This is a genomic window from Pseudomonas sp. LBUM1646 (genome assembly GCF_059716165.1).
Map to the genome: position 1 here is coordinate 125,001 of NZ_CP166810.1, position 57,671 is coordinate 182,671.

Sequence of the window (57,671 nt, forward strand, 5' to 3'; positions counted from 1 at the left end):
TAACGTCCGTCGTGAAAAGGGAAACAACCCAGACCGTCAGCTAAGGTCCCAAAGTTATGGTTAAGTGGGAAACGATGTGGGAAGGCTTAGACAGCTAGGAGGTTGGCTTAGAAGCAGCCACCCTTTAAAGAAAGCGTAATAGCTCACTAGTCGAGTCGGCCTGCGCGGAAGATGTAACGGGGCTCAAACCATACACCGAAGCTACGGGTATCACTTAGGTGATGCGGTAGAGGAGCGTTCTGTAAGCCTGTGAAGGTGAGTTGAGAAGCTTGCTGGAGGTATCAGAAGTGCGAATGCTGACATGAGTAACGACAATGGGTGTGAAAAACACCCACGCCGAAAGACCAAGGTTTCCTGCGCAACGTTAATCGACGCAGGGTTAGTCGGTCCCTAAGGCGAGGCTGAAAAGCGTAGTCGATGGAAAACAGGTTAATATTCCTGTACTTCTGGTTATTGCGATGGAGGGACGGAGAAGGCTAGGCCAGCTTGGCGTTGGTTGTCCAAGTTTAAGGTGGTAGGCTGGAATCTTAGGTAAATCCGGGATTCTAAGGCCGAGAGCTGATGACGAGTGTTCTTTTAGAACACGAAGTGGTTGATGCCATGCTTCCAAGAAAAGCTTCTAAGCTTCAGGTAACCAGGAACCGTACCCCAAACCGACACAGGTGGTTGGGTAGAGAATACCAAGGCGCTTGAGAGAACTCGGGTGAAGGAACTAGGCAAAATGGCACCGTAACTTCGGGAGAAGGTGCGCCGGTGAGGGTGAAGCATTTACTGCGTAAGCCCATGCCGGTCGAAGATACCAGGCCGCTGCGACTGTTTATTAAAAACACAGCACTCTGCAAACACGAAAGTGGACGTATAGGGTGTGACGCCTGCCCGGTGCCGGAAGGTTAATTGATGGGGTTAGCTAACGCGAAGCTCTTGATCGAAGCCCCGGTAAACGGCGGCCGTAACTATAACGGTCCTAAGGTAGCGAAATTCCTTGTCGGGTAAGTTCCGACCTGCACGAATGGCGTAACGATGGCGGCGCTGTCTCCACCCGAGACTCAGTGAAATTGAAATCGCTGTGAAGATGCAGTGTATCCGCGGCTAGACGGAAAGACCCCGTGAACCTTTACTATAGCTTTGCACTGGACTTTGAATTTGCTTGTGTAGGATAGGTGGGAGGCTTTGAAGCGTGGACGCCAGTTCGCGTGGAGCCAACCTTGAAATACCACCCTGGCAACTTTGAGGTTCTAACTCAGGTCCGTTATCCGGATCGAGGACAGTGTATGGTGGGTAGTTTGACTGGGGCGGTCTCCTCCTAAAGAGTAACGGAGGAGTACGAAGGTGCGCTCAGACCGGTCGGAAATCGGTCGTAGAGTATAAAGGCAAAAGCGCGCTTGACTGCGAGACAGACACGTCGAGCAGGTACGAAAGTAGGTCTTAGTGATCCGGTGGTTCTGTATGGAAGGGCCATCGCTCAACGGATAAAAGGTACTCCGGGGATAACAGGCTGATACCGCCCAAGAGTTCATATCGACGGCGGTGTTTGGCACCTCGATGTCGGCTCATCACATCCTGGGGCTGAAGCCGGTCCCAAGGGTATGGCTGTTCGCCATTTAAAGTGGTACGCGAGCTGGGTTTAGAACGTCGTGAGACAGTTCGGTCCCTATCTGCCGTGGACGTTTGAGATTTGAGAGGGGCTGCTCCTAGTACGAGAGGACCGGAGTGGACGAACCTCTGGTGTTCCGGTTGTCACGCCAGTGGCATTGCCGGGTAGCTATGTTCGGAATAGATAACCGCTGAAAGCATCTAAGCGGGAAACTAGCCTCAAGATGAGATCTCACTGGGACCTTGAGTCCCCTGAAGGGCCGTCGAAGACTACGACGTTGATAGGTTGGGTGTGTAAGCGCTGTGAGGCGTTGAGCTAACCAATACTAATTGCCCGTGAGGCTTGACCATATAACACCCAAGCAATTTGACTACTCGAGAGAGCATCAGATTGCGGTGTGTGAAGACGCAATGAACCGAAAGTTCGAGATACTCACAAAGCACCGAGATCTATCACATACCCATTCGCTGGAGCGTAAACCGAAAGGTGAACGACCTGGCTACCGAATTTCTTGACGACCATAGAGCATTGGAACCACCTGATCCCATCCCGAACTCAGCAGTGAAACGATGCATCGCCGATGGTAGTGTGGGGTTTCCCCATGTGAGAGTAGGTCATCGTCAAGATTAAATTCCGAAACCCCTATCTGCGTATGCAGGTAGGGGTTTTGTTTTAGTAGAAGTCACCATTTTTTGCTGGCACGTTACTGCGGTAACGGGCTGGTCACAGAATTTCTTGACGACCATAGAGCATTGGAACCACCTGATCCCATCCCGAACTCAGCAGTGAAACGATGCATCGCCGATGGTAGTGTGGGGTTTCCCCATGTGAGAGTAGGTCATCGTCAAGATTAAATTCCGAAACCCCTATCTGCGTATGCAGGTAGGGGTTTTGTTTTAGTAGAAGTCACCATTTTTTGCTGGCACGTTACTGCGGTAACGGGCTGGTCACAGAATTTCTTGACGACCATAGAGCATTGGAACCACCTGATCCCATCCCGAACTCAGCAGTGAAACGATGCATCGCCGATGGTAGTGTGGGGTTTCCCCATGTGAGAGTAGGTCATCGTCAAGATTGAATTCCGAAACCCCTGTCTGCTAACGCAGACAGGGGTTTTGTCGTTTTGGAACACCAAAAAGCTTCAGTGATAAAGCGACCCGACAACAACAGAAATCTGGTTAATCAGACGCTCTAGCACGCCGTTCGGCGGGAATCAGTCCTGAATTTCGGCCATTTCATACAAACCCCTAAGATTTCTCCTTCTCGTGCCGAAAAACTGGTGAGACATGCGTGCACCAAAGTAGAGCGGCCTCAGAAAGCCGCCTGCGCTGTTACATGGAATGTTGCAATCCGGAACGCATCCCCACTTTTTGCATAAGAAGTCCCATGAAATGAATCTCAAGTTCAGCCATAAAATCCTGCTGGCCGCTTCAGGCGTCGTGGTGCTGGCTTTCGCGTTGTTCACTTTGTACAACGACTATTTGCAGCGAAACACCATCCGGCAGAATCTCGAATCCTCCGTGCAGCAAGCGGGCGATTTGACCGCCAGCAGCGTACAAAACTGGATGAGTGGACGCGTGCTGGTGTTGGAAAACCTGGCGCAGAACGTCGCTCACCAGGGGGCGAGTGCCGATCTGCCAGGGCTGGTGGATCAACCTGCCTTCACCTCGAACTTCCAGTTCACTTACGTCGGCCAGGCCAATGGTGTGTTCACCCAGCGCCCTGACGCGAAGATGCCGGATGGTTACGATCCACGTCAGCGCCCCTGGTACAAACAAGCTGTCGCTGCCGACAAGACCATGCTGACCCCGCCTTACATGGCTGCGGTCGGTGGCCTGGTTGTCACCATCGCCATGCCGGTGAAAAAGAACGGTGAACTGCTCGGCGTTGTCGGCGGTGACCTGAGCCTGGAAACCCTGGTGAAGATCATCAACTCGGTGGACTTCGGCGGGATCGGTCACGCGTTCCTGGTCAGTGCCGACGGTCAGGTGATCGTCAGCCCGGACAAAGATCAGGTGATGAAGAATCTGAAAGATATCTACCCAAACACTGGTGTGCGCATCGAGAAGGGTAATCAGGAAGTCACCCTGAACAAGCAAGACCGCATTCTCTCGTTCACCCCGGTAAGTGGCTTGCCAAATGCCGAGTGGTACATCGGTCTGTCGATCGATAAGGACAAGGCCTACGCTCCGTTGAGCCAATTCCGTACCTCGGCACTGATTGCGATGTTTATCGCCGTGAGCGCCATTGCAGTGCTGCTGAGCCTGCTGATCAACGTGCTGATGCGCCCTCTGACCACCATGGGCCGTGCGATGAAAGACATCGCCCAGGGTGAAGGTGACTTGACCCGTCGTCTAGCCGTGGAAAGCAAAGACGAATTCGGTGAACTGGGCGGTGCTTTCAACCAGTTCGTAGAGCGGATTCACGCGTCGATTTCTGAAGTGTCCTCGGCGACCCGTCAGGTCCATGACTTGTCGCAACGGGTGATGGCATCGTCCAACGCCTCGATCATCGGTTCCGACGAGCAAAGCGCCCGCACCAACAGTGTGGCTGCCGCGATCAACGAACTCGGTGCCGCGACCCAGGAAATCGCCCGTAACGCCGCCGATGCTTCGCAGCACGCCAGCGGCGCGAGCGAGCAGGCCGACGACGGTCGTCAGGTGGTGGAGAAAACCATCCTGGCCATGACCGAGCTGTCGCAGAAAATCAGCCTGTCCTGCACCCAGATCGAAACCCTGAATGCCAGCACCGACAACATCGGGCACATTCTGGATGTGATCAAAGGCATCTCTCAGCAGACCAACCTGCTGGCCCTGAACGCGGCCATCGAAGCGGCCCGTGCCGGTGAAGCCGGTCGTGGTTTTGCGGTCGTGGCGGACGAGGTGCGTAACCTCGCCCATCGCACCCAGGAATCGGCCGAGGAGATCCACAAGATGATCACCTCGCTGCAGATCGGTTCTCGTGAAGCGGTGACCACCATGAACGCCAGCCAGGTCTCCAGTGAAGAGAGCGTTGAAGTGGCGAACCAGGCCGGTCTGCGCCTGGTCAGCGTGACCCAGCGCATCGGTGAAATCGACGGCATGAACCAATCGGTGGCCGCGGCGACCGAAGAGCAAACCGCAGTAGTGGAAACCCTCAACGTCGACGTTAACCAGATCAACTTGCTGAACCAGCAAAGCGTGGCCAACCTCAATGAAACCTTGAAGGATTGCGATGCCTTGTCGTTGCAGGCCAACCGCCTGAAGCAATTGGTCGACAGCTTCAAAATCTGATCTAACGATGTAAAAAAGCCCGCTGTGGATCACCTCCACAGCGGGCTTTTTCATGCCTTACGCAAACAACTTCAACACATTGTTCATCGCATCATCGGCAAACCCCTGCACGAAGTCCTTGAACCCCGGCAACGCCTCCGCGCCGCCCTGGGCCGGTTCCGCGATGATGGTCCAGGTCGCCCGCGACTTGCCCGCGCCCAGCGATTCCACATTCATCGCCGCCCACAGATTCGCCACGCCCAAGGTGTTGTAGATCGTCGTCCAGGTCATGCTCAGTGCCTGGTCATCCCGGGAGTTGAGTTGCTCGACCACCAGGTTGCCGTCCTTGAAGACTTTCTTGCGCAGGGACGACACGCCTTCACCGGTCATTTCGATGTGCGACAGCGCCGGAATGAAGGCGTCGAAGCCGGCAAAGTTACCGACCACCTCCCAGACTTTCAAAGCGTCCGTCGGCACATTCACCGAAGATGCTACGTGGCAACCGTGAGGGTTTTTGATCAGGGTATCGGGTTGCAGGGTTTTCATGGTCTTGCTCCAGTTGGGTGCTTCAGATGAAGTTGATTTCTTTGAGGTAGTCGCAGCCGCGACGCAGCAGCGCCGGGGATTTTTCCGGGTAGTGCGCGCCCATCTGCCGGACGCCGGCCTGAGCGTTGTCGTGGCCGATCATCGAGATATCGCCGATGTCTTCTTCAAAGCCGTTGAGGTAGAAACCCAGCACGCCGAACAGCGCGTTATCGCTGTCGACCCGGCCCAGTTGCTGCTGCCAGTCGGCGACGCTGACCATCGAGAATTCCCGGCCGGCTTCGCGAAACGAATCCACGTAAGCGTCCCAGCTCAGCGGCTCGGGGTTGTGCAGGTTGAACACCGCGTGTTCCGACTGATAACGACTGGCATGGAAGGCGATGAAACGGGCGAGGAAGTCCACCGGCATCAGGTCGAAGTTCAGCGAGAACTCCGGCACTTGGCCAAGTTGAATCGAGCCTTTGAGCATCAGCATCAAGCGATTCTTGTGCGGCTGGCAGACGCCGGTGAGGCTGTTGAAACTGATGTTGCCGGGGCGATACAGATTGACCCGCACGCCGCGCTCCCGCGCCCGTTCAAGAATCCGCTCACCGACCCACTTGGACAGGTTGTAGCCGTTCTTGATGTAGATCGGCGGCGTCTGTGCGGCAGGCAACTCCAGCACCCGACCATCGTCAGAAATCGTGCTGGACGCCGAGAGCGTGGAGACGAAGTTGAAGATCTTCTTGCTGCGCCCTTCACACAGGCGCAGGCATTCGAAAATAGGCTCGACGTTGTCTCGCGCCAGCGACTCGTAGTCGAGCACGTGATTGACGTTAGCCGCGTTGTGCACCAGTGCGCCGAACTCCCGATCCAGTCGCTCGTAGACGTCCTCCGCAAGCCCCAGCAACGGACGAGTGATGTCCGCCGCGTAGACCCGCACCCGATGTAGGTCCAGATGCTCCAGTCGGTTCTCGAGCAACGCCTGGGCGAAGCGCTCCGCCGCCGATTGCCCACCGCCATCGCGCACCAGGCAGGCGACTTCAGTGGCGCCCCAGGCCAGCAACGCCTCGACGATGTGCACGCCGACAAAGCTATTGGCGCCGGTGACGATCACCTTGTGCACATCGCCCATACGGCTGATCGGTAACGGCTGGATATCCAGCTCGCGGAAGGCATCGGCCATCGCCTGTTCGCTCAGCACTTCTTCGGTGCCCGAGCCGCGGACCAACGTCGCCAACTTGGCGATGGTCGGCAACTCGATAAAGCGGTTGATCGAAATGCTGCGACCAAATTCCTCACGCAGCCGCAGCAACATCCGCGACAGCAAGATCGAGTGGCCGCCCAGATTGAAAAAGCTTTCGTCGGTGGAAATGTCACTGGCCGGCAGCTCCAGCAACTCAGCCCAGATCTCCAGCAGCAACGCTTCATCAGCACTGGCCGGCAACCGACGAGCACTGTTCTCCAACACAGTCACCGGCAATGCCAACAGCGCCTTGCGATCAACCTTGCCGTTGCTGGCGAACGGCATGCTCGCCAGCTCGGTCCAGGCGCCGGGTTGCATATAGTCCGGCAGGAACTGCACGGCGTGGGCCTTCAGCGCTTCGCGCGCGGCACCCGGTTGGTCTTCCTGAGGTTGGGCGAGGAACGCCAGAATCCGTCGATGGCTGTCGATAACCACCGCCACCTGCCGGTACAACTGACTGTCGCGCAGGCAACGTTCGATCTCTTCCGGCTCGACCCGGAAGCCGCGAATCTTCACCTGATTGTCCCGCCGTCCGCACAGCTCGATACCGTCGCCGGTCCACTTCGCCATATCGCCGGTGCGGTAGGCGCGCAGGCTTTCACCGTTCGGCAGGCTCAGGTCCAGATAACGTTCGGCGGTCTGTTGCGCATTGTTCAGGTAACCCAGGCACACACCCGGGCCGACGATGTACAACTCACCGACGGTCTGCTCGGCGACCGGTTGAAAGTCTTCATCGAGAATCAGCACCTGGCTGTTGGCAATCGGGCCACCGAGGGTGCGGTTGTTGTCGCCGGGCCGCAGTTGTCGCGCGGTGATCAGCACCGTGGCTTCGGTCGGGCCGTAGAGGTTGTAGAGGTTGCCCTGCCGGGTCAGTTGCTCGATGACGTAGGGTTCGCAGACGTCGCCGCCAGTCATCACGTGATCCAGCACCTGCAACTGATCCAGCGGCAAAATGCTCAACAGCGCCGGCGGCAGGAAGGCATGGCTCAGTTGCTGATGACGGATCAGTTCGACCAGTTGCAACGGATCACGGCGTTGATCATCGCTGGGCACGATCAGCTCGGCGCCCTGCAGCAGCGTCGGGAAAATATCGATCAGCGATGAGTCAAAACTCAGCGACGAAAACTGCAACACCCGACTCTGCTCGGTCAACTGCACATAGTCGGCGTACCACGCGGTGAAGTGCGCGAGATTGGCCTGGCTGAGCAACACACCTTTCGGGTGCCCGGTGGTGCCCGAGGTGTAGAGCGCCATGCACGGCGCGTCGAGCACGGGGCGCTGACGCATCAACGGTTGATCGAGATCCACATCATCGATGTCGATGCGGCTGATATCCAGCCCCGGCACCTGACGCGCCAGTGGATGCGCGCCATCGTGCAGCAACAACACTGCCCCGGCGTTCTCCAGGATGTATTGCTGACGTTGCAGAGGGTGGCTTGGCTCCAGCGGCAAATACACCCCACCGCTGCCGAGAATCGCCAGAATCCCCGCATACAACGCGCTGCATTTCGGCAGGCAAATACCCACCACCAACGAGCCTTGATGCTGATCGAGCAACGGCTGCAGACGCTGCTGGATTGCACGGCTGTGGGCATGCAACTGACGATAGTTAAGCGAGGTGCCGGCGATGTTCAGCGCAGGTCGTGCGGCGCATTGGATAAAGCGCTGTTCAAGCCGCTCGATCATCGGGGTCCGACCCAGTCGCAGCAGCCCGGGATGCGCCGTGAGATTGAGCTGATGGACGAAGGCCAGACTTTCCAGAAACAGCAGATTTTCCACGCGCTCAAAATGAACAGGCGCCGTCGAATCAGCGCCTGAAAAATACTCGGCGTCTCGGGAAAAGCGGCTGACCAGCAGTGCCACGTGATCCACCAGTTCTGCCACCGCTCGCAGGCGCAACGCCTGGCCATTACCGGAAGGTTCGTCGGCAATCGGCACACGGGTGAACAGCGCCGAACCATACGTGCACAGCAGGTCCAGAGTTGGCAGGCTGGCAGCCCCGCCAACACCTAACTGCAACGTCAATCGCGGCACATCACCGAAGTCGGGAAAAACCAGGCTTGCATCGTCGATCACCAAATCGACGTTGCCCAACCCCGGCTCGCCGACCACCGTCAGGCGCACCAGTGAATGTCCATGTTGTTCGAGCTCCAGTGCCAGGTCGGTCAAGGCCTGGCTCTGCCCTGTAAGCGCAATGTCGAGACGTCTCATGATGTTCTCCTCGTTAAACCAGGTAGTCGCTCAGGGCTTGCTGAACGCACGGCGAATCGAGCAGCGAACTGCTGCGGAAAAACCGCACGATGTTGGCGACCAGCGGGTGATGGCGATTGATCGGGAAGGCCAGCCCCGAGACTTCGCTCTTGAGTGCCCGGCGCGCGGCGTCACTGATCTGCAAGGACTCGATCAGGCGAAAGTCGAAGGACTTCTGAATGTCATTGGTCAAGTAGTGGCCGATGAACACCGGCAGGATCTGCGCGATGCACTGGCGGTCGGCTTCGCTCGCGGTGTGCCAGTAGATGCGCACCAGACGCGCCCAAAAACTCGAATGACGACCCTCGTCCAGCAAGTGGTCGGCCATCAGTCCCTTGATCGACTGCTTGACCGTGTCGTCCTTGGCAAACGCAGCCACATCACCGGTCACGGTGTTCTCGGCGATGGCCACACAGATCAATTCCACGGCGCTGCGCAGGTGTTCCGGTGCCAGGGCCACGGCGGCTGGAATCGCTCGGCTCAGCTCGATTTCATCCGGCAGTTCGATGGGTGTGATGCCGGTCATCGCTACGGTCTGCTGCATGAAATCCATCGCCACCAACGCGTGGTAGTCCTCGTCCACCACCACGGTCATGGCGTCGTAGCGGCAGGCGAATGGGAAAGCCACGGCGAAGCGGTTCTTGGCGATGCTGCGAGCGGTTTTGTCGACTATCTCGGTTTCGAAAATCACCACGTCGTTGATGAACTTGTAGAGCGTCTGCACCAGGGCAAAGTCCCGTTGGTCCGGGCACTCGCGCAGGAAAGTTTCGCTCAGCACCAGGGGTTGGCGGCTCAACGGATAGATCAGCTTATCGTCGTTCTCCAGTACGCGCCGGGGCCGGGTGCGGATGGTCGCGCGGCTTTCCCAGGCGTCGGCAAAAGATTGGTAGTCAGCGGCGTTCATGCTGTCACCTGCGCAACCGGTTCGCTCATGCTCAGGCGCAAGCCATCCCACAGGGCGATGCGGCTTTCCACGGCGGCGATGGCGCTGGCGTAGACGTCTTCTTCGCGCTGCGGATCGCCATCGACCAGTCGGGCGAGCAGTCTTTCTGCGGCCGGGCCATGGTCTTCGGAGTCGACTTCGATGTGTCGCTCCAGGTAGTAACGGAAGGTCGGGGCTTGATCGAGGCCAATGCCCCAGTCGTCGAGGATTCGCTGGAACATCTGCGGGATCACGCTTTCCCGGCCATGCAGGAACACCGCAGCAACGCTATGACCCGGTGCATGCAGCGCGGTGTGCAAAGTGTTGCGCACAAACTGCGCAGCAGCGGGGTCGACGTCCACGCTTTGCAGCGCCACGTCGTAGCTCACGCCTTCTTTCTGCAACGCGACGAAGCGTTCCACCGCCGCAGTACTTGCACCGACTTCACGCATCGCATCCAGGTACAACTCGAAATGGCTGTAGTGACCACTGGCGGGACGGTCATCGGACTCTTCGCCGAGCACAATCTCGTTGATCAGCCGCGCTGCCTGCGGGTCTCGCGGCGGCAGCCAGGGCAATTGCACGCAGGTGAGTTCCTGCTGCAGGCGCTTGGTCAGCGACATGAAATCCCAGACCGCAAATACATGGGTTTCCATAAAACGCTGCAAGATCGACAGCGAATGTATTTCGCCAAAGATAGGGTGAGCGCTAAGTTCTGCTTTCTTTTGATTGAGACGGTCTTTAGTCGGTTTCATGGGCGAGCCTATAAGTGAATTGGAATACCAATGGGTGGCGCAATCAATAAGCGATAGGGGGTTAATGTTTTATGTTGGCGAGCGCAGGCCTCAATCGAATTGATATGTTTGAGTAATGAAACAGTCTTTGTAGGCCTTGTGGATCAAGGGTTGCGCCTGGATCCAATGGCGGCGGAGAAAAACTAATACATCAATAAAGTTCCCGGCAAGTTATTTTTATATTATTTGAAAGTTAAACTTTTGCAGGCGCGAAAAGTTTCAATAAAACTTTTGGTTTGAGTTTTATTTGGATGAAGTTACTCCTTCCGGCTTATATAAGTCAGAATCGAATAAGAGAGTGAATGCCTCACTCAGAGCAACTTTCAAACTGCAATCGTTGGTGTGATCTGAGGGGATGGAAGTTGGCCGGGAATACGCCGTTGACTTCCTTTCCCGTGGCAAGACTCCTTCCGTAGGTTCTTGGTGCGTTGACTGCGCCGTGGCTGCGGCGCGTCATCCGTCATTGTTGGGTTGGCAGGCCCAAGAGTGAGCGTAAATGACGGCAGCCGCTATCGTTGGTGCGTCATTCGTTGGCTGCAATTATCGGGCTGCTGGGGGACGTTGAAGGCAGGGCTCAGGACTGACAGGAACGGCATCGCCATACCGACCCGGTATGAGCGAATGGGGGATTTGTAAGAAAGTTATTCGCCGAGTAACCCAGGACGGGAATCAGCCAGACAAGGCGAGCGCAATGGCTCGCCCGTGCGTGCGGTAGCGTTCTACTTCGAGGTTTTTTTCTGGGCGGCAGGACTGTCGAGGTAGCGCGTGATGACCTCGACACCGCGGTTGAGGTGATGCTCCAGCATTTTTATCGAACGTTCGATGTCCCGCTCTTCAACGGCTCGCAGCAAGTTTCGGTGATCTTCCTGGGACAGCTTGCCCAGGCCCATCGCCTCCAGGTTGAAGCGCAGGAAGCGTTCTTCTTCGTTCAATCCGTCTTCCACCAGCCGCAATAGCCGGCGATTGGGTGCCTTGCTGTAAAGCGTCATGTGAAACTGCCGATTGAGCCGGCCGATCTCGGTGTAGTTGTGCTCGGTTTCCAATTCGTCGATATAGCGGGCAGCCAGTTCGAAATCGCCGGCTTCAAGCAAGGGAATCGAGCGGCGCAATGCTTCGGATTCCAGCAGGATCCGCAACTCATAGGTTTCTGCTGCATCGCCCTGAACCAGCGCGGCGACCACGGCACCTTTGTGGGCGACCACATTGAGCAACGCTTGCGCTTCGAGCTGGCGCAACGCTTCGCGCACCGGCATGCGGCTGACGCCGAACAGGTCAGCCAGGTCTTGCTGACGCAGGGCCGTGCCGCAAGGGATGCGCCCGTCGAGAATCGCCGAGCGCAGAGTTTCTTCGATCACCGAGCGCGCCAGATGAGCGGGGATCGGGCCGTTGACCTTGATGCTGCTAAGAGGATTGGGCTTCTGTGTCACTACTACGCACCCTGAATGACTGAAGTTGTTATTGGATCCAAATGGACACTAGTGACTGCTGTACAAGATGTCAAACCGTGTAGAGGAATGGCCCGAGATCCGGACCTCCTTTTTCATGACACCCGCCATACAAAGTTTAGCGTGCCTCGAGTGATTGCACCGTGCCATTGTCTTTTATCGGGCTAACCTTCACCATCAACCGATTCCCACCTGCCTACCCTGGATGCCCTGCATTGGCGGTACGTTTCGCAATCCCTCGGATGATGCGCTGGCTGTGCTGCGCGCTGCTGCTGGCCGGCGTCATGCTGGGCGGGTTGCATGCCGACTGGGATTTTTCCCTGATCAGCCGTCGCGCACAGACCATTTATGGGCCGCTGGGTGAGGGGCAGCAACGCATCGATGCCTGGCAGCGTTTGCTGGCCACCCAGAAACAGGTCGGCGAGATGGAAAAGCTCAACGTGGTGAACCAGTTCTTCAACAAACAGATGCGCTACGAAGAAGACATCGACCTGTGGCACGAAGTCGATTACTGGGAAACTCCGATCGAAGCCTTGTGGAAAGGTGCCGGCGATTGCGAAGACTACGCCATCGCCAAGTACTTCAGCCTGCGCCATCTCGGGGTTTCCAGTGACAAGCTGCGCATCACCTACGTCAAGGCGTTGCGCCTGAACCGGGCGCATATGGTATTGACCTACTATTCGACGCCTGAGGCCATGCCGCTGGTGCTCGACAGTTTGATCAACGAGATCAAACCGGCCAGCCAACGAACCGATTTGCTGCCGGTCTACTCTTTCAATGCCGAAGGCTTATACCTGCCCGATGCCAAGGGCAACAAAAAAGTCGGTGACACCAAGCGCCTGTCCCGTTGGCAGGATGTGTTGAAAAAAATGCAGGCCGAAGGATTCCCGGTCGAGACGACTAACTAGGAGCACGCGCTCAGATGTCTTTGTTCAAACAGCTGTTGATCGCTATCTGCCTGTTCCTTGTGGTCGCCTTCACCGGCAGCTTCATGGTCAGCCTGGAGAGCTCGCGCACGCAGTACGTCAACCAGTTGCGCTCCCACGCCCAGGACGCCGCCACGGCACTCGCATTGTCCCTGACACCGAACATCGACGACCCGGCGATGGTCGAGTTGCTGGTCAGCTCGATTTTCGACAGCGGCTACTACGCAAGCATCCGCGTGGTCGACCTCAAGACTGACCAGACCATCGTCGAGCGCAGCGGCATCCCGGCGGTGAACAACGTGCCGGACTGGTTCGTCAAAATGATCGGCCTGGAAGCGGCCGGTGGCGATGCACTGGTCAGCCGAGGTTGGGAGCAGGCTGCGCGGGTCGAGGTGGTCAGCCACCCGATGTTCGCCCTGGCCAAGCTGTGGCAGAGCGCGCTGGGTAGCCTCGGCTGGTTACTGATCTGCGGCGCAGTGAGTGCGGTGTTGGGTGCGCTGCTGTTGCGTCGGCAATTGAAGCCGCTGGACTACATGGTCAAGCAATCCCACGCCATCGCCCGCCGCGAATTCCTCAGCCTGCCGGAACTGCCGCGTACCCCGGAACTGCGCCGGGTGGTGCAGGCGATGAACCAGATGGTCGAGAAGCTCAAGGCGCTGTTCCAGGAGCAGGCCGAGCGCAGTGAAAAACTGCGGGTCGAGTCCTATCAGGACAACCTCACGGGCCTGGCCAACCGGCGCTATTTCGAAATGCAATTGAACGCCCGTGTGAGCAATCCGGAGCAGGCCAGTTCCGGTTATCTGCTGCTGTTGCGGGTCAAGGACCTGGCCGGTTTGAACCAACGGCTGGGCGGTCAGCGCACTGATGAGTTGTTGAAAGCAGTGGGTGAACAGTTGTCCCGCGAGTGCGCCAAGTACCCGGAAACCCAGAACCTCGTCACGCGGATTCGCGGCGGTGAATTCGCTGTGCTGGCGCCGGGGTTGGTACGCGAAGAAGCGCTGCAACTGGCGCAGAACCTCGACAGCGCGCTGGCCAGTTTGCACGCGACCGGCGCAACCGACGTGGCTTCGGTGGCGTCCATCGGGCTGGCGCCGTTCGTTCATGGCGACTCGCCGCAAGCGGTGCTCGGTTTGGCGGATCAGGCGTTGGCGCAAGCCGAAGGCCAGGGCGAATCGAGCTGGGCGTGCTTGGATCACAGCGCCTCGGCCAGCGTTGGCGATGATCACCATGCGTGGCACACACTGCTCGATAGGGCGTTGAATCAGCAGCGGTTCGAGCTGTATTTCCAGCCGGTGGTGGCGTCGCAAGACACCACGCTGGTGCTGCATTACAAAGTGCTGTCGCGGCTGCTCGACGATCAGGGCCAGACCATTCCCGCCGGGCGTTTTCTGCCGTGGCTGGAGCGCTTTGGCTGGACGGCGCGGCTGGACCGGCTGATGTTGGAATTGGTGCTGGGGCAGATGGCCGAGCATGACGAGTCGCTGGCGCTGAACCTGTCTTCGGCGACGCTGGCAGATCCGCAGGCGTTGAACAAAGTCTTCGAGATTTTGCGTCAGCACTCGAATCTGGGTGAGCGCCTGACCCTGGAAATCGGTGAAGAACAATTGCCCGAGCAGGCGGTGCTGGAGCAATTGACCCGGCGTCTGCGCGAGCTCGGCTTCTCCCTGAGTCTGCAGCGGTTTGGCGGGCGGTTCAGCATGATCGGCAACCTGGCGCGGCTGGGGTTGGCGTATCTGAAGATTGATGGCAGTTACATTCGGGCGATTGATCAGGAGAGTGACAAGCGTCTGTTCATCGAGGCGATTCAGCGGGCGGCGCACAGCATTGATCTGCCGTTGATTGCCGAGCGGGTCGAGACCGAAGGGGAATTGTCGGTGATTCGCGAGATGGGATTGTATGGGGTTCAGGGGCAGTTATTTGGTGAGCCCAAGCCCTGGAAGTAACTCACTGATCGTTCCTGCGCTCTGCGTGGGAATGCAGCCCGTGACGCTCTGCGTCACAACAATGCCCGGCGCAATGTCGGCGGTGGGGCTGGAACGCGGAGCGTCCCTTGAGGCATTCCCACGCAGAGCGTGGGAACGATCAAGCCTGACCGCTTAGATCAACCCTGTCTCATCATCATCGATCAAATGACTCAACCCGCCCAACGCTTCCCGGGCCTGGGTTCGGTCCATCAGCTTGGCTTGGGCGGCGGCCGGCAGGTCGGTGACGCGGATCACGCCTTTGCTGGTCAGCACCTGGATCAAGTCGTCGAGTACCCGGATCATTTCCAGGTCGCTCTGCTTGAGCTGTTTGAGGCTGGTTTCCATCACTTCGTTGGCGTACCAGGCCTGGATTTCATGGTTGTCGGCCGGCAGTGTTTCCGTGGCCTCGGCGTAGGCCGCGGCTTCCACGCGCACCAATTGGCCTTGCGCATCGCGTTGCACGTAAAACATTGAGCATCCCTCAGAAATGGACCAGCGTCATGCTGTCAGCAGCATAGCCAACTGCAGGCGAGTATGCGGTGCGGCGACGAAATCGTCACCGGTGAGATAGGCGCAAACGTAACGGCCGCCCCATAAGGGCGGCCGTTTTACGTTGGATCAGGTGTTGTTGTGGTCGACTTTGATGGTCGGATCGCTACCGGCAATCAGGTTGTGCAGGTTGGCGGTAGACCAGTTGTTGCCTTCCAGTTTGATCGTCACATCCGGCGTAGCCGCCGCAGCATCCGCCGAGTTGAACTTGCCGGCGGAGCTGACCTGCAACGACGACACGCCATCGACGGTAGTGATTTTCAAGAAGTTGTCGATGGTGCTGCCGGTTTCGCCCTGCAGCAGATCGCGCAGGTCGATACGGTCACCTTCGCTGGCCTTGAAGTCCTTGATCACGTCGCTGCCGGTGTCGCCCGCCTTCCAGACGAAGGTGTCGGCACCCGAGCCGCCAATCAGGATGTCGTTGCCCGAACCGCCGATCAGCGTGTCGTTCCCGGTGCCACCGAGCAGGATGTCATTGCCCTTGCCGCCGTCGAGCGTGTCGTTACCGCCCGAGCCGAACAGGATGTCATTGCCTGCGCCGCCCAGCAGCGTGTCGTTGCCGTCGTGGGCGCCGGACACGTCGAACGCGGTGTAGTGCTCGGTGATGAACTGATGCACGTTGCTGGTGGTGACTTTGCTGACGTCCACGCCGGTTTGCTGGGCGACGAACGCCTGCATGGCCTGGTAGCCCTCGCCGGCGATGCCGTTGAAGCTCACCAGGTCGCCGAACAGGATGTCGTTGCCGTCACCGCCATTGACCGTGTCGGAACCTGGCAGCGTCGCTTCGGTGTGACCGATGATCGAGTTGGCCAGGTCTTTCGGATCGATGTTGGTTTGTGGCGTTTTATCCGAGTCGTAAGGTCTCAGGTCGGTGAGGCTGACACCGCTGTTGAGGCCGATGGCTTCGACGTTCGACAGGTTGCCCAGCAGTGCGAAGCTGCTGCTGGCGTTGTCGACGGTGGTCTGGCTGGTGCTATTACCGCTGCCTGCCAGCGCAGACAGCTCGTAGGTGCCATCGCCCTGGGCGTGAACGGTGCCCAGGTTGCTTGAGTCCCAGCCACCCCACCAGTTGGCGGTTTTCAGCGTCGCGACGCCCGCACTGCTGATGTTCAGAATGTGCGTGCTGTCGATGGTCGTGGAGAACGAATCGCCCGGCTTGTAGTTGCTGGTTTTCACCACGTCATCGAGCTTCACGTTGCCGAACAGCGTCGGGTTGGTCTGCTCGCCGTTCTGGTAGTAGGTCGGCCGGCCGTCGGTGATGAAGTACGTCAGGTTCTTCGCCCCGGTGTTGGCCACGGCATCAGCGCTCTGGAACCAGTTGGCCGTGGTCTTGAACACGTCCTCGTAGTTGGTGCCGCCGCCGGACGACATCGAATCCAGGACTGCCTTGAGCGAAGTCAGCGCGTTCGGGTCGTTCAGGTTGACCGACACCGACTTGTTGACCTGGGTATCGAAGTCCACCAGGAAGATGTTCACGGTACCCGAGTTGCCGCCCATGCTCTGCTTGAGGGTGTTGAATACCGACGTCAGCGAGTCTTTCGCCGAGCTGATCGACGACGCGCTCATGCTGCCCGAACTGTCGACCATGAAGGCGATGTTGTAGTTGGTGCCCGGCACCACGGTCAGGCCGCCGATGTCGGCGACGATGATGTCGTTGCCGTCAGTACCGGTGACGGTGTCACTGGCTGCGGTGGCGGTGATCGCGTTGTAAGTCGCCGGGTAAACGGTGACCGGGATCTGCGCCGTGCTGATGGCCGAACCGCCCAGCGCTTCGGTGGAGGTCGAGGTCACGGTCAGGTTGAACTGGCCGTTGAAGTACGGCGGCGGGGTCACGGTGAGGGTGCCGAGGTTCCAGCCGGTGACGTTGGCTTCGCCGGAGGTCGCGGAGGCGGTGAAGGTGTGACCCGCGCCGTCGGTGAGCACCGAGCCTGCCGGAATGCCGCTGATTTTCACGTTCAGGCTTTCGGAGCCGTCAGTGTCGGTCAGGGCCGTCTTGATCGCGGACAGGTGAACGCTGGTGCCTTCGAAACCGGTATTGAGTTTGTAGCCATCGTAGTAACCCTCACCGCCCGTGCCGTGCAGGTCGGAGACGGTCACGCCGGAAGCGGCCAGATCGGCCACGCCGGTGTAGAGCGGCACGCCGGCGCTGCTCAGGTCGACGGCGGCCGCGCCATTGACCGACAGATTGACGTCATAGCTGCCCGGGCCACTCTGGTTGTGGTGGTAGATGTCCAGGGTGTAGTAGCCGCTGGTGGTCGGGGTGAACGAACCATTGAGGTTGCCGCCTGCGCCCCAGGTGGTGGCCGCGACGTTTTTACCGCCGATGGTCACCAGCAGGCTGTCATCGCCAACACCACTGAAGGTGTAAGTCTTGCCGGCTTCGAGGTAGATCAGGCCGGAGGTTTTCGAGGCGGTGCCAGCCGTGACGCTGCCGTCGGACTGCACGTTGGTCACCGTGCTGCTGGAGTTCGGCTTACCGGCGCCATCGATCACCGATTTGAGCGTGTCGCTGGCGGCGCCGTTGCCGTTGGTGCCCAGGCCCGACAGACCGGTCCAGACTTCCTTGATTAAACCGGTGGATTTGACGCTGTTGTCCGCCACGTTCAGGGACGGTGCATCGGCGACCGGGGTGATGTCGATTTTCACCGTACCGGTGTTGCCCAACAGTTGACCATCGGTTGGCTGGAACTTGATCTGCGCGTAATCCGCCTGATTGTTGCCCAGGCCGGTGCCGCCGTAGCCGTTGGTCCCGGATTCGTTGGCATCCGGGGTGAAGCGCAGCTTGCCGGCGTCGATGTCAGCCTTGGTGAAGGTCTGGTTGTTGGTGACGTCGGTCCAGGTCGAGCCGTTCAGATACTGCAACTTGCCTTCGCCCGGCAGCCCGGTGATTTTCACACCCAGGCTCGCGGCCGGGCTGTCGACATCGCTGACGCCGAAGGTCGACCAGCCGAGGATCAGCGGGGTGTCTTCGGTGCCGGTGACGTTAACCGGTGCGGCAGTTGGAGCATCGTTCACCGCTACCACGTTGACAGTGGTGGTCGCGACGTTCGAGTAATTGCCGCCATCGGTCACGGTCACGGTGATGATCCGCGGCACGGTGCTCGGGTCTTCACTGTTGTTGGTGAAGCTGATGTTCTTGATCGCCTGCATGTAGTCGGCCAGCGTCGCGTTGCCCGACAAGGTCAGGGTAACGGTGCCATTGGTGCTGTTGGCATTGATGGTGATGCCGTTGACGCTGTTACCCAGATTCAGCGCATCGCCGTCCTGACGGTTGGTCAGCACGATGGTCGCGCCGGTCAGCATAGTGCTGTCCGGGTCGGTGATTTTCAGGTCGGTGTCGCCGATCGATACACCCGGGCCTGTGGTGCCTTCGGTGAAGGTCACGTTGTAGTTGGCACCGGTGGCGCCGCTGGAATTGTTGGCGTCCAGGTCGATGACCGGCGGCGCATCGTTGTCGATGATCGAGGTGCTGACACTGCCGTTGGTGGTGCTGACCGCCAGATTCTCGAAGTTGCCGCCGGTGGCCGAGTCGATCTTGACCACGAAGTTTTCGGTGCCTTCGGTGATCTTGTCGTCAATGGTCGCGACGTTGAAGCTGGCGCTGCTGGCGCCGGCCGGGATCTTCACGGTGTACACACCGGTGAAGTCCGAACCGTCGGCGGCGGTGCCGCTGTAGACGATTTTCAGCGTCACTTCGGTTTGCGCCGGGTGCGTCAGGTTGACGGTGTAGCTGGCGGTCTGGCCTTCGGTCACCGAGGTGCTGCCGGTGATGCTGACTTGGGTGGTGTCGATGGTGTCGGTGACGTTGGTCACGGCTGGGACAGTGCTTGGCACCAGGTTTTCGAAGCTGCCACCGGTTGCAGTGGTGATCGTGGCCTGAACGGTGCCGGCGTCTTTGTAGACGTCGTCGGCTGGCGCCGGAACGGTCACGGTGCCCGTGGTTTTACCCGCTTCGATGGTAATCACCGAGCCGTTCGACAAAGTCACGGTCACCGGGGTGCCAGCGGCGTTGGTCAGGGTCGCGGTGTAGGTGATCTGGCCGCCTTCGGCAACCGAACCGGTGGCGCTCAACGACAGATTGGTGGTGTCGACGGTATCGGTGACCGTGGTCGAAACCGGGGTCTTGTCGGCTACCAGGTTTTCGTAGTTGCCGCCGCTGACGTTGGTGATCGAGTTGGTCAGCGGTGCGTGGCCGGTCAGCGCGTCGTTCGGTGCGACAGCGGTCACGGTGCCGGTGGTTTTGCCGATTTCGATGGTGATCGTCTGGCCGTTGGCCAACGACACGGTGACCGGGCTGCCAGTGACTGGCTGGCCGACAGTCGCGGTGTAGGTGACGTTGCCACCTTCAGCGGCAGTGCCGGTAGCGGTCAGTTTGACGGTCGAGGTGTCGATGGTGTCGGTGACGCTGGTCACGGCTGGGACAGTGCTTGGCACCAGGCTTTCGAAGTTGCCACCGGTCGCAGTGGTGATCGTGGCCTGAACGGTGCCGGCGTCTTTGTAGACGTCGTCGGCTGGCGCCGGAACGGTCACGGTGCCCGTGGTTTTACCGGCGTCGATGGTGATCACAGAACCGTTCGACAAGGTCACGGTCACCGGAGAACCGGCAGCGTTGGTCAAAGTCGCGGTGTAGGTGATCTGGCCGCCTTCGGCAACCGAACCGGTTGCGCTCAACGATAGGTTGGTGGTGTCGACGGTGTCGGTGACGGTGGTGCTGACCGGGGTCTTGTCGGCTACCAGGTTTTCGTAGTTGCCGCCGCTGACGTTGGTGATCGAGTTGGTCAGCGGTGCGTGGCCGGTCAGCGCGTCGTTCGGTGCGACAGCGGTCACGGTGCCGGTGGTTTTGCCGATGTCGATGGTGATCGTCTGGCCGTTGGCCAACGACACGGTGACCGGGCTGCCAGTGACTGGCTGGCCGACAGTGGCGGTGTAAGTGACGGTGCCACCTTCAGCGGCAGTGCCGGTCGCGGTCAGTTTGACGGTCGAGGTGTCGATGGTGTCGGTGACGCTGGTCACGGCTGGGACAGTGCTTGGCACCAGGCTTTCGAAGTTGCCACCGGTCGCAGTGGTGATCGTGGCCTGAACGGTGCCGGCGTCTTTGTAGACGTCGTCGGCTGGCGCCGGAACGGTCACGGTGCCCGTGGTTTTACCCGCTTCGATGGTAATCACCGAGCCGTTCGACAAAGTCACGGTCACCGGGGTGCCAGCGGCGTTGGTCAGGGTCGCGGTGTAGGTGATCTGGCCGCCTTCGGCAACCGAACCGGTGGCGCTCAACGACAGATTGGTGGTGTCGACGGTATCGGTGACCGTGGTCGAAACCGGGGTCTTGTCGGCTACCAGGTTTTCGTAGTTGCCGCCGCTGACGTTGGTGATCGAGTTGGTCAGCGGTGCGTGGCCGGTCAGCGCGTCGTTCGGTGCGACAGCGGTCACGGTGCCGGTGGTTTTGCCGATTTCGATGGTGATCGTCTGGCCGTTGGCCAACGACACGGTGACCGGGCTGCCAGTGACTGGCTGGCCGACAGTCGCGGTGTAGGTGACGTTGCCACCTTCAGCGGCAGTGCCGGTAGCAGTCAGTTTGACGGTCGAGGTGTCGATGGTGTCGGTGACGCTGGTCACCGCTGGGGCAGTGCTTGGCACCAGGCTTTCGAAGTTGCCACCGGTCGCAGTGGTGATCGTGGCCTGAACGGTGCCGGCGTCTTTGTAGACGTCGTCGGCTGGCGCCGGAACAGTCACGGTGCCCGTGGTTTTGCCCGCGTCGATGGTAATCACCGAGCCGTTGCTCAGGGTCACGGTCACTGGCGAGCCGGCGGCGTTGGTCAGGGTCGCGGTGTAGATGATCGAGCCGCCTTCCGCTACCGAACCGGTGGCGCTCAACGACAGGTTGGTGGTGTCGACGGTGTCGGTCACGGTCGTCGAAACCGGCGTCTTGTCGGCCACCAGGTTTTCGTAATTGCCGCCAGTAACGTTGGTGATCGAGTTGGTCAACGGCGCGTGGCCCGACAATGCATCGTTCGGCGCGACAGCGGTCACGGTGCCGGTGGTTTTGCCGATGTCGATGGTGATCGTCTGGCCGTTGGCCAACGACACGGTGACCGGGCTGCCAGTGACTGGTTGGCCGACAGTCGCGGTGTAGGTGACGTTGCCACCTTCAGCGGCAGTGCCGGTCGCGGTCAGTTTGACGGTCGAGGTGTCGATGGTGTCGGTGACGCTGGTCACGGCTGGGGCAGTGCTTGGCACCAGGCTTTCGAAATTGCCACCGGTTGCGGTGGTAATCGTGGCCTGAACGGTGCCGGCGTCTTTGTAGACGTCGTCGGCTGGCGCCGGAACAGTCACGGTGCCCGTGGTTTTGCCCGCGTCGATGGTAATCACCGAGCCGTTGCTCAGGGTCACGGTCACTGGCGAGCCGGCGGCGTTGGTCAGGGTCGCGGTGTAGATGATCGAGCCGCCTTCCGCTACCGAACCGGTGGCGCTCAACGACAGGTTGGTGGTGTCGACGGTGTCGGTCACGGTCGTCGAAACCGGCGTCTTGTCGGCAACCAGGTTTTCGTAATTGCCGCCAGTAACGTTGGTGATCGAGTTGGTCAACGGCGCGTGGCCCGACAATGCATCGTTCGGCGCGACAGCGGTCACGGTGCCGGTGGTTTTGCCGATGTCGATGGTGATCGTCTGGCCGTTGGCCAACGACACGGTGACCGGGCTGCCAGTGACTGGCTGGCCGACAGTCGCGGTGTAGGTGACGTTGCCACCTTCAGCGGCAGTGCCGGTCGCGGTCAGTTTGACGGTCGAGGTGTCGATGGTGTCGGTGACGCTGGTCACGGCTGGGGCAGTGCTTGGCACCAGGCTTTCGAAGTTGCCACCCGTAGCGGTGGAGATAGTCGCTTCGACTTTACCGGCGTCCTTGTAGACGTCATCGGATGGTGCCGCGACGGTCACCGTGCCAGTGGTTTTGCCAGCCTCAATGGTGATCACAGCGCCGTTCGACAAAGTCACGGTCACCGGAGTACCGGCCGCATTGGTCAGCGTCGCGGTGTAGGTGATCTGGCCACCTTCCGCCACGGTGTCGGTCGCGGTCAGCGCCAGCGTGGTGTTATCCACGGTGTCAGTGACGGTGGTCTTGGCCGGGTCGCCGTTGACGTCCAGTTTTTCGTAATTGCCGCCGGTGGCGTCCTTGATGGTGACGCTCAAGGAGCCGCCGCCCGCCAGGGCATCGTTTGGCGCGACAAAATTGACCGTTCCGCTGCTTTTGCCGATGTCGATGGTAATGGTTTGGCCATTGGACAGCGTTACGACAACCGGCGCACCGGTGACCGGCGCGCTCACGGAGGCGGTGTAGACGACATTGCCGCCTTCAGCGACGCTCGACGTGGCGGTCAGCGACACGGTGCTGGTGTCGATGGTGTCAGTGACGTTGGTCACGGCAGCCGATGGGTCTTTGACCAGGTTTTCGAAGTTACCGCCGGTGGCGTCCTTGATGGTCGCTTCGACTTTGCCGGCGTCTTTGTAGACGTCATCGGCCGGAGCGGCGACGGTCGTGGTGCCGATGGTGGCGCCAGCCGCAATGAGGATGACGGCGCCGTTGCTCAATGTCACGGTTACCGGAGTACCGGCAGCATTGGTCAGGGTGGCGGTGTAAACGATCGAACCACCTTCAGCCACGGAGCCGGTTGCACTCAGGCTGACGGTCGTGGTGTCCGGTGTGTCGGTCACGGTGGTGCTGACCGGTGTTTTGTCGGCTACGAGATTTTCGTAGTTGCCGCCGCTGACGTCAGTGATCGAGTTGGTCAGTGGCGCGTGGCCATTGAGGACGTCGTTCGGTGCGACGGCGTTGACGGTGCCGGTGGTTTTGCCGATGTCGATGGTGATGCTCTGGCCGTTGGCCAGGGTCACTACAACCGGGGCGCCAGTCACTGGCGCACCCACCGACGCGGTGTAAACCACGGTCCCGCCTTCAGCGACGCTATCGGTGGCAGTCAGGGTGACGGTCGAGGTGTCGATGGTATCGGTGACGTTGGTCACCGCTGGAACCGTGCTCGGCACCAGATTCTCGAAGTTGCCACCGGTAGCGGTGGTAATAGTCGCCTGAACAGTACCGGCGTCTTTGTACACGTCATCGGCTGGAGCTGGAACGCTTACAGTGCCGGTGGTTTTGCCGGCGTCGATGGTGATCACCGAGCCGTTGCTCAGGGTCACGGTCACTGGCGAGCCAGCGGCGTTGGTCAGTGTCGCGGTGTAGGTGATCTGGCCACCTTCGGCTACCGAACCGGTGGCACTCAGCGACAGGTTGGTGGTGTCGACAGTGTCGGTCACGGTGGTGCTGACCGGTGTTTTGTCGGCCACGAGATTTTCGTAGTTGCCGCCGCTGACGTCAGTGATCGAGTTGGTCAGTGGCGAGTGGCCATTGAGGACGTCGTTCGGTGCGACGGCGTTGACGGTGCCGGTGGTTTTGCCGATGTCGATGGTGATGCTCTGGCCGTTGGCCAGGGTCACTACAACCGGGGCGCCAGTCACTGGCGCACCCACCGACGCGGTGTAAACCACAGTCCCGCCTTCAGCGACGCTATCGGTGGCAGTCAGGGTGACGGTCGAGGTGTCGATGGTATCGGTGACGTTGGTCACCGCTGGAACCGTGCTCGGCACCAGATTCTCGAAGTTGCCACCGGTAGCGGTGGTAATAGTCGCCTGAACAGTACCGGCGTCTTTGTACACGTCATCGGCTGGAGCTGGAACGCTTACAGTGCCGGTGGTTTTGCCGGCGTCGATGGTGATCACCGAGCCGTTGCTCAGGGTCACGGTCACTGGCGAGCCAGCGGCGTTGGTCAGTGTCGCGGTGTAGGTGATCTGGCCACCTTCGGCTACCGAACCGGTGGCACTCAGCGACAGGTTGGTGGTGTCGACAGTGTCGGTCACGGTGGTGCTGACCGGTGTTTTGTCGGCCACGAGATTTTCGTAGTTGCCGCCGCTGACGTCAGTGATCGAGTTGGTCAGTGGCGAGTGGCCATTGAGGACGTCGTTCGGTGCGACGGCGTTGACGGTGCCGGTGGTTTTGCCGATGTCGATGGTGATGCTCTGGCCGTTGGCCAGGGTCACTACAACCGGGGCGCCAGTCACTGGCGCACCCACCGACGCGGTGTAAACCACAGTCCCGCCTTCAGCGACGCTGTCGGTAGCGGTCAGTTTGACGGTCGAGGTGTCGATGGTGTCAGTGACATTGGTCACTGCTGGAACCGTGCTCGGCACCAGGTTCTCGAAGTTGCCACCGGTCGCGGTGGAAATCGTCGCTTCGACTTTGCCGGCGTCCTTGTAGACGTCATCGGCCGGCGCTGGAACGCTTACAGTGCCGGTGGTTTTGCCGGCGTCGATGGTGATCACCGAGCCGTTGCTCAGGGTCACGGTCACTGGCGAGCCAGCGGCGTTGGTCAGGGTCGCGGTGTAGGTGATCTGGCCACCTTCGGCTACCGAACCGGTGGCACTCAGCGACAGGTTGGTGGTGTCGACAGTGTCGGTCACGGTGGTGCTGACCGGTGTTTTGTCGGCCACGAGATTTTCGTAGTTGCCGCCGCTCACGTCGGTGATCGAGTTGGTCAGTGGCGCGTGGCCATTGAGGACGTCGTTCGGTGCGACGGCGTTGACGGTGCCGGTGGTTTTGCCGATGTCGATGGTGATGCTCTGGCCGTTGGCCAGGGTCACTACAACCGGGGCGCCAGTCACTGGCGCACCCACCGACGCGGTGTAAACCACAGTCCCGCCTTCAGCGACGCTGTCGGTAGCGGTCAGTTTGACGGTCGAGGTGTCGATGGTGTCAGTGACATTGGTCACTGCTGGAACCGTGCTCGGCACCAGGTTCTCGAAGTTGCCACCGGTCGCGGTGGAAATCGTCGCTTCGACTTTGCCGGCGTCCTTGTAGACGTCATCGGCCGGCGCTGGAACGCTTACAGTGCCGGTGGTTTTGCCGGCGTCGATGGTGATCACCGAGCCGTTGCTCAGGGTCACGGTCACTGGCGAGCCAGCGGCGTTGGTCAGTGTCGCGGTGTAGGTGATCTGGCCACCTTCGGCTACCGAACCGGTGGCACTCAGCGACAGGTTGGTGGTGTCGACAGTGTCGGTCACGGTGGTGCTGACCGGTGTTTTGTCGGCCACGAGATTTTCGTAGTTGCCGCCGCTCACGTCGGTGATCGAGTTGGTCAGCGGTTCGTGGCCGACCAGCGCGTCGTTCGGTGCGACAGCGTTGACGGTGCCGGTGGTTTTGCCAATTTCGATGGTGATCGTCTGGCCGTTGGCCAGGGTCACAACTACTGGAGAACCGGTAACTGGCTGGCCGACTGTCGCGATGTAAACCACGGTGCCGCCTTCAGCGACGCTGTCGGTGGCCGTCAGTTTGACGGTCGAAGTGTCGATGGTGTCGGTGACGTTGGTCACCGCTGGAACCGTGCTCGGCACCAGGTTCTCGAAGTTGCCACCGGTAGCGGTGGTAATAGTCGCCTGAACAGTACCGGCGTCTTTGTACACGTCATCGGCAGGAGCTGGAACGCTTACAGTGCCGGTGGTTTTGCCCGCTTCGATGGTGATGACAGCGCCGTTCGACAAGGTCACGGTTACCGGAGTACCGGCAGCGTTAGTCAATGTCGCGGTGTAGACGATCGAGCCGCCTTCGGCCACGGAGTCTGTCGCGCTCAGGCTGAGGGTCGTGGTGTCTGGCGTATCTGTAACCGAGGTTTCAGCCGGTTTGCCATCGACGTCCAGCTTCTCGTAGTTGCCGCCCTTGGCGTCGTCGATTTTGACGCTCAGGGAACCGCCACCAGCCAAGGCGTCGTTCGGCGCAACGAAGTTCACGGAACCGCTGCTCGCGCCGACGGGGATGGTGATGGTCTGGCCATTCGACAAGGTCACAACCACTGGCGAGCCGGTCACTGGCGCGCTGACGGACGCGGTGTAAACCACGGTGCCGCCTTCGGCAACGGTCGATGTCGCGGTCAGGTTGACCGTCGAGGTGTCGATGGTGTCGGTGACGTTGGTCACGGCCGCCGTCGAATTGGTCGCCAGGTTTTCAAAGTTGCCGCCGCTGGCGTCCTTGATGGTCGCTTCAACTTTGCCAGCATCTTTGTAGACGTCATCGGCAGGCGCGGCGACGGTTACGGAACCACTGGTGGCGCCAGCGGCGATGAGAATCACTGCGCCGTTGCTCAGGGTCACGGTCACCGGAGTGCCGGCTGCGTTAGTCAGAGTGGCGGTGTAGACGATCGCGCCGCCCTCGGCCACGGTATCGGTCGCGCTCAGGCTCAGGGTGGTGGTGTCAGGTGTGTCGCTGACCGCCGTATCCGCCGGTTTGCCGTCGACTTCGAGTTTTTCGTAATTGCCGCCCGTGGCGCCGTCGATCTTCACGCTCAGGGACGTGCCGCCCGCCAGTGGGCTATTCGGCGCGACAAAATTCACGCTGCCGCTGGTTTCGCCAACCGGGATGGTGATGGTCTGGCCGTTGGACAGGGTCACCACAACCGGGGCGCCGGTTACAGGAGCCGTCACGGACGCGGTGTAGACCACGGTTTCGCCTTCGGCGACGTTCGCGGTGGCCGTCAGCGATACGGTGCTGGTGTCGATGGTGTCATTGACGGCGGTGACCGCCGGGGTGTCGCTGGTGACCAGGTTTTCGAAGTTGCCACCGGTCGCGCCTTTGATGGTCGCTTCCACGGTGCCGGCGTCCTTGTAGACGTCGTCCTTCGGCGCGTCGACGGTCACGGTGCCGGTGGTTTTACCGGCGTCGATGGTGATGACTGCGCCGTTGCTCAGGGTGACGGTCACTGGCGTGCCGGCCGCATTGGTCAGGGTCGCGGTGTAAGTGATCTGGCCACCTTCATCCACGGCGCCGGTTGCGGTCAGCGACAGGTTGGTGGTGTCGGTGGTGTCCGTGATCGAGGTGTTCGCCGGTTTGCCATCGACGTCCAGCTTCTCGTAGTTGCCACCCTTCGCGTCGTCGATTTTGACGCTCAAGGAGCCGCCGCCCGCCAACGCATCGTTCGGCGCAACGAAGTTCACGGAACCGCTGCTCGCGCCGACGGGGATGGTGATGGTCTGGCCATTGGACAGGGTGACAACCACTGGTTCGCCAGTGACCGGTGCAGAAACAGAAGCGGTGTAAACGACAGTGCCGCCTTCAGCCACGGTGCTGGTGGCGGTCAGGTTGACGGTCGAGGTGTCGATGGTGTCAGTCACGTCAGTGACCGCAGGCGTTGGACTGGTGACAAGATTTTCGAAGTTACCGCCCGCGGCATCCTTGACGGTCACTTCGACTTTACCGGCGTCTTTGTAGACGTCATCGGCAGGCGCCGCGACGGTCACAGAACCGCTGGTGGCGCCGGCGGCGATGGTTATGACGGCGCCGTTGCTCAGAGTGACGGTCACTGGCGTGCCAGCGGCGTTGGTCAAGTTGGCGGTGTAGACGATCGAACCGCCTTCAGCCACAGAGTCAGTCGCGCTCAGGCTGAGGGTTGTGGTGTCTGGCGTGTCGGTGACGGTAGTGCTGACCGGGGTCTTATCGGCAATCAGGTTTTCGTAATTGCCACCGCTCACATCGGTGATCGAGGTGGTCAACGGCGCATGGCCATTGAGGACATCGTTCGGAGCCACTGCGTTAACGGTGCCGCTGCTCGCGCCGACCGCGATAGTGATCGTCTGACCGTTGGCCAGTGTCACGATAACCGGGGCGCCAGTCACTGGAGCGCCGACCGAGGCGGTGTAAACCACGGTGCCGCCTTCAGCCACTGTACTGGTGGCGGTCAGGGTGACAGTCGAGGTGTCGATGGTGTCGGTGACGTTGGTCACGGCTGGCGCCGGGTCAGTGGCCAGGTTCTCGAAGTTGCCACCAGCGGCATCTTTAACAGTGACTTCAACCTTGCCGGCATCTTTATAGACGTCATCGGCCGGGGCAGCGACGGTCACGTTACCGCTGGTGGCACCTGCGGCGATGGTGATCACCGCGCCGTTGCTCAGGGTCACGGTGACCGGAGTGCCGGCAGCGTTAGTCAGGGTGGCGGTGTAAACGATCGAACCACCTTCAGCCACAGAGTCAGTCGCGCTCAGGCTGAGGGTTGTGGTGTCTGGCGTGTCGGTGACGGTAGTGCTGACCGGGGTCTTATCGGCAACCAGGTTTTCGTAATTGCCACCGCTCACATCGGTGATCGAGGTGGTCAACGGCGCATGGCCATTGAGGACATCGTTCGGAGCCACTGCGTTAACGGTGCCGCTGCTCGCGCCGACGGCGATGGTGATCGTCTGGCCGTTGGCCAAGGTCACGATAACCGGGGCGCCGGTCACTGGAGCACCGACCGAGGCGGTGTAAACCACGGTGCCGCCTTCAGCCACTGTGCTGGTGGCGGTCAGGGTGACAGTCGAGGTGTCGATGGTGTCGGTGACGTTGGTCACGGCTGGCGCCGGGTCAGTGGCCAGGTTCTCGAAGTTGCCGCCGGTGGCATCTTTAACAGTGACTTCAACCTTGCCGGCATCTTTATAGACGTCATCGGCCGGGGCGGCGACGGTCACGTTACCGCTGGTGGCGCCAGCGGCGATGGTGATCACGGCGCCATTGCTCAGGGTCACGGTTACCGGGGTACCGGCCGGGTTGGTCAGGGTGGCGGTGTAAACGATCGAACCACCTTCAGCCACGGAGCCAGTCGCGCTCAGGCTGAGGGTTGTGGTGTCTTTCGAGTCGGTGATGACGGTCTGCGCCGGCTCGGTGCTCGGGGTCAGTTGCTCGAAATTACCGCCGGTGGTGCTGGTGATCGTGGTGCTGACGGTGCTGCCATTGTTGTAGACGTCGTTTGGCGGCGTATCGACGGTGACGCTGCCCGTGGTTTTGCCCGCTTCGATGGTAATGACCGAGCCATTGCTCAAGGTCACGGTCATCGGCGTGCCGGCCGGGTTGGTCAGGGTCGCGGTGTAGGTGATCTGACCGCCTTCGACGACGGTGCCGGTGGCGGTGAGGCTCAGGCCGGTGTTGTCGATCGAATCGGTAATGGTCGTGACCGCTGGCGCCGGGTTCGGCACCAGGTTTTCGAAATTGCCACCGGTAGTGCCGGTAATCGTGGTGCTGACGGTGCTGCCATTGTTGTAGACGTCATTGGCTGGCGTCGGAACGTCCACGCTGCCGGTGGTCTTGCCGGCTTCAATGGTGATGGTCGAACCGTTGGACAGGGTCACGGTAACCGGCGTCTGCGCCGGGTTGGTCAGGGTCGCGGTGTAGGTGATCTGCCCGCCTTCGGTGACGGTGGAACCCGCTGTCAGCGTGACAGTGGTGGTGTCGACCGAATCGGTAATGGTCGTGACCGCAGGCGTTGGATTCGGCGTCAGGTTTTCGAAATTGCCACCGGTAGTGCCGGTAATCGTGGTGCTGACGGTGCTGCCATTGTTGTAGACGTCATTGGCTGGCGTCGGAACGTCCACGCTGCCGGTGGTCTTGCCGGCTTCAATGGTGATGGTCGAACCGTTGGACAGGGTGACGGTAACCGGCGTCTGCGCCGGATTGGTCAGGGTCGCGGTGTAGGTGATCTGACCGCCTTCGGTGACGGTGGAACCCGCTGTCAGCGTGACGGTGGTGGTGTCGATCGAATCAGTGATGGTGGTGACCGCTGGCGCCGGGTTTTGCACCAGGTTTTCGAAGTTGCCGCCGGTAGTGCCAGTAATCGTGGTGCTGACAGTGCTGCCATTGTTGTAGACGTCGTTGGCTGGCGTTGGAACGTTCACGCTGCCCGTCGTCTGGCCGGCGCCGATGGTGATGGTCGAACCGTTGGACAGGGTGACGGTAACCGGGGTTTGCGCCGGGTTGGTCAGGGTCGCGGTGTAGGTGATCTGACCGCCTTCGGTGACGGTGGAACCCGCTGTCAGCGTGACAGTGGTGGTGTCGATGGTGTCGGTGACTTGAGTCGTCGCCGGTACGGTCGGCGGAGTCACGATGATGCCGGCGCCGCCAGTGGTGCCGGTGACGGTGACGTCGATCTGGGTCGGGTCGTTATAGACGGTGTCGTTCGGCGCCAGCGGCACGTTGACGGTGCCGGTGGTCTGGCCAGCCTGAATCACGATCACCGAGCCGTTGGACAAGGTGATGGTCAGGTCGCTGGTCGGAGCCTGGGTCAGGGTCGCGGTGTAAACCAGTACACCGCCGGCTTCGGTGATGGTCGGCGTGGCGCTCAGGCTCAGGGTCGATGCCTGCACGATGTTGGCGTTGTTGGTGGTCTGGCCGCCGATGGTGTTCTGCGTGGTTGCCCCGGCAGAGCTGATGCCCGCGGTCGGGAAACCAATGGTCGGGTCTACCCGGCCAGCGGTTGCGTCCAACATCACGAAGCTATGGCCGCCACCGGCCGCGCCGCCAGTACCGGCAGCGGTCGGGCCTGCTGCGGTGGCTTCGAGATCTTTGGTCGGGTCGGCGCCGGCAGCGATGGCTTGCTGCAGTTCTTCAACCGATGGCGCGGCTTGTGCAGTGGCTTCTGCCAGGTCGGTGCTGGAATCCGGATCGGTGCCACTCCATTGAGTGTCACGGCCCAGGTCCAGGGTCCGGCCATCGGCCAGTTCGAGCGTGACAGCGCCAGCGGCGCCGGTGTCTACCTGATCGCCGACAAACAGCCGGTCGCCTTCAACGAGTACGCGGCGGACACCCTCTGGGGACACCGCGAAAACTTGACCAACAATGCTTTTGACGATGGCAACAACACTGCTCATTGAAGACTCTCCGGGTGTCACGTTCAGTTGACTTCCATGGACCTGATGGCGAATTCGCCAAAGCAGTCTGGACGTACATTTTAAAATTTAGTGCATAAGCTTGACGCTGCAATTCGTCAATAATTTGGCTATATTTTTTCGCTATTTAGTTTATGCCAAACTATTGACCTTATGGGTGCCATCCTAAACAATCGCCCCAGTAATGTCACATTGATATTTAAGCGGCGACCTGTCCTACAGCGTGTGATCCAGTTCCTGTTTTGAACTTTCCGACATACGGTCATTCCGGTTGCCATCATCCGACGCAGCGCCACTATTTGCTGTGATTCAAGACAAGAAGTTCTGGGAAATTTTCTTCATGCGTTCGTACTTGTTCAAAGCCTTACCCTTCGCCCTTGCCGCCAGTTTCGTCCAAGCTCAAAGCCTTCCAGAAGCCATGCAACAGGCGCTGGATGTCCATCCGGAAATCCAGGCTGCGGTTAATAGTCGATTGGCCGCGGATTATCAGTTAAAGGCCGCCAAAGGTGGATACCTGCCACGGGTCGATCTGCTGGGCGGTTATGGTCGCGAAGGTACGGATAACGTCACCACCCGCGCCGATACCGGCAGCAATCACTGGGAAACCCTGAACCGTAGCGAGTCGAGCCTGCGCCTGTCGCAAATGGTTTTTGACGGTTTTGCGACGTCCAGCGAAGTGGGGCGTCAACAAGCCACCGTTAATTCCCGTGCCTATTCCTTGCTGGGGACCTCGGAGCGCACTGCGCTGACCGTGGCCCAGGTTTACCTCGACGTGCTGACCCGCCGCGAATTCGTGCGCCTGGCCGAAGACAACCTGAAGAGCCACGAACGGATTTTCGACCAGATCAAGTTGCGCACCTCCCGCGGTGTCGGCAGCGGCGCCGACATGGATCAAGCCGAAGCCCGTATGGCCCAGGCCCGCAACAACCTGATCACCGAACAGACCAACCTGGCCGATGCCGAGACCAACTTCCTCAGCGCCGTCGGCCAGATGCCCGATCAGCTTGAGCGTCCTGCACCGTTCCTCGCGCTGCTGCCGGCCAACTTGAATGAAGCCCGCTCGCAGATGCTGGAAAACAGCCCGATCCTGCGTTCTGCCGAATCCGATATTTCCGCGGCGGAAAAACAGTACGAAGCCGCCAAGTCTTCGTTCTACCCGCGTTTCGATGCTGAACTGGGTCGCTCAGCGGACAACGATGTCGACGGCCAGAATGGTCACAGCAACGAATGGCAGGCCATGCTGCGCATGCGCTTCAACCTGTTTGCCGGTGGTAGCAACAAGGCTGACCTGGAATCCAAGTCCTACCTGTCCAACCAGGCGCTGGACATCCGCAACAACGCCTTGCGCGTGTTGAACGAAGAGCTGGGCCTGGCCTGGAACGCCCTGAACAATGCGAACGCCCAAGTGCCGATCGCCCAGCAGTATGTCGATCACAGCACCGCCGTGCGCACCGCGTACCAGAAGCAGTTCAGCCTCGGCCAGCGCACCTTGCTCGACTTGCTCGACAGTGAAAACGAGTTGTTCACCGCGTCCCGCCGTCTGGCGGACATTAAAAACACTCAGTTATTTACTCAGTACCGAATCAAGGCGACCATGGGCGAGTTGCTCAAGAGCCAGGGAGTGGTCGCACCGTTGGCATCCGTTGTGCAGAACGACGTGAAGCCAAAGGTCCAATTGCCCGGTATGAATTGAGCAGGACCTTCATTGTTCAATTGTTAGCCAAGAGTGCCGAGCGTGGAATCAGAAGCCAGTCGAGTTCATCTCATTCATGATCCACGCGCGCTGCACGACGATCCGTTACTGGATGGGCTGCTGGCCCTGTGCACGCTGCACCAGAAACCGGCCAGCGCGGCGATGCTCACCACCGGCCTGCCGTTGCCCAAGCAACGCCTGAGCGTCGAGTTGCTGCCCCGCGCCGCCGCTCGCGCCGGTCTGCAAGGGCGGGTGCTGCAACGCAAGCTGGAAGACATTCCGGCGATTGCGATGCCGGCGCTGTTGCTGCTCAAGGACGGTCGCAGTGCGGTGCTGCTCGGTTGGCACGGTGACGACCAGGCTCGTGTGCTGCTCAGTGAAACCGACGGTGGCGAAAGTGTCGTCAGCCGCGAATTGCTGGCCGACGACTACATCGGCAAAGTCTTCTTCGCCCAACCCCAACATAAGTTTGACGTGAACCACGGCACGCTGATCCCGCGTGCGCGTTCGTGGTTTCGCGACACCCTCAAGCGTTCGCGTTGGTTGTACGCCGACGCCATCGCCGCCAGTTTCCTGATCAACATCATTGCCATGGCCGCGCCGCTGTTCGTGATGAACGTCTACGACCGCGTGGTGCCGAACCAGGCGGAATCAACCCTGTGGGTGTTGGCGATAGGGATCACCGGTGCCTACCTGTTCGACCTGATCCTCAAAAGCCTGCGCAGTCTGTGCCTGGACCTGGCGGGCAAGAAAACCGACCTGATCATCTCGGCCACGCTGTTCGAGCGAATTGTCGGCATGTCCATGAAGTACCGCCCGGCCCGGGTCGGCAGCTTCGCCCAGAACATCCACGAGTTTCAGAGCCTGCGCGACTTCCTCGCCTCGCTGACGCTGACCAGCCTGATCGACCTGCCGTTTACGTTGCTGATCTTTATGGTCATCGCGATCCTTGGCGGGCATTTGGTGTGGATTCCGGTGCTAGCGTTCCCGATTGCCTTGCTGATCGGCTACGCGTTGCAGAAGCCGCTGGTGGCGACCATGGAACGAACCATGGCCCTCGGCGCCGAGCGGCAGTCGAGCCTGATCGAAACCCTCGCCGGCCTCGATGCGGTGAAGGTCAACAACGCCGAAAGCGAACGCCAGTACCAGTGGGAACAGACCATCGGCACCCTTAGCCGCCTCGAGCTGCGAGTGAAAATGCTCTCCGGCCTGGCGATGAACATCACCCTGCTGATCCAGCAATTGGCCGGGGTGATCATGATCGTCTTCGGCGTGTACCAGATCATCGACGGTCACCTGAGCATGGGCGGTCTGATTGCCTGCTACATGCTCAGCGGTCGCGCCCTCAGCCCGTTGGCCTCGTTGTCCGGCCTGCTGACCCGTTACCAGCAAGCGCGGGTGACCATGGTCTCGGTGGACCAGATGATGGAGCTGCCGCAAGAGCGCAACTTCGAAGAACGTCCCCTGAGCCGCAAGGTCCTGCAGGGCGCCATCGAATGCCGTCAGCTGAACTTCACCTACCCGAACCAGCAAAACGCCGCGCTGAAGAACATCAACCTGATCATCAAGCCCGGCGAGAAAATCGGCATCATCGGTCGCAGCGGCTCGGGCAAAAGCTCCCTGGCCAAGTTGCTGGTGGGCCTCTATCAGCCGGACGACGGCGCCTTGCTGGTGGACGGTGTTGATATCCGCCAGATCGATGTCAGCGAATTGCGCCACAACATCGGCTACGTGCCCCAGGACATTCAATTGCTCGCCGGTACGCTGCGCGACAATTTGGTGTCCGGTGCTCGCTATGTAGAAGACGAACTGGTGCTGCAAGCCGCCGAACTGGCCGGCGTGCACGAATTCGCCCGTCTGCACCCGCAAGGTTATGAACTGCAAGTCGGCGAGCGTGGACAGAACCTGTCCGGCGGTCAGCGCCAGAACGTGGCCCTGGCCCGTGCGTTGCTGCTCAACCCGCCGATCCTGCTGCTCGACGAACCGACCAGCGCCATGGACAACACCGGCGAAGAACGCCTCAAGCAACGCCTTGCGGCGGTGATTGAAAACAAAACCGTGGTGCTGGTGACGCACCGGGCGTCGCTGCTGTCGCTGGTGGATCGTCTGTTGGTGATCGACCGTGGACAGATTCTCGCCGATGGACCAAAAGCCGTTGTGATGGAAGCGTTGAAGAAGGGGCAGATCAGTGTTGCTTAAGTCGGGTTTCAAGGACTCTATCAGCCGCTACTTCAAAGGTTCTGCGTCGCTGCAAGGCCAGCCGTTGCCGGAAGTGAACAAGGCGCTGATCGAAGATGCGCCGCGTGTGGTACGGCTGACCATTTGGGCGATCATCGGCTTCTTCGTGTTCCTGATGCTTTGGGCCAACTTCGCGGTCATCGACGAAGTGACCAAGGGCGACGGCAAGGCGATCCCCTCGTCGAAGATCCAGAAAATTCAGAACCTTGAGGGCGGTATCGTCTCCGAACTGTTCGTCAAGGAAGGGCAGATCGTCGAGGCCGGCGCGCCGCTGATTCGCCTGGATGACACGCGGTTCGCCTCCAACGTCGGCGAAACCGAGGCGGATCGCCTGTCGATGTTGCTGCGGGTCGAGCGCTTGAGCGCCGAGGTGGACGACCGACCGCTGAACTTCCCGGCCGATGTGCTCAAAGCCGTACCCGGCCAGGCCGCCAGCGAAGAGTCGCTGTACACCAGCCGTCGTCAGCAGTTGCACGATGAAATCGGCGGCTTGCAGGAGCAGTTGATCCAGCGTCAGCAAGAACTGCGCGAGTTCTCCTCCAAGCAGTCGCAGTACCGCAATGGACTGGCGTTGCAACGCCAGGAAATCAACATGTCCGAGCCGCTGGTGGCCCAGGGCGCGGTATCGCCGGTTGAAGTGCTGCGACTCAAACGCGCCGAAGTGGAAACCCGTGGGCAACTGGACGCGACCACCCTGGCCATTCCCCGCGCCGAATCGGCGATCAAGGAAGTGCAGCGCAAGATCGACGAGACACGCGGCAAATTCCGCAGTGAAGCCCTGACCCAACTCAACGAAGCGCGCACTGACCTGAACAAGGCCCAAGCCACCGGTAAGGCGCTGGAAGATCGCGTGAGCCGCACGCTGGTGACATCGCCGGTGCGCGGGATCGTCAACAAATTGCTGGTGAACACCATTGGCGGCGTGATCCAGCCGGGCGTCGATCTGGTGGAAATCGTACCGCTGGATGACACCTTGCTGGTGGAAGCAAAGGTTCGCCCGCAAGACATCGCCTTCCTGCACCCGGGGCAAGAGGCGACGGTCAAATTCACTGCGTACGACTACACCATTTACGGTGGGCTCAAAGCCAAGCTTGAGCAGATCGGCGCCGACACCATCACCGATGAAGACAAGAAAACCACCTACTACATCATCAAGCTCCGCACCGATCGCAGCCACCTGGGGACGGATGAGAAGCCGCTTCTGATCATTCCGGGGATGGTAGCGTCGGTGGACATCATTACCGGCAAGAAGACCGTGCTCAGCTATCTGCTCAAGCCGATTATCCGGGCGCGGGCAGAGGCGTTGCACGAGCGGTAGTTCTCGGCTGCCCCAAAAACACCACAATCCCAAAGCCCCATGATCGTTCCCACGCTCTGCGTGGGAATGCCGCCATGGACGCTCCACGTCCACTGTGACGCAGAGCGTCACGGGATGTATTCCCACGCAGGAGCGTGGGAACAATCGGTGGTAAATCGTTATTCACTAACGGTGTTGATCGTTCCCACGCTCTGCGTGGGAATGCCGCCATGGACGCTCCGCGTCCACTGTGACGCAGAGCGTCACGGGATGTATTCCCACGCAGGAGCGTGGGAACAATCGGTGGTAAATCGTTATTCACTAACGGTGTTGATCGTTCCCACGCTCTGCGTGGGAATGCCGCCATGGACGCTCCGCGTCCACTGTGACGCAGAGCGTCACGGGATGTATTCCCACGCAGGAGCGTGGGAACAATCGGTGGTAAATCGTTATTCACTAACGGTGTTGATCGTTCCCACGCTCTGCGTGGGAATGCCGCCATGGACGCTCCGCGTCCACTGTGACGCAGAGCGTCACGGGATGTATTCCCACGCAGGATCGTGGGAACAATCGGTGGTAAATCGTTACTCACTAACGGTGTTGATCGTTCCCACGCTCTGCGTGGGAATGCCGCCATGGACGCTCCGCGTCCACTGTGACGCAGAGCGTCACGGGATGTATTCCCACGCAGGAGCATGGGAACAATCGGTGGTAAATCGTTATTCACTAACGGTGTTGATCGTTCCCACGCTCTGCGTGGGAATGCCGCCATGGACGCTCCACGTCCACTGTGACGCAGAGCGTCACGGGATGTATTCCCACGCAGGAGCGTGGGAACAATCGGTGGTAAATCGTTATTCACTAACGGTGTTGATCGTTCCCACGCTCTGCGTCACTAGTGTCCGGTAAACATGTTTCAAAGCTGAAGGTTGCCCTGGGCAGCCTTTAGTTTTTCTTGTTCCTGCCTTCGTCGGTCTTTGAATTCTTGGGTAGCGGGCCGTTCATGCAGGACATGTGCAATCCGCACCGTCAGCTCAAACAACGAGCCGGGAAACCCTGAGCGACGGTGAAAAAGGTGCAGTAACAAGTAGCTGATCAAAGCACTGTAAATCTGCAGGCGAACGGCATTTTCGGAGAAAGCATAGAACCGCTTGAGTTTCAGATGTTGCTTGATCCACTTGAAAAACAACTCGATCTTCCAGCGATTCTTGTACAAACCCGCGATTTCTTCAGCTGTTCTGGCAAAGTCGTTGGTCACCAGGATTAACGGTGTCACGTGCCCTTCGCGTTCAATCACGACACGTCTTACTGGTTCGTCTCGATAGTCATTCACACGTTTGCCACCCAGACGTTTTTTGCCGAACTGAACGACCTCATCACTCATGACCGGGCTTTGTTCGGCAACGGTTGAGTGCTCGTGCAGCACCTCGTAGTTGGCATTTTTCTTAAACCGAGTGACGAAATAAGCACCTTTGCTCTGCAACTGGTACCACCAGTTGTAATCGCAGTAACCTTTGTCAAAGACATAAGTCATGCCGGCCTGAATCGGCATATTCAGCGCATCGCTCATGTCGTTGACGTTGGCGGGGGTAATGTTCACGTACACCGGGGCCAACTGAGCCAGATCCAACCCTACGTGTACCTTGAGGCCTTGTGTGATGCGGGTTTTAGTTGCGGCAGTCCAGTCATCAAAGTGAGGTCCACGCAAGGTAATCGAAGTGGAATCAATCAGACTAACCATGGCGCCGACTTCCTTGCGCTGTTGACGGCCGACACCGCGCAACAGGTTCTCACAGAGGTCTTGGAACGGCCGGTAATCACGCTTGTTCAACGCATCTGACAGGGTCGAGCGGGCAATGGGGCCGGCTTGGAGATGGTAGCTATGCGCAGCCAGCGTTTCGGAGAAAGTCGCCAATGACCGCAGGCTTAAGGCTTGGGTTACATGGCCGCTGACCAGTGTTACCAGCAATTGCCAGGATGTGCAGCGTTTGACGTAGCGATCCGCCTGGTACTTTTCGGTGGATTGCTGGAAGGACGGGCGAGGGATCGCACTGAGCAGTTGGGCTAAACGGGTGCTGGAGAACATGAGTCAAAATCGAGTCTGAAAAATCCGATTATGACTGAAGTCCGCCAACAGCAAGGGGGAGCAAGCTCCCCCTTCAGTTTTTACCGGACACTAGTGACGCTCTGCGTGGGAATGCCGCCATGGACGCTCCACGTCCACTGTGACGCAGAGCGTCACGGGATGTATTCCCACGCAGGAGCGTGGGAACAATCGGTGGTAAATCGTTATTCACTAACGGTGTTGATCGTTCCCACGCTCTGCGTGGGAATGCCGCCATGGACGCTCCGCGTCCACTGTGACGCAGAGCGTCACGGGATGTATTCCCACGCAGGAGCATGGGAACAATCGGTGGTATATCGTTATTCACTAACGGTATTTAAAATTCAATTCTTATGACTATAAAGTCACTCTCCTGCGTACCTGCCGACCAATCGGCGCGCCGCACGACACGAACCAACACGGGACCTCCGTGAGTTTTCGATCGACGCGCGCGCCCTTGAGCGTGCCGTGCGTGGGAGTGATTTAAATGTCAGCCGTCTCTGCATCTCAAAGCATCGCGCCGCAAACCTTCGACATCCGCCCATTCAGCGGCGCCGTCGGTGCCGAAATCATCGGCCTGGACCTGTCCCGCCCGATCAATGATCAGGACTTCGCCCGCATTCACCGTGCGCACCTGGATCATCACGTCGTTGTATTCCGTGACCAACGTATAACCCCCGAACAGCAAATCGACTTCAGTCGCCGTTTCGGCGTGTTGCAGATCCATGTGCTCAAACAGTTCCTGTTGGCCGGGCACCCCGAAATCCTGATCGTTTCCAATATCATCGAAAACGGCGTTTCCGTCGGCCTCGGTGATGCTGGCAAGTTCTGGCACTCCGACCTTTCCTATAAAGAGCTGCCAAGCCTGGGCTCGATGCTGCACGCCCAAGAGCTGCCATCGGAGGGTGGCGACACCCTATTCGCCGATATGCACAAAGCCTGGGACGGTCTGCCCGATGCGCTGCGTAAAGCCATCGAAGGCCGATCCGCCGCGCACTCCTACACCGCGCGCTACAGCGAAACCAAATTCGAAGGCAACTGGCGCCCGACCCTGACCCCGGAGCAACTCGCCCAAGTCGCCGAAGTCGTGCACCCAATCGTCCGCACTCACCCGGAAAACGGCCGCAAAGCGTTGTTCGTCAGTGAAGGCTTCACCACGCGCATCGTCGGTTTGCCGGACGACGAGAGCAAACAGCTGCTCGACGAGCTCTACGCCCACAGCGTGTTGCCGCAAAACATCTACCGCCACCAGTGGCAGCCCCACGACCTGGTGTTCTGGGACAACCGTTCGCTGATCCACCTTGCCGCCGGCTGCCCAAGTTACCTGCGCCGCAAGCTGTTTCGCACCACCATCCAGGGCGACGCGCCTTTCTGATTTGTCGGAGAACCATCATGTCCAAACGTCTTTCATTCGCGCCGCTGGCTGCCGCCATTGGCCTGGGTTTCAGCCTGCTTGCCGGCAACCTGGTGGCGCCGACCGTGGCCCACGCCGAAGGTGAAATCCGTATCGCCGAGCAGTTCGGCATTGTTTACCTGTTGCTCAACGTGGTCCGCGATCAAAACCTGATCGAGAAGTACGGCAAGCAAGAAGGCATCGACATCAAGGTCGACTGGACCCAGCTCTCTGGCGGCGCAGCGGTCAACGATGCGTTGCTCTCCGGTTCCATCGACATTGCCGGTGCCGGCGTCGGTCCGTTGCTGACCATTTGGGACCGCACCCACGGTAAGCAAAACGTCAAAGCCGTGGCCTCGCTTGGCAACTTCCCTTACTACCTGCTGAGCAACAATCCAAACGTCAAAACCATTGCCGATTTCACCGAGAAGGACCGTATCGCGGTGCCGGCGGTCGGGGTGTCGGTGCAGTCGCGCTTCTTGCAATACGCGGCCGCCAAGCAGTGGGGAGACAAGGAATTCAATCGCCTCGACAAGTACACCATCGCCGTTCCACACCCGGACGCGACAGCTGCTTTGATTGCCGGCGGCACGGAGTTGTCCGGGCACTTTTCCAACCCGCCATTCCAGGATCAGGCGCTGGCCAATCCCAATGTCCATGTGGTGCTGAACACCTACGATCTGCTCGGCCCGAACTCGCCGACGGTGCTGTTTGCCACCGAAAAATTCCGTGACGAGAACCCGAAAACCTACAAGGCCTTCGTCGAAGCCCTGACCGAAGCGGCGCAGTTTGCCCAGAACGATAAAGGCGCAGCGGCGGACACTTACATCCGTGTGACCAAGGCGAAAATCGACCGCGCGACGCTGCTGAAAATCATCGACAACCCGCAGTTCGAATTCAGCGTTACGCCGAAAAACACCTATCCGCTGGCCGAATTCCTCTACCGCGTCGGCGCGATCAAAAACAAACCGGATTCGTGGAAGGACTACTTCTTCCAGGACGCCAAACTGCTGCAAGGGAGCTGATCAAGATGAACGCCCCCTTGCAAGGCCACACGGCCAGCAACCCGATCACGGCAGCCAAGGCGCTACTGTCGGTCGATCAAGTCAGCCTGGAATACCGCACGCCGCAGCGTGTTGTTCGGGCCACGCATCAGGTCAGCTTCGAGATCGATCCGGCGGACCGTTTCGTGCTGCTCGGCCCGTCCGGGTGCGGCAAATCGACGTTGCTCAAAGCCGTGGCCGGGTTCATCCAGCCGTGCGAGGGCGAAATTCGTCTTCAGGGGCAAACCGTCAATGCGCCGGGCCCGGACCGGATCGTGGTGTTCCAGGAATTCGATCAACTGCCGCCGTGGAAAACCGTCAAACAGAACGTGATGTTTCCGCTGCTGGCGTCGAAAACCCTCAAGCGTAAGGAAGCTGAGGAGCGGGCACTGCACTATCTGGACAAGGTCGGGTTGGCGGCGTTTGCCGATGCTTATCCGCATACCTTGTCTGGCGGCATGAAGGCGCGAGTAGCGATTGCTCGCGCGTTGGCGATGCAGCCGAAAATCCTGTTGATGGACGAACCCTTCGCCGCCCTCGACGCGCTGACCCGACGCAAGATGCAGGAGGAGTTGCTGCTGCTTTGGGAAGAGGTGCGCTTCACCCTGCTGTTCGTGACGCACTCCATCGAAGAAGCGCTGGTGGTGGGCAATCGCATCCTGCTGCTGTCGCCGCATCCGGGTCGGGTTCGGGCGGAAGTCCACAGCCACCAATACGACTTGCACAGCCTGGGTGGCGTGGCCTTCCAGGAGTCGGCGCGGAGAATTCATCGGTTGTTGTTCGATGAAGGTCAGTCCCCGGAAACCGAGCGTGAGCTGGATTTCTCCGACATTCGCATCGCTTATTGAGCCATTGAGAGGATTGCCCGATGAGCCAGTTTTCATCTGCGCGTAAAGAATTCGAAACCGTATTAGAGCCCCTGACGAGCGTACCGCTGGAGCGAGAGTTGCCCCTCGGCCAGCGTGTATGGCAACAGGGCTGGATTCGCAAAAGCCTGATCCTGATTTTGCTCGCAGTGTTGTGGGAAGTCGTCGCCCGCATTCAGAACAACGACCTGCTGCTACCGAGTTTTCTGCAAACCAGTAGCGCCCTGTATGACGGCCTGCTCAGCGGTGAATTGCTGAGCAAGGTATGGATTTCCCTGGTCGTGTTGCTCAAGGGTTACCTGATCGGCATCGTGTTGGCGTTTGCCTTGACCACCCTGGCGGTCTCGACGCAGTTCGGTCGCGACCTGCTGAGCACGCTGACGTCGATGTTCAACCCGTTGCCGGCGATTGCACTGTTACCGCTGGCGCTGCTGTGGTTTGGCCTGGGGCAGAACAGCCTGATTTTCGTGCTGGTGCATTCGGTGCTGTGGGCCTTGGCGTTGAACACGTACGCCGGGTTTCTCGGTGTCTCGGAGACCCTGCGCATGGCCGGGCGCAACTATGGCCTCAAGGGTATGCGATTCGTGCTGTTTATCCTGATCCCGGCAGCGCTGCCATCGATCCTCGCCGGGCTGAAAATCGGCTGGGCGTTTGCCTGGCGCACGTTGATCGCGGCGGAATTGGTGTTTGGCGCTACCAGTGGCAAGGGTGGGTTGGGTTGGTACATTTTCCAGAATCGTAATGAGCTGTACACCGACAAGGTGTTTGCCGGGTTGGCGGTGGTGATCTTGATTGGGTTGCTGGTGGAGAATTTGGTGTTCGACACGCTGGAGCGGGTGACGGTGAAGCGTTGGGGGATGCAGCGCTAGTCAGTTAATCCGATGTGATTCGAAAAGATCGCAGCCTTCGGCAGCTCCTACGCGCCTGTGGGCGCCGCCGAAGGCTGCGATCTTTTGATCTGCTAGCATTGCGTCTGAATCAATCCTGATCAGCCAAGAGTGCTCAGTATGCAACTCCCGGACATGAACCTGCTGGTCGCCCTCGACGCCTTGCTCGATGAAGGCAGCGTGGTGGGCGCCGCGCGGCGGATGAACCTCAGCCCGGCCGCCATGAGCCGGACCCTGACCCGAATCCGCGAAGCCATCGGCGACCCGATCCTGGTGCGCGCCGGCCGTGGCCTGGTACCGACCCCCAAGGCACTGGCGTTGCGGGAACAGGTGCGGGACGTGGTGGAGCAGGCGGCGCTGTTATTCCGCTCGGCCGATGAGGTGGAATTGGGCACCTTGCGGCGTCGATTCAGCATTCGCGCCAATGACTTTTTCGTTGGCGTTTACGGTGGCAAGCTCTTCGACACCATGGAGCGTCAGGCCCCGCATTGCGAACTGCGCTTCGTCCCGGAAGGCGATGGTGACGATGAAGCGCTGCGCGAAGGGCGGATCGACTTGAGTATCAGCAACAATCGTCCGTCGATGCCGGAAGTGAAGGTCCAAAACCTGTTCTCCACACAATTCGTCGGCCTGGCCAGGGAAGATCATCCGCTGTTCGACGAGGAAATCACCGCCGAACGCTACGCCGGGTACGCCCACATCAGCATGTCCCGGCGCGGGATTGCCCGTGGGCCGATCGATACGGCGCTCAACGCGTTGGGGCTGGAGCGACGCGTGGCGGTGATTGCGCCGAGTTTCCATGCGGCAATGTTTGCGCTGCCCGATTCCGATCTGCTACTGCCGGTGCCAAAAGAGGCGCTGCTGAGCGTGCGGCGTTTGGGCCTGAAGCTGCGCTCGTTCACCCTGCCGATTCCATTGCCGACGCTGATGCTGACCCAGGCCTGGCATCCGCGGTTCGACAAGGATTCGGCCCATCGCTGGATGCGCGAGACCCTCAAGGCGTGTTGCGATGAGACTTGGTTGGCTGCTCAACCGGTTTGAAGATTAAAAGATCGCAGCCTTCGGCAACTCCTACGCGCCTGTGGGCGCTGCCGAAGGCTGCGATCTTTTGATGTTATTGCTGCGTCTGACGCACTTATAAACTGCCAATAAGTCAATTTTCGTAACGTTCCATCCTCCCTAAAATGCCCCGGTATTCTCATCCCGGAGCTCGCAGTAATGACTTCCCTCACGGCCCCGGCGCCCCTCGCCATGGCCAGCCCCGTCGCCGCCACGCCACCGGTCTTCGGTCTGCGGATCATCATCGGTCTGGTGGGCGTGTTGCTGGCGGTGCTGGTATCTGGCTTGAACGAGATGGTGACCAAGGTTGCCCTGGCCGACATTCGCGGCGCGTTGGCCATCGGTTACGACGAAGGCACCTGGCTGGTCGCCAGTTACACCGCGACCTCGGTGGCGGCGATGGCGTTCGCGCCATGGTGCTCGGTGACGTTCTCGTTGCGCCGTTTCACCCTTTACGCCATCGGCCTTTTCACGCTGCTGGGCGTGTTGTGCCCATTTGCGCCAAATTACGAAAGCCTGCTGCTGATGCGCATCGTCCAAGGCCTGGCGGGCGGGGCGTTGCCGCCAATGCTGATGACCGTCGCCCTGCGTTTCCTGCCGGCCAACGTCAAGCTCTACGGCTTGGCCGGTTATGCCCTGACGGCGACCTTCGGACCGGGCCTCGGCACCCCGCTGGCCGGGTTGTGGACCGAGTACGTCGGTTGGCAATGGACCTTTTGGCAAATCATCGTGCCGTGCCTGATCGCCATGGCGGCAGTGGCTTACGGCTTGCCTCAGGATCCGCTGCGCCTGGAGCGCATGAAGCAGTTCAATTGGCGGGGTTTGCTGCTGGGTTTCCCGGCGATCTGCATGTTGGTGATCGGCATCTTGCAGGGCAATCGGCTGGACTGGTTCGAATCGAGCCTGATCTGCTTTTTGCTTGGCGGCGGGCTGCTGTTGTTGGTGCTGTTTCTGATCAACGAATGGTCGCAGCCGATCCCGTTCTTCAAGTTGCAGATGCTCGGTATTCGTAATCTGTCGTTCGCCTTGATGACCCTGGCCGGCGTTCTGGTGGTGCTGCTGGCGGTGGTCATCATTCCGTCCAGTTACCTGGCGCAAGTCCAGGGTTATCGGCCGATCCAGACCGCACCGATCATGCTGCTGGCGGCGCTGCCGCAGTTGATCGCGCTGCCGTTGGTGGCAGCGCTGTGCAACCTGCGCTGGGTCGATTGCCGCTGGGTGCTGGGGATTGGCCTGAGCATGCTGGCGTTGTCGTGCATCGGTGGTTCGCAGCTGACCTCGGTGTGGATTCGTGACGATTTCTACGTCCTGCAACTGCTGCAAATCTTCGGGCAACCCATGGCGGTGTTGCCGCTGCTGATGCTCGCCACCGGCAGCATCACGCCGATGGAAGGGCCATTCGCCTCGGCCTGGTTCAACACCGTCAAAGGCCTGTCGGCAGTCATCGCTACCGGCATCATCGATGCGCTGACCACCGTACGCCTGCATTTCCACTCGACCATGTTGGTGGACCGTCTCGGCAACTCGCCCCTGGTCGACAGTGACAGCGCCGGCCTTGCCCATCGGCTTCATGAGCAAGCCGTGGTGCTGACGGCATCGGATCTTTATCTGTGCATGGCGGGCGTCGCTGCGGCGCTGATCCTGCTGATTTTCTGGCTGCCGACGCGGATGTATCCACCGCGCGCGCCAACTTGAACGCTTCACTGAAGTAGAGGTTTTTTATGACGACTTATGCAAAGCAAAAAGTGGCGGTTGGCGTTGCCGCCGCGATCGCGGTCGGCGTGCTGATTTACCTGGTCGCGCCAGGACTGTTCGGCAAGCGTGCGCAACAGAGCACCAACGACGCCTTTGTCTCGGCGGACTTCACCTTGGTCGTGCCGCGGGTCGCCGGGTTTATCAAAGAGGTGTTGGTGGAGGACAACCAGCAGGTCAAGGCCGGGCAGTTGTTGGCCTTGATCGATGATCGGGACCTGCGCGCCGCTGCCCAGGCTGCCGATGCCGAAACTTTGGTGGCCAGGGCGCAACTGCAAAACGCTCGTGCGACCCTTGAGCGCCAGACCTCAGTGATCGCCCAGGCCCAGGCCACCGTGGTGTCGGCCAAGGCTGAAATGGCCTTTGCCGAACATGAATTGAATCGCTACGACCATCTCGCCGGTGTGGGTGCCGGTACCGTGCAGAACGCGCAACAGGCGCGTACGCGCATCGATCAGGCCACCGCTCGGCTGGCCAACGCCACGGCGGTGCTGGCGGCGGAACGCAAGCAAGTGGACATTCTCACCGCTCAGCGCGATGCGGCCGAAGGTGGACTGAAACGCTCGCAAGCGGCGCTGGAAATCGCCAGTTACGAGCTGTCTTACACGCGCATCGTTGCGCCGCAGGACGGCATGGTCGGTGAGCGGGCGGTGCGGGTTGGCGCTTATGTCACGCCGGGCAGCAAGATTCTGGCGGTGGTGCCGCTGGCTCAGGCTTTTGTGGTGGCCAATTTCCAGGAGACTCAACTGAGGGATGTGCAGCAGGGGCAGGACGTGCAGGTTCGCGTCGACAGCCTTGGCGGAGAAATGTTGAGCGGTCGCGTCGAAAGCATCGCACCGGCTACCGGGGTGACGTTTGCTTCGGTCAAGCCGGACAACGCTACCGGTAACTTCACCAAGGTCGTGCAGCGGATTCCGGTGAAAATCGTGCTGGATGCGGGCCAGCCGTTGGCGGAGCGGTTGCGGGTAGGGATGTCGGTGGAGGCGCGGATTGATACGGCCAGCGCAGACAAGCATGAGGTTGCGCAACGATGAAGATTTTCGTTGATCGTGCTGACGCCATCGCGAGCAAGCTCGCTCCCACAGGGGAACGCATTCCAAGGTGCTCGCAACTCACCTTCTGCGCCTTGTTTGTCATGAGCCTTTCAGCCTGCACCGTAGGCCCGGACTTCCTCAAACCTGAGCCACAGCAAGTCACCGAATGGTCAAAACCGCAAAAGGCTGCCGAAAGCCAAGCCGTCGCCCAAACCATGGACGAACGCTGGTGGGAAGTCTTCCATGACCCAAAACTCTCGGCCCTGAGCCAACGCGCGCTGACCGATAACCTCGACCTGAAACTCGCCAGCAGCCGTTTGCAGCAAAGCCGCGCCGTACGTCAGGTGATCACTGCCGACCGTTATCCCACGACCGCCGCCACCGGCAGCTACGGGCGTGAACGCAACAGCGGGGAAGGCCTGAGCGATCCTTCCGGCAAAAACGGCAGCTCGGCGTTCAACCTCTGGGACGCAGGCTTCTCCGCCTCCTGGGAACTGGATTTCTGGGGGCGCGTACGCCGCGAAACCGAAGCCGCCGACGCGACCCTCGAAGTCGCCGAAAACGACCGCCGTGGTGTGCTGCTGTCGGTATTGGCCGAAACCGCTCAGGACTACATCCAGCTGCGCGGCGTGCAGAACACCCGCGCCGTCACCGAACAGAACCTCGACGTCGCCCGGCACAGTCTGAAGCTCTCGCAATTGCGCCTGGCCGATGGCGTCGCCACTGACCTGGACGTCGCCGAAGCCGCCGCGCAAGTGGCCGCCATTGAGTCGCGCCTGCCGGCGCTGGAGCAGCGTCAGTCGCAACTGATCAACGCCCTGAGCCTGTTGATGGGCGAGCCGCCCCAAGCTTTATATGCCGAGTTATCCACAGACGCTCCAGTGCCGCAGACCCCGCGTCAGGTCGCCATCGGCCTGCCGTCGCAACTGGCCGAACGCCGCCCCGACATCCGTCAGGCCGAAGCCCGGCTGCATGCCGCGACGGCGAGCATTGGCGTGGCCAAGGGCGATTTCTATCCGCGGATCACCCTGTCGGGCAACATCGGTTCCCAGGCCATGCAACTGAGCGATTTCGGCTCCTGGGGCTCGCGCTCCTTCGGCATCGGCCCGCAATTCAGCTTGCCGCTGTTCGACGGTGGCCGCCTGCGCGGCATGCTCAACCTGCGCGAAGCCCAACAGCAGGAAGCGGCCATCGCCTATCAGCAAACCGTGCTGCGCGCCTGGCATGAAATCGACGACCAACTGACCACCTACAACGCCAGCCAACTACGCCGCGACAGCCTCGCCGAAGCCGTACGCCAAAACCAGATCGCCCTGCGCACCGCGCAACAGCAATACGTGGAAGGGGTGGTGGATTTCGTCAACGTGCTGACGGTGCAAGGGGAGTTGTTGGCGACTCAGCAACAATGGGTTGAGAGTTCGACCGGGGTGTCGCTGGCGATGGTGGGGTTGTACAAGGCGTTGGGGGGAGGGTGGGAGTCGGTTTATCCGGTGGCAAAAGTCGTTACCAATAATCCGGTTTGATGGCCGGCGCCTTATGGGTAGGGACCTTGTCTGGAAACTGGTGTGACTGGAGCTCTTCTGCGGAGATGGCTCGTCGCATCCAGTGCGAGTGTTCTTTCAAAGAGCCGGGTGGAATTCGTTTGAACCCTGTCCTGTATGGAAGAACGACGCCAACGGTAATTTGCGGAAAGTCTTCCCGGATAGCTCTCAGTGCGGGAGCCATGTCTGTGTCCCCGGATACCAGAACGAGTTGCTGGATGCTTTCAGCTGCGGTGCTCTTGGTTTGTTTGGCCGCTGTGCGGTACATGCTTATCGCGATATGGACGTCAGTTTCCTTTTCTTCGAGTTTCCAGATTGGGGTTGTGTCTTGACGCGAGGCGCCGATTTTCTTGTTGATGAAACAGGGTGCGCGCGCAGGTTCGAGTTGGTGGCGACCATAGTGAACGGCAACATTGTGAGCCTTCAGGGCACGGACGTAGGTATCTTGAGCTTCCTTGGACGCGATGCCACGAGTAGCCAGTTCTGGTTTAACCGACGAGGTGAAATAGTCGATTGAAGCCACAGAGCTTTGAGGGTTTTCAATGTGAGCGATATAAGCCAATAACTGCGGCAGGTTTAGCCATTTGTAAGGGGTGTCAGCCAGCAACCCGTAGAACACGTTGTAGCCATCAACGAAGAACGCAGTGCGCACAAATCCAATCCTCAAAAACGAAAAAACCGGCCGAAGCCGGTTTTTTCACCCCAACTGCCAGAGAACTGAATCTCTGCGTACGGGGTTGAGTAGTGCGCAGATCCTAAATTGAGTGCGTCATGCACGTCAACCATCGACTGATCAGCGCTGTAATCGGCTGGATCTATTCCAGCACCGGCAGGCCAGTTTTGGATAGTTGCCAGGCCGATAGTCAAGGCGCTAATAGCTTTATCTGTTAATGATTGTTGCGATGTAAGGGCGCTATGTCGATGGGGCTATAGAAGCGCAGAGTCTCTATCGCCGCGTTCAGTTTTGACTGAATGGGCATTCCTATTTTCATGTGAGATTTATTACCCAAACCCAATGAGCGTAAGAACAAACGAGCGCTCTGAAATTTTTGTCCTTTTTGAAACAATACATTTCTACCCAATGATGGCTCTTCGTTTGACGCAACCCCTCGCTGTCGTAGACTCCGGTCATCCGTCAGGGAGTTACGGTTATGCGGCGTTGAATTCGGTCGGGCGTTTCGAAGTGGCGCGGGCCGAGGCCGAACGCTGGACCGGCAAACCGGTACAGACCGGCGAGCGGCTGATGAAAATCGCCGACCCGAACCAGGCCGAATTGCGCATCGAACTGGCGGTCGGCGATGCGATTGCCCTAGAGCCGGGGGCAGAGGTCACCGCGCTGGACCCTGGCCGACCCGGTGCGCGGGCGCTACTTCTAGCTCGGCGCGGCGGCGATGCGCCTCTTGCGTCATTGGTCTTTGGACGATCCCGAACAAGTGTTGCGCGCCGCCAACCGCGAGCCAGGTTTACCGCTGGACGGCACCGAGCTGGAGCAACTGCTGAATTTCTTGCGCGGTCATGACCTGATCACCGCCCTCGACCCGCAACAGCGCGCCAGTTACAGCCTCAAAGCCGACGCCCAGCGCCAGACGCTGTGGCAGGTCTTGTTGCACCAATACCTGTTTTTCCGAATTCCGCTGTGGCGCCCGGATGCTTTTCTCAATCGCGCCTGGCCGTGGCTGGAGCGTTTTGGCCCACGTGCATTGCGCTACGGATTGCCGGCCACCCTGATGCTGGGCGTGCTTCTAGTGTCCCGGGGCTGGCAGCGTTTTGTCGCGACCTTTCCACATTTGTTCAGTCTCGGTGGCGCGCTGGCGTTGGGCATGGCGCTGTTCGTTGCCAAGCTCTGCCACGAGTTCGGCCACGCGTTCATGGCCAAGCGCGCTGGTTGCCGGGTGCAGAGCATGGGCGTGGCGTTCATGCCTTGGCCCTGGTGCATCGGCAGGCGCCCGCACAGGTTGGGCAGCATGAAGGTTTGCGACCCATTGCCGCCATAGGTAATTCCCAGCAAAGCGAACAACGCGTTGTACTGGCTGACTGGCAGCGTCTGCCCGTTGGCTTGCATCTAGCGGCTGGGGGCATACGAAAAGCCAAAGGGAGGAATGGTTCCGAGAAACACGTCCATAGTGATTTCATCCATGTGGTTTTTGGAGGAGACCGTACTGGCTCGACGCTACTGTCCGGGCCACTCCTCAACGTAGACGCTGATGTAAAAGTCGCTGGATTGCGTTATTGCAGAGATGGGGCAGCATCGAACGAACTCCCGGGCGTGCTCCAGGCTCCAAGAGTGATCAGCTTTTTTCGACCAGGCGGGGAAGTCATGAAGTACCGCAGGGAAACAGAAATTGCCGGCAGGCCTGACGGGCATGCCGGTCGTACGCGAGCCTCGGCGTTTTCGCCCCTGCCGCAATGGCTGGCGGATTACGGCTTCTGGTTGATTCTAGTGCTGGCCGCGATCGTGCGTTTTTACGACCTCACCGCTGCCGCTATCTGGGGCGACGAAGGCTCAAGCCTGTTGATGAGCCAGTATTCGCTGGGCGATATCTGGTTTCACGCCGCCCATGACGTGCATCCGCCGCTCTATTTCATGCTTTTGCACGGCTGGATCGAGTTATTTGGCGATGGAATTTTCTCAATCCGTAGCTTGAGCGCGTTGCCGGGTATTGCCACGGTGGCGCTCGGGATCTGGCTGGTCCGGCTGGTGGCCAATCCCCGTGCCGCGCTGCTTGCCGGTTTGTTGCTGGCGCTGCTGCCCACGGCGGTGCGCTACAGCCAGGAAGTGCGGATGTATTCGTTGCTCGGGCTGTGGTTGCTCGGCGCGACCATTGCGCTGGTGTACTGGGTCAAACAACCCCGGCATTCGCGGTATCTGGTGATTTACGCGCTACTGATGACGGCAGGGTTCTATACCCACTACTTCACGGCCCTGTGCGTGATTGTCCATTGGGCGTATCTGCTGGTCCTGCGCTTGCAGCCGGCTCATCCGATGAAGCACATCACGCGTCCGTCCTGGTGGCTGGCCAACGTTGCGATTGTGGCGCTGTTCACGCCCTGGTTGCCGGGGCTGATCGATTTGATTCAGCACCTGAATGCGCTCAAAGCCAATGGTGACGTGGGCTGGGAGCTGCCCGTAACCCTGAGTTCGCTGCCGTCGATGGTTTGGGATTACCTGATTCAGGACGATGGCGATAACTTGCCGTGGCTGATGTTCGCCGCGCTGCCGGCGCTGTTGCTGGTGGTGATTGTGTTGACGGTTGTGCGTGATCGCAGCCTCTATCGCTGGAGCGCCTTGCTGGCGATTTACACGCTGGTCCCGCTGTTGCTGGTGTTCGGCGTGTCGTTTATCTCCCCGGTGTTTATCGAACGCTACCTAACCGCGTTTGCATTGGGCTTGCCGCTGATCATGGCGCTGGCCATCGACCGGTTATGGGACGGCTTTCGCGTGTTGGCGCTGGCGTTGCTGGTGCTGTTGGTCGGTACCGAACTGGTGGGGCTGAAGACCAATGCCACGGTGGATGTGAATGATCAGCCCAGCGTGATGGTCGAGTTCGTCAATCAGCATTATGTCGACGGCGACCAGATCGTCATCAGCGACATGCTCTGGTACATGCCCTATGTCTATTACAACCGCACCGACACTTCGCCGTTGCTCTATACCCCGCCGACGGCCACTGGCACCTCAACCCGTCCAAATGCTTACGGGTTCGGCACGCTTGTCGATGACAACGCCGAAAAAATCTACCTCGATCACCTCAGTGAGCTGCCGGCAGGGACCGGGCGTGTGTGGTTGATCAGCACCGCCGACCAGCCCGATGAGTTCGCCCCGCTGCCCTCAGGCTGGCAAAAAATCAGTGAAAAAGCAGCAGGCAATAACCGGGCTCGACTGTTTCTGATGGGGACTGGCAAGCATTGAGCCGGGTCTGCGTCCCAGGACAAATGATTGCCGAAACGGGGTTATACGCTTCAGCAGGTCTGGCTCGCTTCTTTCAAAGGACGGCCGATTTTTTAGCTTCGAATTGATATCAAAACACCAGCACAGACCACGTGGTTGGAGTGATGACAAGACATCAACTGACGAACCCAATCCGCCAGCGCGACTTTCAGTCGCTTCAGCGTAATCAAATAGACACGGGCGCACTGGACCAGCAGGCGCCTCTGATTTCGATCGCCACGCTTGCTGTGCCTCCGTTTTTGGAGCAACAAAGCGCATGGCTGAACGGGTTGCAGCCTCGCAAATGGCCTCGGCATCTCCAACCTAGATCCCCTGTGGGAGCGGGCTTGCTCGCGAAAGCGGTGTGTCAGCCACCATTGATGTTGAAGCTTATGGCCCCTTCGCGGGCAAGTGCTCCTACAGGTTTGGGCGATACGCGATTGTTGCAATCGACTTAAAACCCGTAGGAGCGAGGCTTGCCCGCGAAGGCTGCGGTCAATTCACCGCAAATCTGGACGGCTAAATCTTAGCCTCTGCCATCGCCTCATGGTGATCCAGCACTCGCTCTACCAGCAGATGCACGCCATCGGTCAGTCGGCTGATCGCCAGGGCTACAGAACGGCGTGTGCCTTCCACATCGTCCGCTAGGTTGGCCGCGATGGCGCTGATGGACAGCAAGTCTTCGGAAGCATTGGCCAGCAGGGCTTCGGGGTCGTCGATATCCGGGGCGACGGCGAAGAGCTGGTATTTATGGCGCTTGGCTGGTTTTTCGTCAGCCGGGGGGAAGTAGTGAGCGAAGGCGCGGTCGGCGGCTTCTTTCATTTTTTTGGCGTCGAGTGCTTCGGGGGAATCGGTTCCAGAGTTTTCTGGTGGATTAGGCGTCGGTTTGAACATGGTCTGACCTCATTATGTAAAAAGGTGCTGACCCGGTTCGCTTGCACGCGAAGTAGGGTGGCAGCTATGTGCGGGGTGCAAGACCGAGTGAACGCCAGACCAAGAAACCTCGGCAGACCCGAAGGTCTCCCGCACACAGCCGCCATAAAGCGAATACAGCGAGCACAAAGTGCCCGACGAATGCCTACGCGAAATTGGTCAACGTTTTACCCGGACTTGCACGTCCGTGTCACCGTTTATTCAGTGACAAAGCCAGACTAGACCTGGCTCCGGACCGGAACAAGTTCACCAACGCCACTACAACTTGAAGGAAATCTCCCACGGGATTGCCGGATTTTGGTGTTTGTAGGAAAGATCAAAAGATCGCAGCCTTCGGCAGCTCCTACGGGACGTGGGTTGCCGCCGTTTCGGGTTGGAAACACCGTCTGTAGGAGCGGCCGAAGGCTGCGATCTTTTGATCTTCCTCAAGGTTTCGACGACAAATCCGCCATCCCCTTAAGCAACTCAATCGGCAACGGAAAGACAATCGTCGAACTCTTGTCCCCGGCAATCGAACTCAACGTCTGCATGTACCGCAACTGCATCGCCCCCGGCTGACGCCCCAGCATTTCCGCGGCTTGCATGAGTTTTTCCGACGCCTGCAATTCACCCTCGGCGTGAATCACCTTGGCCCGCCGTTCCCGCTCGGCTTCGGCCTGTTTGGCGATGGCGCGGATCATCGACTCGTTAAGGTCCACATGCTTGATCTCAACGTTGGCAACCTTGATGCCCCAGGCGTCGGTCTGGGCGTCGAGCACTTGCTGGATATCCACGTTCAACCGTTCCCGCTCGGCCAGTAGCTCATCGAGTTCATGTTTACCGAGCACCGCCCGCAATGTGGTCTGGGCCAATTGGCTGGTGGCCATCAGGAAATCTTCAACCTGAATGATCGCCTTCTGTGGGTCGAGCACACGGAAATACAGCACGGCGTTGACCTTCACCGAGACGTTGTCGCGGGTGATCACGTCTTGCGGCGGGACGTCGAGGACGATGGTCCGCAGGTCCACGCGAACCATTTGCTGCACCGCCGGAATCAGCAGGATCAGGCCCGGCCCCTTGACCTGCCAAAAGCGCCCGAGCTGGAACACCACCCCGCGCTCGTATTCGCGCAGGATGCGGAAGGTCGACCCCGCCAGCACGATGACCAACAGCAGTAGCGCGGCAAAACCCAGTTGCAGGCCCATGGTTATTCTCCACCCGGCGCCGCGTCAGCCGCGGCCACTTCCAGCAGTACTCCTTTGCGCGCCACCACCCGGACCCGTTGCCCGGGTTGCAGCGGCGTGGCGCTTTGTACTTGCCACTGTTCGCCTTGCAGGTGCACCCAGCCGTTATAGGCACTGCCGGCCTGCAACGTCGTCACCGGCGCCACGCTGCCCACGAGTCCGGCATCGCCACTGACGTTTTCGCGCGGTCGGGTTTTCAGGGCATGGAGCACCAGGAAAACCAGCAACAGGGCGCTGACCAATCCCAGCCCGATCATCAACGGCACCGGCACTTCGGTGTTGGTCAGAATCACCGCGCCAGCCACAAACATCACCAGGCCGCCGAGGCCGATCACGCCGTAATTGGGCAACGTGGCCTCGGCCACCAGAAACGCGATGCCAAACACGATCAGCCACAGGCCGAGGGGATCGGGAACGAACAGCACAACGGCGTCCGCCGCGAAAACCGATCCGCTCAGGGCCAACAGCAGCGCAACCGCACAACAACGAATGTTCACGTGACCCTCCGGGAGAGTCGGGGTGCTCTGTATACAGTCTAGCTGAGCCCCGAACTGTACGAATTTTGACCAGTTGTTGACGCAGCTCCGGCGGGCAGATTTTCCGCGCGATGGTGCCAGCGGGCCTAGACTTTCAGGGATGAAGTAGAGGTTTAACCATCGTCCGCGAAACGTTGTTGCGGACACCGAGGTGCATCATGCGTATGGCAAGAACGGTGCAGGACAGCCTGAACAAGGCTCACTGCGAATTCGACATCGTCACCCACCCGCACTCGGCCAGCAGCCTTGAAACGGCGCGCGTGTCGGGTATTCCTGCCGAACGGGTGGCCAAATCGGTAATCCTCGACGACCACCACGGTCATTACCTGATGGCCGTGCTACCCGCCAGCCGTCACCTGGACCTGAGCAAAGTACGCGGCAGCGGCGAATGGCAAATCACCCGGGAAAGCACCCTGGCGCACCTGTTCAACGACTGCGAACGCGGCGCGGTGCCGGCGCTGGGTGAGTCCTATGGCATAGACATGGTCATCGACCCGTTGCTGACCCGGCAGAAAGACATCTACCTGGAGGCCGGCAACCACAACAACCTGCTGCACATGAGCATGCCGGAGTTCCTGAAAATGGTGCCGCATGCGGAGGTTTGCGAGTTGAGTCATTAGGTTTACGGTGTCAGTGATACCGCCTTCGCGGGCAAGCCTCGCTCCTACAGGGGACTGCGTTCTCCTGTAGGAGCGAGGCTTGCCCGCGAACAATTTTCTAGCCACCCAGGAGCCCATCATGGAATCCCCAACCCACAGCCTGCCCTCCCTGTTCAAACAACTCGGCCTGGACAACGACCCGATCAGCATCGACCAATTCATCGCTACCCATTCACCGCTTAAACCTGAATTGCATCTGGCCGATGCGTTTTTCTGGACCGAGAGCCAGGCGGCATTTTTGCGGGATGAGATTCTGGATGACGCGGATTGGGCGGAGGTGGTGGATCAGTTGGATGTGTTGATGAGGAAGGGGCGGGGGGTGTGAAAAAACGTGTCTGACGTGGAGAAAAAGCCATCAGCGGTACTGAACGGCGCACACGGCGGGTCTGGGGGAGTGGCTCAGGACGATGTTTTCGAGTGTGAGATGGAGCGCCTCGATGATCTTGAATTGGCAAAAATCGTTCAATCACGCAGGCATGAAACACCGATCCCCATAAATCTGGATGACCTATAGGCTGGAATTCCTGCGGATATTCAGTTCGATTTCCCACTGAATGCCATGCGAAGGTTGATGGCTTCAATGGGATCGGAAGCCGGAATGGGAAAGTGCTTGTCTTCATACTTTTCTACCAGCATGGCCAATACCTCCAGCTCATCCCCTTCTGCTGAATTCGGTGCCGCTCCCCACAACTGCTCAAGGCGCAAAAGTGCATTGTTGAGATCCTCAGCGGTTTGGATGGGTTTGGTGTTCATTACACAATCTCCGTATTGATCTGATCACGTTGAGCATGCGCGATAAGGCCCCTGTCGTTGATCGCCGATCTGTTTCAAAACTTGACCATCTTTCCCCTAGGGTGGATGTGTCGTTGAGGAAGGGCTGGGGGTGTAAAAAAATCTGTGGGAAAAGTCTGAAATGTAAAAAAATCTGGTGAGCAGTAAAAAAATCTAGGCTTTAATCGCCTAAGTGAATTTTTTCTGTGGACGCTCCCCATGCCTTTTGTTGGATACGCCTACCTGCGTGACGCGCTGAGCCTTAAGGCTTTCGCACCCCAACGCGCGGCGATGATCAAGCCAGTCACTCGTATCACATTGATCGGCGACTGCTTAGCTGTTCCCCAGTCCGTGGCTCCAGCTCAAGGTTCGATGCTTGAGCATATTCTCTTTGCCCTCAAGCACGAAGGCATCAACCTTTGCATTCTTGCCCAAGCGCTTGAAGCGGTTGCTGCTGAGCAACTGCTGGATGAGTTGGCTAAATCCCCGAATGGTGTATTCATCCGCAAAGCCTGCTTTTTGTGGGAAAGCTTCACCGGTCAAAAACTTGAGTATTCGATACCGGTTCGGGGCAGCGTTGTGGCGCTATTCGACCCCAAGCGTTATGTAACTGGCCCTGCCCTGCGCAATAGCCGCTGGCGCGTCGACTTTAATGGCTTGGGCTCTCTGCGCTACTGCGCCACCGTAGAACGAACCCCCGAACTCGAAGCCCTGCTCAGTCTCGACATCCTTGGGCGAGCCAGGGCCTTCATGGCCACCTTGCCGCCCGAAATGATGGACCGCGCGATCAACTGGGCTTACCTGCACGAAACCCGCGATTCCTTCGCCATCGAGAAAGAAGAACCCAGCGAAGAAAAATCCCGGCGCTTTGTTCAACTGCTGCGCCAGGCCCACGAAGGGCGGGAGTTGAGCGAAGACTATTTGGTCGAACTGCAAAACAGCACTGTTTCCAATCCTTTCGACAAAGCCGTCCTGTTTCGCCACGAACAGAATCATCTGCATAACGGTTTGCGTGGCGCCGCTGGCGTCAGCTACGTACCGCCCGCTCCGGACTTGTGTCGTGAACTGATGGAAGAGCTGATGAGCTTCGCCAACCAGTCTTCAAGGCAAGTCGATCCGCTGGTGGCGGCCGCTGTGACTGCTTTCGGATTCGTCTTCCTTCATCCATTCATGGATGGTAACGGTCGACTTTCACGTTTCCTGATCCACCAGACGCTTTGTCATTCCGGCGCATTGGAAAACGGTTTGCTGCTGCCCGTTTCCGTGGCCATGAAACACGAAGAGGCGAACTACCTCGAAGCGCTGAAGGACTTCTCAAAACCTGCCCGTGATTTCTGGAACGTCACTTGGCTGGACGCTGACCAAATGGCCTTCGAGTTCGTTGGGCATCCTTCGATTTATCGCTTCTGGGATGCCACCCGTTGCGTTGAATTCACCTTGCAGATGGCGCGGCGAGCCCTGGAAGTCGAACTGCGTGAGGAAACCGAGTTTCTGGACCGTTACGACCGAGTGATCAAAGCGGTAAACGAGC

The 57,671-nt window shown here is 59.5% G+C and carries 30 protein-coding genes, 4 rRNA genes and 5 pseudogenes (2 of these 39 cut by a window edge); 24 read left to right on the forward strand and 15 right to left on the reverse strand.

Annotated elements, in window-relative coordinates:
• The 5 genes from ACA071_RS00600 to ACA071_RS00620 form a co-directional block, all read left to right on the forward strand.
• Window positions 1-1,944, forward strand: a 23S ribosomal RNA gene (locus ACA071_RS00600); it begins 948 nt to the left of the window's first position.
• Between the two features lie 160 nt (window positions 1,945-2,104).
• Window positions 2,105-2,220: ribosomal RNA gene (gene rrf / locus ACA071_RS00605) — 5S ribosomal RNA — on the forward strand.
• Between the two features lie 108 nt (window positions 2,221-2,328).
• A 5S ribosomal RNA gene (gene rrf, locus ACA071_RS00610) occupies window positions 2,329-2,444 on the forward strand.
• Window positions 2,445-2,552: 108 nt separating this feature from the next.
• Window positions 2,553-2,668: ribosomal RNA gene (gene rrf, locus ACA071_RS00615) — 5S ribosomal RNA — on the forward strand.
• A gap of 317 nt (window positions 2,669-2,985) precedes the next feature.
• A complete protein-coding gene (locus tag ACA071_RS00620; protein ID WP_497642698.1) occupies window positions 2,986-4,866 on the forward strand; it encodes a methyl-accepting chemotaxis protein in 1,881 nt (626 codons plus the stop codon).
• 57 nt (window positions 4,867-4,923) lie between these two features.
• Here the strand turns inward: ACA071_RS00620 and ACA071_RS00625 are convergent, their stop codons facing one another.
• From ACA071_RS00625 to ACA071_RS00645, 5 genes are all read right to left on the reverse strand, one after another.
• Window positions 4,924-5,391 (reverse strand): SRPBCC family protein, encoded by a 468-nt coding sequence (locus ACA071_RS00625; RefSeq protein WP_497642699.1) that lies wholly within the window; start codon window positions 5,389-5,391, stop codon window positions 4,924-4,926.
• A 22-nt stretch (window positions 5,392-5,413) separates the two neighbouring features.
• The gene (locus tag ACA071_RS00630) at window positions 5,414-8,824 is read right to left on the reverse strand and encodes an amino acid adenylation domain-containing protein (RefSeq protein ID WP_497642701.1); all 3,411 of its coding nucleotides are present in this window, start codon (window positions 8,822-8,824) and stop codon (window positions 5,414-5,416) included.
• 13 nt (window positions 8,825-8,837) lie between these two features.
• Complete coding sequence (locus ACA071_RS00635) at window positions 8,838-9,767, reverse strand: diiron oxygenase (RefSeq protein ID WP_497642702.1); 930 nt, start codon at window positions 9,765-9,767, stop codon at window positions 8,838-8,840.
• Window positions 9,764-10,540: a DUF3050 domain-containing protein gene (locus ACA071_RS00640; protein WP_497642703.1), complete on the reverse strand. Its 777-nt coding sequence runs from the start codon at window positions 10,538-10,540 to the stop codon at window positions 9,764-9,766. Before ACA071_RS00640 ends, ACA071_RS00635 begins: the two co-directional genes overlap by 4 nt.
• Window positions 10,541-11,298: 758 nt before the next feature.
• Window positions 11,299-12,006, reverse strand: a complete 708-nt coding sequence (locus tag ACA071_RS00645; protein WP_497642704.1) for a GntR family transcriptional regulator — start codon at window positions 12,004-12,006, stop codon at window positions 11,299-11,301.
• A 233-nt stretch (window positions 12,007-12,239) separates the two neighbouring features.
• Between ACA071_RS00645 and lapG the strand changes: the two genes are divergently transcribed.
• Entirely contained in the window at window positions 12,240-12,932 is a 693-nt protein-coding gene (lapG, locus tag ACA071_RS00650; protein WP_497642705.1) for a cysteine protease LapG, read from the forward strand.
• A 14-nt stretch (window positions 12,933-12,946) separates the two neighbouring features.
• The gene (gene lapD, locus ACA071_RS00655) at window positions 12,947-14,893 is read left to right on the forward strand and encodes a cyclic di-GMP receptor LapD (protein ID WP_497642706.1); all 1,947 of its coding nucleotides are present in this window, start codon (window positions 12,947-12,949) and stop codon (window positions 14,891-14,893) included.
• A 153-nt stretch (window positions 14,894-15,046) separates the two neighbouring features.
• On the opposite strand, the gene ACA071_RS00660 is transcribed toward lapD, so the two are convergent.
• Window positions 15,047-15,385: a hypothetical protein gene (locus ACA071_RS00660; protein WP_054050336.1), complete on the reverse strand. Its 339-nt coding sequence runs from the start codon at window positions 15,383-15,385 to the stop codon at window positions 15,047-15,049.
• Between the two features lie 147 nt (window positions 15,386-15,532).
• Window positions 15,533-31,165 (reverse strand): LapA family giant adhesin, encoded by a 15,633-nt coding sequence (locus ACA071_RS00665; protein WP_497642707.1) that lies wholly within the window; start codon window positions 31,163-31,165, stop codon window positions 15,533-15,535.
• 358 nt (window positions 31,166-31,523) lie between these two features.
• On the opposite strand from ACA071_RS00665, the gene ACA071_RS00670 reads away from it, so the two are divergent.
• Genes ACA071_RS00670 through ACA071_RS00680 form a run of 3 tightly spaced genes read left to right on the forward strand, consistent with a single transcriptional unit; the run spans window position 31,524 to window position 36,432 of the window.
• Complete coding sequence (locus ACA071_RS00670) at window positions 31,524-32,876, forward strand: TolC family outer membrane protein (protein WP_169372230.1); 1,353 nt, start codon at window positions 31,524-31,526, stop codon at window positions 32,874-32,876.
• Between the two features lie 42 nt (window positions 32,877-32,918).
• On the forward strand, window positions 32,919-35,075 hold the full coding sequence (locus ACA071_RS00675; RefSeq protein ID WP_497642708.1) for a type I secretion system permease/ATPase: 2,157 nt from the start codon (window positions 32,919-32,921) through the stop codon (window positions 35,073-35,075).
• Window positions 35,065-36,432, forward strand: coding sequence for an HlyD family type I secretion periplasmic adaptor subunit (locus ACA071_RS00680; protein WP_497642709.1), 1,368 nt, complete (start codon window positions 35,065-35,067; stop codon window positions 36,430-36,432). Before ACA071_RS00675 ends, ACA071_RS00680 begins: the two co-directional genes overlap by 11 nt.
• Before the next feature lie 895 nt (window positions 36,433-37,327).
• Here ACA071_RS00680 and ACA071_RS00685 read toward each other — a convergent pair.
• Complete coding sequence (locus ACA071_RS00685) at window positions 37,328-38,497, reverse strand: IS4 family transposase (RefSeq protein WP_497641581.1); 1,170 nt, start codon at window positions 38,495-38,497, stop codon at window positions 37,328-37,330.
• A gap of 505 nt (window positions 38,498-39,002) precedes the next feature.
• Between ACA071_RS00685 and ACA071_RS00690 the strand changes: the two genes are divergently transcribed.
• From ACA071_RS00690 to ACA071_RS00725, 8 genes are all read left to right on the forward strand, one after another.
• Window positions 39,003-39,890, forward strand: a complete 888-nt coding sequence (locus ACA071_RS00690; protein WP_497642710.1) for a TauD/TfdA dioxygenase family protein — start codon at window positions 39,003-39,005, stop codon at window positions 39,888-39,890.
• A gap of 17 nt (window positions 39,891-39,907) precedes the next feature.
• The gene (locus ACA071_RS00695) at window positions 39,908-40,933 is read left to right on the forward strand and encodes an ABC transporter substrate-binding protein (protein ID WP_497642711.1); all 1,026 of its coding nucleotides are present in this window, start codon (window positions 39,908-39,910) and stop codon (window positions 40,931-40,933) included.
• 5 nt (window positions 40,934-40,938) lie between these two features.
• Complete coding sequence (locus ACA071_RS00700; RefSeq protein WP_497642712.1) at window positions 40,939-41,799, forward strand: ABC transporter ATP-binding protein; 861 nt, start codon at window positions 40,939-40,941, stop codon at window positions 41,797-41,799.
• 20 nt (window positions 41,800-41,819) lie between these two features.
• Window positions 41,820-42,686: an ABC transporter permease gene (locus tag ACA071_RS00705; RefSeq protein WP_497642713.1), complete on the forward strand. Its 867-nt coding sequence runs from the start codon at window positions 41,820-41,822 to the stop codon at window positions 42,684-42,686.
• A gap of 138 nt (window positions 42,687-42,824) precedes the next feature.
• Window positions 42,825-43,745, forward strand: a complete 921-nt coding sequence (locus ACA071_RS00710) for a LysR family transcriptional regulator (RefSeq protein WP_497642714.1) — start codon at window positions 42,825-42,827, stop codon at window positions 43,743-43,745.
• Window positions 43,746-43,922: 177 nt separating this feature from the next.
• Window positions 43,923-45,458 carry an MFS transporter gene (locus tag ACA071_RS00715; protein ID WP_497642715.1) on the forward strand — a complete coding sequence of 512 codons (1,536 nt, stop codon included), beginning with the start codon at window positions 43,923-43,925 and terminating at the stop codon, window positions 45,456-45,458.
• A 26-nt stretch (window positions 45,459-45,484) separates the two neighbouring features.
• Window positions 45,485-46,549 (forward strand): HlyD family secretion protein, encoded by a 1,065-nt coding sequence (locus ACA071_RS00720; RefSeq protein WP_497642716.1) that lies wholly within the window; start codon window positions 45,485-45,487, stop codon window positions 46,547-46,549.
• Window positions 46,546-48,072: an efflux transporter outer membrane subunit gene (locus ACA071_RS00725; protein WP_497642717.1), complete on the forward strand. Its 1,527-nt coding sequence runs from the start codon at window positions 46,546-46,548 to the stop codon at window positions 48,070-48,072. The genes ACA071_RS00720 and ACA071_RS00725 overlap by 4 nt, the downstream gene beginning before the upstream one ends.
• On the opposite strand, the gene ACA071_RS00730 is transcribed toward ACA071_RS00725, so the two are convergent.
• On the reverse strand, window positions 48,053-48,742 hold the full coding sequence (locus ACA071_RS00730; protein WP_497642718.1) for an NYN domain-containing protein: 690 nt from the start codon (window positions 48,740-48,742) through the stop codon (window positions 48,053-48,055). The genes ACA071_RS00725 and ACA071_RS00730 overlap by 20 nt on opposite strands.
• A 540-nt stretch (window positions 48,743-49,282) precedes the next feature.
• Between ACA071_RS00730 and ACA071_RS00735 the strand changes: the two are divergent.
• Window positions 49,283-49,420, forward strand: a pseudogene (locus tag ACA071_RS00735) (biotin/lipoyl attachment domain-containing protein); the annotation flags it as partial.
• Window positions 49,419-50,009 (forward strand): annotated as a pseudogene (locus tag ACA071_RS00740) (peptidase M50); the annotation flags it as partial. The pseudogenes ACA071_RS00735 and ACA071_RS00740, both read left to right, overlap by 2 nt.
• Here the strand turns inward: ACA071_RS00740 and ACA071_RS00745 are convergent.
• Window positions 49,997-50,152, reverse strand: a pseudogene (locus tag ACA071_RS00745) (phage tail protein); the annotation flags it as partial. The pseudogenes ACA071_RS00740 and ACA071_RS00745 overlap by 13 nt on opposite strands.
• Before the next feature lie 255 nt (window positions 50,153-50,407).
• Here ACA071_RS00745 and ACA071_RS00750 point away from each other — a divergent pair.
• Window positions 50,408-52,000 (forward strand): glycosyltransferase family 39 protein, encoded by a 1,593-nt coding sequence (locus tag ACA071_RS00750; RefSeq protein ID WP_497642719.1) that lies wholly within the window; start codon window positions 50,408-50,410, stop codon window positions 51,998-52,000.
• 119 nt (window positions 52,001-52,119) lie between these two features.
• On the opposite strand, the pseudogene ACA071_RS00755 reads toward ACA071_RS00750, so the two are convergent.
• The 4 genes and pseudogenes from ACA071_RS00755 to ACA071_RS00770 all read right to left on the reverse strand — a co-directional run.
• Window positions 52,120-52,266 (reverse strand): annotated as a pseudogene (locus tag ACA071_RS00755) (IS110 family transposase); the annotation flags it as partial.
• Between the two features lie 271 nt (window positions 52,267-52,537).
• Window positions 52,538-52,912 carry a DUF6124 family protein gene (locus ACA071_RS00760; protein ID WP_497642720.1) on the reverse strand — a complete coding sequence of 125 codons (375 nt, stop codon included), beginning with the start codon at window positions 52,910-52,912 and terminating at the stop codon, window positions 52,538-52,540.
• 464 nt (window positions 52,913-53,376) lie between these two features.
• Window positions 53,377-54,135: a slipin family protein gene (locus ACA071_RS00765; RefSeq protein WP_497642721.1), complete on the reverse strand. Its 759-nt coding sequence runs from the start codon at window positions 54,133-54,135 to the stop codon at window positions 53,377-53,379.
• A gap of 2 nt (window positions 54,136-54,137) precedes the next feature.
• Window positions 54,138-54,671, reverse strand: coding sequence for an NfeD family protein (locus ACA071_RS00770; protein ID WP_497642722.1), 534 nt, complete (start codon window positions 54,669-54,671; stop codon window positions 54,138-54,140).
• Window positions 54,672-54,868: 197 nt separating this feature from the next.
• Between ACA071_RS00770 and ACA071_RS00775 the strand changes: the two genes are divergently transcribed.
• Window positions 54,869-55,330, forward strand: coding sequence for an aminoacyl-tRNA deacylase (locus ACA071_RS00775; RefSeq protein WP_497642723.1), 462 nt, complete (start codon window positions 54,869-54,871; stop codon window positions 55,328-55,330).
• A 118-nt stretch (window positions 55,331-55,448) separates the two neighbouring features.
• Window positions 55,449-55,694 carry a DUF2789 domain-containing protein gene (locus tag ACA071_RS00780; RefSeq protein WP_497642724.1) on the forward strand — a complete coding sequence of 82 codons (246 nt, stop codon included), beginning with the start codon at window positions 55,449-55,451 and terminating at the stop codon, window positions 55,692-55,694.
• A gap of 221 nt (window positions 55,695-55,915) precedes the next feature.
• On the opposite strand, the pseudogene ACA071_RS00785 reads toward ACA071_RS00780, so the two are convergent.
• Window positions 55,916-56,122: pseudogene (locus ACA071_RS00785) on the reverse strand (helix-turn-helix domain-containing protein); the annotation flags it as partial.
• Between the two features lie 237 nt (window positions 56,123-56,359).
• Here ACA071_RS00785 and ACA071_RS00790 point away from each other — a divergent pair.
• Window positions 56,360-57,671: the 5' portion of a Fic family protein gene (locus tag ACA071_RS00790; protein WP_497642725.1), read on the forward strand. The gene runs 164 nt beyond the window's last position; only the first 1,312 of its 1,476 coding nucleotides appear in the window; it begins with the start codon at window positions 56,360-56,362; its stop codon lies beyond the right edge, outside the window.

What these genes read in the sequence shown, in the direction of transcription:
- ACA071_RS00620 (WP_497642698.1), top strand. Translation starts at nt 2,986, where the DNA reads ATGAATCTCAAGTTCAGCCATAAAATCCTGCTGGCCGCTTCAGGCGTC.
- ACA071_RS00625 (WP_497642699.1), bottom strand. Translation starts at nt 5,391, where the DNA reads ATGAAAACCCTGCAACCCGATACCCTGATCAAAAACCCTCACGGTTGC.
- ACA071_RS00630 (WP_497642701.1), bottom strand. Translation starts at nt 8,824, where the DNA reads ATGAGACGTCTCGACATTGCGCTTACAGGGCAGAGCCAGGCCTTGACC.
- ACA071_RS00635 (WP_497642702.1), bottom strand. Translation starts at nt 9,767, where the DNA reads ATGAACGCCGCTGACTACCAATCTTTTGCCGACGCCTGGGAAAGCCGC.
- ACA071_RS00640 (WP_497642703.1), bottom strand. Translation starts at nt 10,540, where the DNA reads ATGAAACCGACTAAAGACCGTCTCAATCAAAAGAAAGCAGAACTTAGC.
- lapD (WP_497642706.1), top strand. Translation starts at nt 12,947, where the DNA reads ATGTCTTTGTTCAAACAGCTGTTGATCGCTATCTGCCTGTTCCTTGTG.
- ACA071_RS00660 (WP_054050336.1), bottom strand. Translation starts at nt 15,385, where the DNA reads ATGTTTTACGTGCAACGCGATGCGCAAGGCCAATTGGTGCGCGTGGAA.
- ACA071_RS00665 (WP_497642707.1), bottom strand. Translation starts at nt 31,165, where the DNA reads ATGAGCAGTGTTGTTGCCATCGTCAAAAGCATTGTTGGTCAAGTTTTC.
- ACA071_RS00670 (WP_169372230.1), top strand. Translation starts at nt 31,524, where the DNA reads ATGCGTTCGTACTTGTTCAAAGCCTTACCCTTCGCCCTTGCCGCCAGT.
- ACA071_RS00685 (WP_497641581.1), bottom strand. Translation starts at nt 38,497, where the DNA reads ATGTTCTCCAGCACCCGTTTAGCCCAACTGCTCAGTGCGATCCCTCGC.
- ACA071_RS00690 (WP_497642710.1), top strand. Translation starts at nt 39,003, where the DNA reads ATGTCAGCCGTCTCTGCATCTCAAAGCATCGCGCCGCAAACCTTCGAC.
- ACA071_RS00695 (WP_497642711.1), top strand. Translation starts at nt 39,908, where the DNA reads ATGTCCAAACGTCTTTCATTCGCGCCGCTGGCTGCCGCCATTGGCCTG.
- ACA071_RS00700 (WP_497642712.1), top strand. Translation starts at nt 40,939, where the DNA reads ATGAACGCCCCCTTGCAAGGCCACACGGCCAGCAACCCGATCACGGCA.
- ACA071_RS00705 (WP_497642713.1), top strand. Translation starts at nt 41,820, where the DNA reads ATGAGCCAGTTTTCATCTGCGCGTAAAGAATTCGAAACCGTATTAGAG.
- ACA071_RS00710 (WP_497642714.1), top strand. Translation starts at nt 42,825, where the DNA reads ATGCAACTCCCGGACATGAACCTGCTGGTCGCCCTCGACGCCTTGCTC.
- ACA071_RS00715 (WP_497642715.1), top strand. Translation starts at nt 43,923, where the DNA reads ATGACTTCCCTCACGGCCCCGGCGCCCCTCGCCATGGCCAGCCCCGTC.
- ACA071_RS00720 (WP_497642716.1), top strand. Translation starts at nt 45,485, where the DNA reads ATGACGACTTATGCAAAGCAAAAAGTGGCGGTTGGCGTTGCCGCCGCG.
- ACA071_RS00725 (WP_497642717.1), top strand. Translation starts at nt 46,546, where the DNA reads ATGAAGATTTTCGTTGATCGTGCTGACGCCATCGCGAGCAAGCTCGCT.
- ACA071_RS00750 (WP_497642719.1), top strand. Translation starts at nt 50,408, where the DNA reads ATGAAGTACCGCAGGGAAACAGAAATTGCCGGCAGGCCTGACGGGCAT.
- ACA071_RS00760 (WP_497642720.1), bottom strand. Translation starts at nt 52,912, where the DNA reads ATGTTCAAACCGACGCCTAATCCACCAGAAAACTCTGGAACCGATTCC.
- ACA071_RS00765 (WP_497642721.1), bottom strand. Translation starts at nt 54,135, where the DNA reads ATGGGCCTGCAACTGGGTTTTGCCGCGCTACTGCTGTTGGTCATCGTG.
- ACA071_RS00775 (WP_497642723.1), top strand. Translation starts at nt 54,869, where the DNA reads ATGCGTATGGCAAGAACGGTGCAGGACAGCCTGAACAAGGCTCACTGC.
- ACA071_RS00780 (WP_497642724.1), top strand. Translation starts at nt 55,449, where the DNA reads ATGGAATCCCCAACCCACAGCCTGCCCTCCCTGTTCAAACAACTCGGC.